Raw genomic sequence first — 56,057 nt, 5'->3', positions numbered from 1 at the left:
CGCCGTCGGCGACGCGCTCGGCGCCGGCGCGGCCGGGCGCACCCTCGCCGCGCTGCGCGGGACGCACGGCCCCGAAGGCCTGACCGACCTCGTCCTCGACCCGGCGCGCGGCCGCCGGGGCGCCGTCACGGCCGCCACCCAGATGTCCCTGTTCACCGTCGACGGCCTGATCCGCGCCCAGGTCCGCCGCGACACCGGCGCCTGGCACCCGCCCACCGACGTCCACCGCGCCCATCTGCGCTGGGCCGCCACCCAGCGTGACTGGGGACCCGACGAGCGGCGCCCGGACCTGGGCTGGCTCGCCCGCGAGGAGTGGCTGTACGCCCGCCGCGACCCCGCCCGGGCCTGCCTCACCGGCCTCGGCGACGACGTCCTCGGCACGCTCGACCGGCCCAAGAACCCGGAGGCCGCCGACTCCGGCGCCCTGGTCCGCTCGGCGCCCTTCGGCCTGCTCGTCGGCTGGGAGCCGCAGCTGGTCTGCCAGCTCGCGGTCGAGTGCGCCGCCCAGACGCACGGTGCCCCCGCCGCGTACCTCTCGGCCGGCGCCCTCGCCGTCGTCGTGCACGGCCTGGCCCGCGGCGACAGCGTCGACGGCGCCGTCCGCACGGCACAGGCGCAGCTCGCGCCGCGCCCCGGCCACGAGCCGGTCACCGAGGCCCTGGAGGCCGCCCTCGCCGCCGTACGGGAGGGCGTGCCGGACGCGGAGCGGGTCACGGCCCTCGGAGCCGGCGAGGACCGCGCCGAGGCCCAGCTCGCCGCGGCCGTCTACTGCGCCCTCGTCGCCGAGGACATCCGCCACGGCCTCCGCCTCGCGGTCAACCACGACGGCCCCTCGCCGGCCACCGGCACCCTCACGGGCGCCCTCCTCGGCGCCCTGCACGGCGAGACGGCCCTGCCGCCCGCCTGGCTGGTCGAACTGGAGGGCCGGCCCACAATCCTCGCGCTCGCCGACGACTTCGCGATGGAGATGACACAGGGCCCGGCACTGCACGGCCCGTCGGTCCCGGCCTCGGCCTCGGGCTGGCTGGCCCGGTACCCGAGGGGTTAGGGCCGGTCCGGCCCCGGGCGCCCCCGCCCCGTCACCTCATCAGCTCGCCGGCGTTGACCAGCAGCGACTGGCCGGTGATCGCCCGCGCCCGGTCCGAGGCCAGGAAGGCGGCCGCCGCCGCGACGTCGCCGTCCGTCGCCAGTTCCGGCAGTGCCATCCGCTCGGTGAGCCGGGCGAGCACCTCCGCCTCCGGGACCTGCTCGGTGTGCGCGGTGAACTGGACGTACGCCTGCACCGGCGGCCCCCACATCCAGCCCGGCAGCACGGTGTTGACCCGGATCCGGTACGGGCCGAGCTCGCGCGCCAGTGAGTACATGGCCGAGGTCAGCGCGCCCTTGGACGCCGCGTACGCCGCCTGCCGCACCTGCGAGGGCGCGGCCACCGCCGACTGCGTGCCGATCAGGACGACCGAGCCTCCCCGCTCCTTGAGGGCGGGCAGGCAGGCCCGGGTCATCCGCAGGGTGCCGAGCAGATTGACGTCGAGCACGCCCTGCCAGGTGGCGAAGTCGGCGTCCTCCAGGCCGCCGAAGTACGAGTCCCAGGCGGCCACGTGGACCACCGCGTCGATCCCGCCGAAACGCTCCACCGCGAGCGCGGCCAGCGCCTCGCACTGGGCCTCGTCGGTGATGTCGGTGGCGCGGTACGCGGTCCTGGTCCCGTCCGGGTCGATCTCGGCGGCCGACTTGGCCAGGTTGGCCTCGGTGCGCGCCCCGAGGACCGCCCGGCCCCCGTCCCGTACCACCGTTTCGGCGATCCGGTGCCCGAGCCCGGCGCCGACGCCCGACACGACGACCGTCTTTCCCTGAAGCAGCATCGACGCCCTCCTCGACCCTGGCCAAGCATCTGACGGTCCGTCAGAGTAGGTCCGAGTCGCCCACAAGGGAAGGGGAACGAGGATGAGCGAACCGAGGACGAGCGAGACGTACGGGGAGCTGGCCGCGGTCGGGCCGTACGGCGTGCACCCCGGCCACGCCCTCATCACCATGGTGGAACCGCACCCGGGCCACGAGTACGCCTACAACCGCTGGTACGAGGACGACCACTACTACGCGGGCGCCATGGCCATGCCCTGGATGTACGCGGGCCGCCGCTGGGTCGCGACGCGCGAGCTCCAGCTCCTGCGCGGCCCGGAGAAGTCCGCGGTCGCCCAGCCGGTCACCGCCGGCTGCTACCTCTCCACGTACTGGATCACCGACGGCCGCTACGACGAGCACATGAAGTGGACCGTCGCCATCAACAAGCGCCTCAACCGCGACGCCCGGGTCTACCACGACCGCACCCACGTCTTCACCTCGTTCCAGGACCACGAGGTGACCGTCTACCGGGACGGGGCCGCCGGGCCGCGCGACTTCCACGCCCTCGACCATCCGTACGGCGGCCTCATCCTCCAGGTCATCGACACGGAAGGGCCCGGGCAGCGGGCCGAACTGGTCGAGCGGCTGTGCTCGCGCGAACTGCCGCGGCGCCTCGCCGGCTCGCCGGCCGCGATGGTCACGGTCTTCCGGCCCACGCCGCTGCCCGGCGACCGGATGACGTACGTGAAGCAGGTGGAGGGCGTCGACACCCGGCTGACCCTGCTGTGGTTCCTGGAGGCCGACCCGCGCACCTGCTGGGAGGACCGTTTCGCCGACCTCGCCTCCGCGGAGTGGGGCGGCCGGGTGGAGCTGGTGGCGCCGTTCGTCCCGACGGTGCCGGGGACGGACCGGTACGTGGACGAGCTCAGGTGACGCCTGTCGGCGGAAGCGGAAAAACGCCGAGCCCCCTCGGCCAGGACGGCGGACCGGTCGAGAGGGCTCATTCCGTAATGCGCTGATCGCGTGGATCGCGACGCTGACCGCGCTGACGCGGTACGAAGGGCGCTCGGGCTCACACGGCCCCGGCGCTCACCTCGCCCACGAACGCGTTCCACGAGGACGGTCCGAAAGAAAGGGAAGGGCCCTCCGGTGCCTTCGAGTCGCGCACGTCGATCGCGTTCACGACGGGGGACTTGACCTCGACACAGGCGCCGTTTCCGCCGGAATACGAGGACTTCGTCCAGCTGTCGGTCGCGCCCTGGATAATGGCCATTCTTCTCAACTCCGGTTCTGCGAGACGTGCGTCGGGTTCCCGCCAACGTTCTTGGCTGGCGTGATCGACGCTACTCGCCCCGCCCCGTCCTGCGGGACCGGCGTTCACTCGACCGGATGGCATATTCCAAGTGCGCTTCCGCCGCGGTGAGTCGGGGGTGTACCGTACCGGCCTCTTCCCCCCGCGCCCCGGTCGAATGGCCGCCGAATGACGGGATTCAGGCCGGGACGCCCGCGGAGTTCCTCATTCGCCCCTCATTCGTCCGATTCTCCGTCGAGGTCGGTTCCGGCGTCGGCGTACCGCTTCGCCATTTTCATGATGTACGCCCGCGTGTCGTCCGCATTCAGCGCCTGTGCCCGCAAGTGCTCGTACATCACGCTGTACTTGGCGACGTCCTGCGCCTTCTCCAGATAGAGGTCGCTCGTCACGCCCTCGATGTAGACCACGCTGGAGTCCGAGGTGTCCGGGAATTCCAGAATCGCGTAATGCCCGCTGATGCCCGGGTGCGCGCCCATGTGGAACGGCAGCACCTGCACGGTCACGTGCGGCAGGTGCGACTGCTCGACCAGGTGCTCCAGCTGCTCCACCATCACCTGGCGGCCGCCCACCACGCGGCTCAGCGCGCCCTCGTCGATGACCGCCCACAGCCGCAGCGGACGCTCGCCGTCCTCCCTGATCCGCTCCTGGCGGCGGGTGCGGACCTGGACCCGCTTCTCGATGTCGGCCTGCGTCGACTCCGGCAGCGCGCCCGCGATCACCGCCTCCGCGTAGGCGTGGGTCTGCAGCAGCCCCGGGATGATCTGCGGTTCGTAGACCCGCAGGCTCTCCGCGTCCGTCTCCAGACCGATGTAGACGCTGTACGGGATGTCGCCGAAGGCGTGCCACCAGCCCTGCTGGCGCGAGTCCTTGGCCATCTGCATGAGCGAGTCGACCACCCGCTCGTCCTCGACCTCGTACACCCCGCACAGATCGCGGACGTCACGCTGGCTGATCGAACGCCGGCCGTTCTCGAGGCGGCTGATCTTCGACTGGGAGACGAGCAGGCGCTCCGCGACCTGCTCGGCCGTCATGTTCTTCGCCTCCCGGAGCCGGCGCAGCTCCTGTCCCAATCGGCGTCGCCTGACGGTGGGGTTGACACTGGACGCCACGGAAACTGCACCTCCGGCTGTCGGCTGCGTAGCTGTGAGTATCTACTGCTTGGCAGACTGCCACCAAAGGTGCGGTGTGCGCTGGAAAACCACCAGAGATGCGCGGGCGGGGCGGTCGTGAGGACGACCGCCCCGCACACGTATGCGGCTCCCGGTGCGGCCCGGTGACGGACCGGCGGTGGACCGGTGGTGAGTGGGGCCCGGGGCCCGGGCGACCGCGTGGGGGCGGGGCCGGGGGCCGGGGGCCTGGGTGGTTCGGGTCTTGCGATGCGGTGCGATGCGATGCGGTGTGGTGCGGAGGGTCCGCTGGACCCGGTGGATCCGCTGGATCGGGTGGATCCGCTGGATCGGGTGGTCACATGGCGACGCGCGCCATGCTTCCCCGGCGCGGCTGGGACGGCACCGCGCCGCCCGCCGTCGTGCTGCCGGCGTTGCCGGTCGCGCTACGGCGTGGCTGGGCGCCCGCGCCGTTCTGAACGTCGAGGACGGCGTGGGCCACGAGGCCGCCCATCGGGTCGTGCCGGATCAGGTCGCGCAGCCGGGACCGCGACGACCGTCCTTCGTTGCCGGGGTACAGGTGCTTGCCGAGACCGACCGCGTGGGCCAGCGCGGCGAGCGCCGCGGTCCGCGGGTCCGGCGGTACGCCGGTGCGGATCGCACTGTCCAGCCGGGCCCTGATCTCCCGGCTGATGGCCGTGTCCGTCGCCTGGTAGCGAGTCGTCGGCAACACCCCGCACATCTGGCTCTCCACGGCATGGACCATGCCGCATCGCTCCAGATGCGAGAGATACGTCTGGCGCAGCCCCAGTCGGGGCCCGCCGATCCAGTGGACGGCCCGTACCGGACTGCCGCGCCTGCGCAGCAGTTCCAGTGCGGAGTCCAGAGTCGGATCTCCGGTCGGCCGTGGCATCACCACGGCGATACGATCCCCGTCAGGGGCTATCCGTCCTGCCAGAGCCAGCTCCACTAGCTGTGCTCCGGCCAGGCCGAGGTCGAGCGACTGCGGCTGCGCTGTGGTACCCGTGGCCGGGTCCAGAGCGAGCAGCAGAAGCTCCTCCGGAATAGTTCTGCGGCTCCTGCCCATCCATGCCTCCCCGCGTGGATGAATGACAGGGTGACCCCTCTCACATTCATCTGTCGAGAGTGCCTGGGCGCTTCGCCCGGGAACCAGTAGGTATGTCGTTCTCGTCTAGCACGGGAGCCGAGGGGTTCGCACAGGACACTGTTGGTTGTTCGTTCGTTGAAGTCATGTGAAGGCACGGAGGAGGCACGGTGGCGGGCGAGTCCCCCGACAAGGCGGAGCAGGGTGAGGGCCGGGACCCGCGGCTGTCGGTCGTCCAGGACCGCGACCGCGGCCGGGTAGACCAGCCGACGGCGGTCTTCAAGGCACTGGCTCCGCGCACGGCCCCGGAGGACGAGCCGGCGGAGCCGGCGGAGGCCGGGGGTTCGGCGGAGTCGGCGGACGAGGCCGAGGGGCCCGTGGAGCCGGCCGGGGAGGCGTCGGCGAAGGCGGCGGCCGAGGCCGAGGCCGAGGCCGAGGAGTCCGTGGAGCAGGGCGAGGACGAGGCCGAGGCCGAGGTCCGGGCGAAGTCCGAGCCGGAGGCGGAGGCGCCCGCCGCGAGCGAGTCGTGGTTCGCCGTGCGCAAGTCCGCCGTGAGCGAGCCGAAGCCGGAGTCGGAATCCGAGCCGGAGCCGAAGCCCGAGGAGAAGGCCGAGCCGAAGGCGGAGGGGAAGCCCGAGCCGAAGCCCGAGCCGAAGGCGGAGGAGAAGGCCGAGCCGAAGGCGGAGGAGAAGTCCGAGCCGAAGCCCGAGCCGGAGGGCGAAGCCGAGGACAAGGCGAAGCCCGAGCCGGCGGCCGAGCCCGAGTCGAAGCCCGAGCCCGAGTCGAAGGCCGAGGCCAAGCCGGATCCGAAGCCCCAGCCCGTCGACCAGCCGACCGCCGTCTTCAAGGCGGTCAAGCCGCCGGTCGTCGACCAGCCGACGACCGCGCTCAAGCTGCCGCCGAGGTCCACCTTCCGCCCGCTCCAGGGCGACATCACCCAGGAGCAGCAGAAGCCCGCGTCCACGCCCGCGTCCGCGCCTGCAGCCGCACCCGCGGCCGCCGCCAAGGCCGAGCCGCCGGCGGCGCCGAAGTTCGCGCAGGCCGCGCCCGCCGCCGTACCCCCGTCGCTCACCGAGCCGGAGCGGACCAAGCAGCAGCCGCTGCCGCCGCGTCCGCCGCTGGAGATCCTCGCCGAGCTGACGAACACTCCGCCGCCGCCGGAGACCACGCTGCGCACGACGGTGCGCCGGGTGAAGATCTGGACCCCGCTGGTCCTGCTCCTCCTGGTCGTGTTTGCGGTCGTACAGATCGTGCGCCCGCTCCCGGACCCCAAGCTGGTGCTCTCCGCCGCTCCTCAGTTCACCTTCGAGGGCGGCGAGCCGGACATCCCGTGGCCGTCCGAGGGCCAGGGCGCGGCCGAGGTCGAGGGCGTCGGTTCGCTCGGTACGTACGGGGCGCAGAAGCCGGCTCCGATCGCGTCCATGGCGAAGACGATGACCGCGTACGTGATCCTGCGCGACCACCCCATCAAGGGGAACGAGGAGGGTCCGCAGATCGAGGTCGACAAGACCGCCGGCGAGCAGGCGAAGGCGAAGGACGAGTCGACGGCCCCGATCAAGGAGGGCCAGCGCTACTCGGAGAAGGAGCTCCTCGAGCTGCTCATGATCCCTTCGGGCAACAACGTGGCCCGGCTGCTCGGCCGCTGGGACGCCGGCTCGGAGGAGGCGTTCGTCGCGAAGATGAACGCCGCCGCCAAGGAGCTGGGGATGACGGGGTCGACGTACACGGACCCGTCCGGTCTGCAGTCGACCACGATGTCGACCCCGCTCGACCAGCTGAAGCTGGCGAAGGCGGTCATGCAGTTCGACGTGTTCCGCGAGGTCGTGGACATGCCGAACGTGACGGTCGAAGGCATCCCGACCCGGATCGAGAACAACAACACGATCCTTCTCGAGCCGGGTGTGGCGGGCATCAAGACGGGTTCGTCGACGCCGGCCGGTGGCAACCTGCTGTGGGCCGCGTACACGGTGGTCGACGGCGAGAAGCGCCGGATCGTCGGCGTGACGATGGGCGCCAAGGACGCGACGCAGCTCTACCAGAAGCTGGACCTGGCGATCGCGTACAGCCTCAAGGTCATCCAGAAGGCGCAGAAGGTGGTCACCTCCGCCGCCGTCGTGAAGAAGGGGCAGGTCGTCGGCTACGTGGACGACGGTCTCGGCGGCCGTACGCCGGTCGTGGCGACCAAGGACGTCAAGGCGATCGGCTGGCCGGGCCTGAAGGTCTCCCTGGCGCTGGGCGCCGGCGGCAAGGTCGTACCGCACAAGGGCAAGGCCGGTGACGTGGTCGGCGAGGTGTCGATCGGCACGGGCGCCGGCAAGGTCAGCGCGCCGGTGGCTCTGGAGAAGGACCTGGCGGAGCCGGGCTACGACAAGAAGCTGACCCGACTGGGCTGATCCGGCGGGGGCGACCCCGGCCGGGCCGACCCGGCCGCGCGGCCGATCCGGCCGGGGATGCCCCCGGCCGGGCCGACCCCCGGCCGGTCCCACCTGGCCAGGCATGACCCGACTGGACCGACGCGACAGGCGCCCGGGAGCCACCCGGGCGCCTGCCTGTTAGCGTTCGGTGGGGACGAGAGAAAGGCAGCAGAGGCAGGGGACAGGGGAGAGGGCCGCAGTTTGACCACCGTCGAGCCGACACGCGCCACCGAGGCCGGACCCATGGACTCTGCTTCACCATCGCGAATAGACCTGCCGTCCCCGCGGCCGCCCGCGCCGTTGGACGTCGTATCCCCGTCCTGGCGGGACAAGCGCCGCTTCACGGTTCTGGTCGCGACGGCCGTGGCCGCGGTCACGCACCTCCTCTGGTTCTTCTTCTTCGCCAACAGCGGCGGGGACCTGGCGGCGCAGGACGCGTGGGCGGAGTTCGTCGGGCGGCACCCGGACTCGGCGTACAACCTCGCCTGGTACGGCGGGATGCACCCGGTCTCGTACAGCGTGGTGTCCCCGTACGTCATGTCCCTGCTCGGCGTGCGTTCGACGATGATGATCGCCGGGACGCTGTCGGCGGGCCTGACCGCGCTGATCCTGGTGCGGGTGCGGGCGGTGCGCAATCCGCTCGCGTGCGCGCTCGCCGGGGTCTTCGCGTTCCTGTGCAACGCGCTGTCGGGGCGGGTCACCTTCGGGCTCGGCATGATGTTCGCCCTGGGGGCGGTCGCGGCGGTGTTCTGCTGGCCGCACCGCTGGCGCCACCGGCGCTGGGCGAAGGCGGCGGTCGCCGCGCCGCTCGCCGGGATCGCGACGGCGTGCAGCCCGGTGGCGGGGCTGTTCCTGGGCGTGGTCGCGGCGGCGCTCTTCCTCAACAAACGGCGCCCGGGCGCGTACGCCCTCGGGCTCGCCCCGGTCGCGGTCGTGGCGCTCTCGGCGTGGCTGTTCCCGTTCTCGGGCACGCAGCCGATGTCGTTGATGTCGATGAGCCTGCCGTTCCTCTTCGGCGTCCTGGTGCTCGTCCTCGTTCCCCGGGAGTGGCGCACGGTGCGGACGGCGGCGGCCGTGTACGCGGCCGGCACGCTGCTGACCTGGCTGGTCGACTCGCAGATCGGCTCGAACGTCTCCCGGCTCTCGATGCTCTTCGCGGGCGTGGTGCTGCTCGCCGCCCTGCCGTACGCGCGGCCGCGCTCGCGCCGCTGGTACGCGATCGTGCTGGCCTTCGTCGGCCTCAACGTGTGGATCGGCTTCAAGGGCGTCGACGACGTGATCCGCACCGCCCCGGACGCCTCCTGGGCGCGCGAGGTCGCGCCGCTGATCAACCAGCTCCAGGTGCGCGGCGCCGAGCAGGCCCGCGTCGAGGTGGTGCCGGCCTCCAGCCACCGCGAGTCCTCGGCCCTGGCCCCGTACATCAACCTGGCCCGCGGCTGGAACCGCCAGGCCGACATAGAGCGCAACCCGCTCTTCTACGACGACACCCTCAACGCCGCCGACTACCACGACTGGCTCGACCGCTGGGCCGTCCACTACGTCGTCCTCCCGACCGGCGCCCCGGACTCGGGGGCCGAGCGCGAGGCCGAACTGGTCGACGACGGCCTGCCGTACCTCAGGCAGGTCTGGTCCGACGACAACTGGCGGCTCTACGAGGTCACCGACCCGATGCCGCTCGCCGACCCGCCCGCCCGCGTCGAACGCGCCGGGGCCAACGAGGTCGTCCTCCACCTCGACGCCCCCGGCCGTGTCCGCATCCGCGTCCCCTACTCCCCGTGGCTCGCGCTCCTCGACGCCGACGGAGCCAAGATCGAACCCCCGCAGGAGACGGAGGCATCGAAGAAGGCCCGCGAGTCCGCCGCCGACTCCGACAAGGAGCCTCCCAGGGTCTTCGCCAACGAGGAGGGCTGTCTGCTGAAGTCGGCTCCGGACGCGGACGGCGACGAATGGACCGAGCTCCTGGCCCCGAAGCCGGGCACGTACCGCCTCGGCGCCCCGTACAAGCTGTTCCCGCGCGGCACGGCCTGCCCGGAGGAACTGCGCTGAGCCGCTGAGTCCTACGCGAGGTCGGTGGACAGGGCGACGTGCCGCCACTGGTCGAGTTCGCGCCGCACCAGCTCCAGCTTCGCCTCGACGCGCTCGACGGCGTCCCCGCCCAGCTGCAGCCGCAGCGGCGGCTCGGCGGCCTCGGTGACGTCGACGATCGCCCTGGCGGCCTTCACCGGATCGCCCGGCTGGCGCCCGTCGACCTGCGCCAGCGCCTCGCGCACCGGCCCGGCGCCGGCGGCGTAGTCGCCGATGGAGGCCGGCTCGACCCGGATGCTGGAGCCGCTCAGGAAGTCGGTACGGAAGCCACCCGGCTCGACGATCGTGACGCGGACCCCCAGCGGGGCGAGCTCGCCGTGCAGTGCCTCGGAGATCCCCTCGACGGCGAACTTCGACGCACCGTAGAGCCCGACCGCGGGCGCGGTGGCGAAGCCGCCCACGGATCCGATGTTCAGCACATGCCCGGACCGCTGCGCCCGCAACGTCGGCAGCGTCGCCCGCAGGGTGTTCAGCACCCCGAACACATTGACGTCGAACAGCTCCCGCGCGGCCTCGTCGGACGTCTCCTCGACGGCGCCCACGAGCCCGTACCCGGCATTGCAGACCACCACGTCGATCCGGCCGAACTCCGCGACCCCGGCCTCCACCGCCTTGGCCAACTCCCCGGCCTCGGTCACGTCCGCCCGCACCGCCAACAGCCCCGCCGGCTGCTCCGGATACGCCCGCAGCACCGCCGCCACGTCCCTGGCCGTCGCGACCACGCGATGCCCTCGCCCCAACGCCTCCCGGGTGATGGCGGCCCCGAGCCCCCGCGCCGCCCCGGTGACAAACCAAACGCTCATGTTCTCCCCTGCCCGACCGCTCGATCGTTCGACAGCGCGACGCTAGATGCTGGAGTGCGCTCTAGATCAAGCCGCCGGGCGGCCGGACCTTCGTCTGCCCGTGATGAGGATTCCCGGGCCGGCGGCCTCATGCGCTGCGGGCCGGAGCCTCCGACCCGCTGCGCAGGGGGATGCGGACCACGAGCCGAGCCCCCTGGGCGCTGTCCGCGGCCACGAGTGTTCCTCCGTGCCGAGCGGCGATCTCCCGGGCGATGGGCAGACCCAGGCCGGCACCGCCGTCGGAGCGCGCCCGTGCCTCGTCGAGCCTGGTGAAGCGCTCGAACACCTTCTCCCTGTCGGCGGGCGGAATGCCGGGGCCGTCGTCGGTGACCTCGGCGACGATCGTCCCCGCCTCGACCGATGCGCGGACGGTGACGCGGTGGCGAGCGTGCCGGCAGGCGTTGCCGAGCAGGTTGCGCAGCAGTCGCTCCAGTTGTATCGCGTTCCCGCGGACGATCGCGCGGGACGGAACCTCGCACGTCAGCGTCAGCCCTCGTGCGGTGGGCAGATGTTGGTGTTCCCGGACCAGATCTTCCGCGAGGGGGGAGAGGTCGACTTCCTCGGCTGCCGGGGCGGCACGCGGAGAGCCGTCCATCTGCGCGAGCAGAAGGAGGTCGTCGGCCAGGGCCTGCAGGCGAACGACGTCCGCCACCGACTCACGCACGACGGACGGCCAGTCGATGCCTTCCGGGTGCCGTAGCGCCGACTCGAGTTGCGCACGCACGGCCGCCAGAGGACTGCGGAGCTCATGGGCGGCGTCCGCGACGAACTGCTGTTGCCGGGTGGAGGCTTGCTCCAGCCGGTCGAGGGTGTCGTTCGTCGTGCGCGCCAGCCGGGCGATGGCGTCGTCCGTCTCCGGGACGGGGACGCGCTGGTCCAGGGAGTGGCTGGTGATGTGGGCCAGCTGCCGACGGATCGCCTCGACGGGCCGGAGAGAGCGGCCGGCGGTGACATGGGTGAGAAGGCCGGTGAGCATGCCGACGGCCGGGGCGCCGGTGGTCAGCGCGACCCAGTAGACGGTGTCGATGTTGCCCCACTGGTACTGCACCTGACGCAGCAGATAGACGGCGAGGAGCAGCAGCGCCGCGCTGGTCACCGCGGCTGTGAGGACAAGACGGCTTCGGAACGGGATGCGCGGCGCGCCGTTGCCCAGGGCGGTCCACGCGGCCATGCCGGCGAGAAGCCCGGTCGTCGGTGCGACGAAGAGGAGTCCCCACGAGAGGGTGGCGTCCGCCGTGTCGAAGGGGAGGACGGAGTTGTAGTGCTCGACCCACCGCACTTGTGTGAAGTAGAGCACGGACGCCGAGCCGGCGGCGGCGGCCGACGTGCGGACGCGTACCGCTGTGCTGTGGCCCTTGGCGGAGAACCAGCACGCCAGTGCCACGCAGGCCGTACCGAGGAAGAGGCCCGGCCGGCTCAGGAGCTCGATCTGCGGTCCGATGCGATCGGTGGCGAAACGCTCGGGCCCCGCGGGAGCGAGCGGTCCGGCGAGGTGGTCGGCGTACTGGAGCCACGCGACTGCCAGAACGACCCCGAGAGCCGACGCGAGGGCCGTGACCCAGGCGGGGCGCGGTGGCCGTACGCCGACGTCAGCCGCTGCTCGAATCACGGATGCGATAGCCCCCTCCTCGGACTGTTTCGATGGATTCGGTTCCGAAGGGCACATCGATCTTCCGCCGGACCGCGCTGATGTAGACCTGCACGATGTTCGGGTCGCCCATGAAATCCGCGGACCATACCTCTTCCAGCAGATCGTGCTTGGTCACCACTTCTCCGCTGTGCCGCAGCAGGCTCTCCAACACGCCGAATTCCTTCGGGGTCAAGGAGATCGGCGTCTGTTTTCGGCCGCACGCTCGACGGGCGGGATCCAGCCAGAGATCGCCTGATTCGAGAATTGTCGGGGTCCGTGAACCGCCGCGGCGGAGCAGAGCGCGAAGCCGCGCCTCAAGAACCACGTACGAGAAGGGTTTTGCCAGATAGTCGTCGGCGCCCGTATCCAGTCCCTCGGCCTCGTCGTACTCGCCCGACTTCGCCGTCAGCATGAGCACGGGCACGTCGTTCTTCTCGGCGCGGAGCCGTGAACACACCTGGTAGCCGTTGAGTCCGGGAAGCATGATGTCCAGCAGTACCGCGCTGTACGGGAATTCCCGTGCCATGTGCAGTCCCGTGACGCCGTCGTGGGCCACGTCCACGGCGTAACCGACCGCCGACAGGCCGCGCTGCAGAGAGGCGGCCAGCCGCTCTTCGTCCTCGATCACCAGCACTCGCACGGCCCCAGTATGTCGCGCGCAGCGGAACCCGAGCTGAGGAAATCCTCAGCCTTCTTCAGCTCATCCTCAGCGGACGCCCCGCACCATCTGGCCCATGCTGTCGACCACCGCACGTGTCCTGCCCAGTCCGCCGCGCGAACCCCTCAGGGTTCAGCGGCGGCACTCCGCGGGGCGGCGGTCGCTGCCGGCTGCCCTGGCCGTGGTGGTGTTCCTCGCCTACGCGGCCTATGCCCTCCGTGAGCACGGCCGGTTCGGCACGACCGGCTATGACCTGGGAATCTTCGACCAGGCGGTGCGCTCCTACGCGGACGGGAGATGGCCGGTCTCCGAGATCCGGACGGCCACCGCTCCCCCTGGCTTCACGGGCGACTCGTATCCGCTCCTCGGTGACCACTTCCACCCCGTCCTCGCCCTCCTCGCCCCCCTCTATCTGGTGGCGCCACACGTGGAGACCCTGCTCGCCGCGCAAGCGGCACTCATGGCGGGCTCCACGTACGTGATCACTCGTGCGGCACAACTGCATCTGCGACACCGCTGGGCCGCTTTCTCACTGGGTCTGGCCTACGGATTCTCCTGGGGACTCCAGCAGCTGGTCGCGTTCGACTTCCATGAAGTCGCCTTCGCCGTGCCGCTCCTGGCACTCGCCGGCCGCGCGTACCTCGACGGGCGATGGGTTCCCGCCGCCTGGTGGGCAGCCGCCCTCCTCCTGGTCAAGGAGGACCTGGGAGCCACGACCGCCCTCTTCGCCCTCCTGATCCTTCGCCACCATCGCCGGGCCGGCCTTCTGCTCGGCGGAACGGCGATCGTCGGTACGGCGTTGACCGTTCTCGTGGTGATTCCCGCCCTCGCCCCTGACGGCCGGTACGGCTACCTGGCCCAGCAACAGGCGTACGGGATGCTGGACGGCTGGCCGGCGAAGACCCTCACCCTCGCCGCGCTTCTCGCGGTCACCGCGGGCCTGGCGCTCCGAAGCCCGTTCGCCCTGCTTCTGTTGCCGACGCTGGCGTGGCGCCTCTTCTCGCCGAACCCGGCGTACTGGGGGACGGAGCTGCACTACTCCGCCGTTCTCATGCCCATTGCGTTCATCGCCCTCATCGACGTCCTGCGGAGGGGAGTGCGCCTGCCGGTCCTCGTGCCGTTGGCGGTGGCGGTGGCCCTGCTCCCGGCACAGCCGCTCCGCGACCTGGTGGTCCCGGGGTTCTGGCGGGACGGCGACCGCCAGACGGCGGCCCGGAGCGCGATCGACCTGGTCCCCGCAGGCGCACGAGTGGCCGCAAGCAACAGCCTCGCCCCGCACCTCACCGACCGGGCGACCGTTCACCTCGTCGCCGACGGTGTGCTGACCAGGCACAAGGACATCACATGGATCGTGGCCGACACCGACGATTCCTTTCCCGCCGGCGGGGTCGTTGCCGTCATCCGGCAGGCCGAGGAGAATGGCTGGCGCAGCGTCTACGACGAAGGCGGAATGATCGTCCTGCGGAGCCCCACCGACCCGGGGCGTCCCTGAGCGACTGACATCCGCCCACGTCCTGAGCCGTTGCCCTGAACGGGCCGAGGCCCGCCCTCTGCGACAGGGCGGGCCTCGGTCTTACTCACACTCACACTCAGCGCGTGGAGCTCAGCTCCACTTCTGGTAGTTGCCCCCGTTGTAGGAGTGCGTGTAGACCTGCTTGTTCGCATTGCTGTCGAGCGCGTAGCCGGTCGCGACGTTCTTCAGCACGTAGCCGGAACCGCTGTAGCTGATGGTCCACTTCTGGTAACTGCCGCCGTTGCAGGACAGGGTGTAGACGGCCTGCGCGGCGTTGCTGTCCAGGCAGAACCCGGTGGCCTGGTTCTTCACCGTGTAGCCACCACTGACGGACGAGACCGTCCACTTCTGGTAGGCGCCCGTGTTGCAGTCGTGGGTGTAGACGGCCTGCGCGGCGTTGCTGTCCAGGCAGAATCCGGTGGCGACGTTCCGGAACTGCTCGGTGCCCGGGACAGCGGCCTGAGCCGGCGCCGTCATGGCCAGAACTCCGGCGCCGGCCAAGGCCACGGAGGCTAAGGAAGCAGCCAGGGTCTTTCGCGTGAACATATTTTCCCTTTCGGTGATGGCCAATTGCCGCGTTGAACGTAACTGAGGCCGATCGAACGAAACAACGACAGTTATGGATATCGCCGATGCGCAAGCTGCCGTGCGTCAACACTTCTCGTTCCGAGGTGCAGGCGCGCAACATGTGATACGGGAGTGACTCGCGGCGATCAAGGGCTGCGGAATCGGGCACTCTGGGCAGCGAAAATGGAATCCGGTGCGCCGCCCTCGGTGGATCGACACCGAAGGGAAGGCCTTTTATCCCGATTGCTCATGTCTGGGGTATTAATCCGGAGTGTGGAATTCCTCCTGCGGGATAGGCGGGATCCCATTGCCTCCGCCTCGAAAACAGGTCGGCCTCTCGGCACCCCTGCCGGCGACCGACTCACCGCCAGGCGTGATCACCGAGGGCGGTTTCATGGGGAGCGGCGGCGCCTTCGGCCGTGCCGACGAGGGCACGCAAACGGCCCCGGACGAGTCGTCCGAGGCCGAGTGGGACCCATGATTGTTGAGCTGGCCGGTCCACCGCGCAGGCTCCGTGGGCGCCCCTCGTTCCCCGTGAGTCCCCGCGCGATCTGGCACGGATGTGGCATGCCCTGGGCTCAGCCTCCACAGGTGCAGCCGGCAGCTGCCTTCGCCTGCGCCGGCGACTGCGCCGCGTCGAGGGCCTGCTCCTCCGGGGTGCAGCATGCCGCGGTGCCGCAGCAAGCGTCGGGAGCGGCCTCGGCGGCCTTGGTCAGGGTGTCGGCGTCGGCCTTGACCACGTAGACCTCCCAGGGCTCCTTGCCCGGGCCGGTGACCCAGACCTTGTCCTGGAGGGCGTAGCAGCACGCGGTGTCGTTCTCCTCGAAGGTGGCCAGTCCGGCGTCCTTCAGGCGTGTGGTGGCCGCGGTGACCTGGTCGGTGCTCTCGACCTCCACGCCCAGGTGGTCGAGCCGGGTGTCCTCGTCTGCCTCGCCCTCGATGAGGACGAGCTTGAGCGGCGGCTCGGACACGGCGAAGTTGGCGTATCCGGGGCGCCGCTTCGCGGGCTCGACGCCGAACAGCTTCGAGTAGAACGCGACGGAGCCTTCGAGGTCGGCGACGCGAAGGGCGAGCTGGACGCGGGACATGGCGGTCTCCCTGATCTTCACGATCCGATGCTGTTTCGATGTCTGTCGATACAGCTTGGTGAGGTCGACGTTGCCACTGGATTAGATGGATGTCAACATAGACGCATGTCGAAATCAGAGTTGCCCCTGATCGGGCAGGACGATCAGGGGGCATGCTGCTCGCCGATGGTCCGTGAGCCGTTGGGCGAAGAAGTCGCCGTCGACCTGGCCAAGATGTTCAAGGCCCTGTCGGACCCGATCCGGCTGCGGCTGCTTTCGCTGATCGCCTCACACGAGGGCGGCGAAGCCTGCGTGTGTGACCTGACCGGCCCCTTCGACGTGTCTCAGCCGACGATCTCCCACCACCTCAAGGTGCTGAGGGAAGCCGGTCTGGTGGGCTCGGAACGTCGTGGTACCTGGGTCTACTACTGGGTGCTGCCCGCCGCCCTGGCCCGGCTCTCCTCCCTCCTCCAGACGCCGGCCGAAGCCGTACCGGCCGGAGCGATCAGATGACGCCCTCCCTCGGCCGCCGTGCCCTGGCCGAGCTCATTGGTACCGCCGCCCTCGTCGCGATCGTGGTCGGCTCCGGCATACAGGTCACCGAGCTGACCCACGACGTGGCCCTCCAGCTGCTCGCCAACTCCCTTGCCACCGTCTTCGGCCTCGGCATGCTCATCGCGCTGCTCGGCCCGGTCTCCGGGGCCCACTTCAACCCGGCCGTGACCCTCGCCGTGTGGTGGACCGGACGCCGTGACAGGGACGGCTTGGACCTGCGCGCGGTAGGGGCGTACGTGCCCGCGCAGATCGCCGGCGGCATCGGCGGCACGGTGCTGGCGAACGCGATGTTCGCCGAACCCCTCGTCCGGCTCTCCACCCACGACCGGTCCGCCGGTCACCTGTGGCTCGGCGAGATCGTCGCCACCACCGGCCTCGTCCTCCTGGTCCTCGGCCTGGGACGGACGGCCCAGCAGCGTCTCGGCCCGGTTCTCGTCGCGTCCTACATCGGCGCGGCCTACTGGTTCACCTCGTCCACCAGCTTCGCCAACCCGGCCGTGACCATCGCGCGGGCCTTCTCGGACACCTTCGCGGGCATCGCCCCAGCCTCGGTACCACCCTTCATCGCCGCCCAGCTCCTCGGGGCCGGCGTCGGCGTCGCCCTGGCGCTCGCCCTCTTCGGCCGTTCCGCGCCCACGCCTGAGGCGGCGCCCGCCTCGACCGGCGAACCCGGACTCGCCACCGCCGGCCGCTGAACCACCCCGACCCAGGAAGTCCGCCCGTGACCACTCCCGAAATCCCGTCCGTCCTGTTCATCTGCGTCCACAACGCGGGCCGGTCCCAGATGGCCGCCGCCTTCCTCGCCCACCTCGGCGGCCACCGGGTCGAGGTCCGGTCAGCCGGTTCCGCCCCCGCCGACACGGTGAACCCGGCCGTCGTCGCGGCCATGTCGGAAGTCGGCATCGACATCTCGGCCGAGACGCCGAAGGTGCTCACCACCGAAGCCGTGCAGGCGTCCGACGTGGTCATCACCATGGGCTGCGGCGACGCCTGCCCGTACTTCCCCGGCAAGCGCTACCTCGACTGGAAGCTGGACGACCCCGCCGGCCAGGGCGTGGACGCCGTCCGCCCGATCCGCGACGCCATCGAGCAGCGCATCCGCGGCCTGCTGGGCGAACTCGGCATTGAGCCGCGCCCATGAACGCCGCCGCACGCATCGTCACCATGCGGCCTGAACACGCCGAACAGGTCTTGGCGATCCATCAGCTCGGAATCGACACCGGGCACGCCACCTTCGAGACCGCTGCGCCCACCTGGGCGCAGTTCGACTCCTCCCGCCTGCCGGAACACCGCTTCGTCGCTCTTGGCTCGACGGACGATGTCGTCGGCTGGACTGCCGTGGCGCCCGTCTCGGACCGCTGCGCATACGCGGGCGTGGTGGAGCACTCCGTTTACGTGCACCCTGACGCGCGCGGTCAAGGAGTCGGCCTCCTCCTGCTCCAGGCCCTCCTGGCCTCGACCGAGGCAGCCGGCATCTGGACCGTCCAATCCGGGGTCTTCCCGGAGAACACGGCAAGCCTGGCCCTTCACCACCGGGCCGGGTTCCGCACGGTCGGAACGCGCGAGCGCCTCGGTCGTCACCACGGAACCTGGCGTGACGTGGTCCTGATCGAGCGTCGAAGCCCAGACGTGAACTAGCCCGCCCACATCACCACCACCCACCCTCGACTCCCATCCCGTCTGCCGTCGGCCCACACGCATGTGGAGGGGGCGCGGTGCCGGGCGTCCAGGTGGAGCGCGCCACTGTACGAACGACCTGGACGCCCGGTGCCGTGGCTGCTCGGCTTGTCCTGGGCCGATGGCAGACGGGATGGGAGTTCCCCGCCTCAGCACCCCACCGGCCGGCACTCGCGTACGGCGCCCCCGCCATCCCGGAGTCGGAGCGCGCCCGCCGGAGGCATGTCGGTGACCGTGGGAACCCGGCGGCCGTTGGGGCTCGAACTCATGCCCTTGGGCCTGTCCCGTCTTGCAGGGGCGGGCGTCGGCGCAGCGCGCGCGGAGCGGGCCGCAGGCAGGAGCGTCGCGCGGAGCGGAGCCGGGAAGCCCGCCCGGCGGAGCGGCAGCGCAGCCGGGTGCCTTGATGAGGTGGAGAAACCTGTAACAGGTCCCTAGAGGTGGATGTACGCGATCGTCGCGTCGTCGTTCTGCTTGCTCCGGGGCCATCGGCTCAAGTCGGGGTCGGACTGCTCCGCTTCGCGGATTCGCCGGATCACGTCTTGGGGGCCGCTGTGGGTGAGTAGATCCAGACAGCCCTGCCAGTCGGTCGCATGGAACGTGGTCACGAGTCGCGCCGCGCCATCAGTGAGCAGGGCTGTTCTACGAACATGGGATGCGTTCTCCGTACCGGTGAGAGCCTGGCTTGCTGCTGCCGGGTCGGCGGCTGCCACCCAGTACCCACCTGGCGTGTTCCGAACACCGCGGTCTTCCCTGACGAGGGCCTGATGGGCTCTCCTCCGCTCCTCCGACTCAGGAGCCGACTCCGCGAGAGCCTCGCGGGCTCGTGGTGCCACGTAGGCAAGACGATCGTCCGTCACGGCGGTGATCATCCCGCCCCTGTCCACAACGACTGTGCAGTCCCCCAGGAGCGGAGCAATTTCCGGGATGACTGGGTGGCGGCCAAGGCAAAGGCCGGCGTCTCCGACGGCGCGCACTTTCATGATCTGAGGCACACGGACAACACGCTGGCGTCCATCGCGGGGGCGAGCACCCGGGAGCTGATGACGCGCATGGGGCACAGCACCACGCGGGCCTCTCTGATCTACCAGCACATGACGAGCGACCGGGATCAGCACATCGCGGGGAAGCTCGGGGAGATCATCCGCCAGGCCCGGGGGAGCGGCGATCCGTCGCCTTCTGGCACGTAGGTGGCACGGCCGTGATCATGAGAAAGGGCCAGCCTCGGGGAAATTGCCCCTGAGCCGGCCCTTCTTCTTGTGCCCCCGGCAGGATTCGAACCTGCGACACCCGCTTTAGGAGAGCGGTGCTCTATCCCCTGAGCTACGAAGGCGGGATACAACGCTCGACAGTGTAGCGGGTGGGCCGGGCGTGGCCGGGGAGTCCGGGAGGAAGCCGGGAAACCTCTGGACGGATGGTCTGCGCGAAGATAGTCTGTGCATAGATTAAATGGGGACGAGGGACGGGGATCGCTATGTGGGCGTACGAGCACAGTGTCGAGACCGAGGCGACCGGGCAGGCCGTCTGGGAGCTGTGGGCCGATGTGGAGAACTGGGGGGAGTGGAACGCCGACATCAAGGGCATCGCGATCGACCGGCCGTTCGGCGAGGGTGCCGGGATCGTGATGAACCCGGGGACGGAGGAGGCGGTCGAGCTGGTCGTCACCGAGGCGGTTGCCGGGGAGCGGTTCGTCGACGAGGCGCGGTTCGGGGGGTTGGTGTTGCGGACCATGCACCGGGTCGAGACGGGCGAGCGGGCGCGGACGCGGGTCACGTACCGGATGGAGATCACCGGGGAGGGCGTGGACGAGCTCGGGCCGCAGGTGGGGCCGGCGGTGACCGGGGACTGGCCCGACACGATGGCGGCGCTGGTGAAGGCGGCCGAGCGCTGATGGCGGCGCTCGAACCGGAGGAGAGCCCCGGGTTTCTGCTCTGGCACGCCACGCTGCGCTGGCAGCGGGACATCGGGGCCGCGCTCGCGCCGCTGGGGCTGACGCATGTGCAGTTCGTGCTGCTCGCCTGCGCCTGGTGGCTCAACGGGCGTGGCGAGCGGCCGCAGCAGCAGGCCCTGGCGCGGCAGGCCGGGACCGACGTGAAGATGACGTCGCAGGTGCTGAAGGCGCTGGAGGCCAAGGGGCTCGTCGAGCGGGAGGTCGATCCGGTGGACACCCGGGCGAAGCGGCTGCGCGTCACGGCGGCTGGGGCGGAGCTGGCGCCGCGGGCGATCGCCGTCGTGGAGGAGGTCGACGCGCGGTTCTTCCCCGCGGACGTACGAGCGGGGGCCGTGGCCCTGCTCCGGCGCATCGCCGAGCCGACGGAGGGTTAACTGCCCGTCGCCGCAAGGAGGCTGGTGACCTGCCACACGCGAACGTTTACGATACGGACCAACCGGTTTTGTTTCCGCTTCCTGTCGAACCGGTTGGGTGGTTTTACTCTCGAATTGTGGACGCGTGAAGCATCCGGTTGGAAACGCCAGCCTTACGGTCTACTTCGCACCGTGAGGTACGGAGGATGTAGTGGCACAGCAAGAACGCGCCATCCGCACACGTCAGAAGATCGTGCTCGCGGCGGCCGAACTGTTCGACGAGGTCGGCTACGAGGCCGCGACGATCTCCGAGGTGCTGAAGAGGTGCGGGGTCACCAAGGGCGCCCTCTACTTCCACTTCTCCTCCAAGGAGGAGCTCGCCCAGGAGGTCCTCGCCGGCCAGGTCGCGGCCCTGCCTCCCGTACCGCAGCGCGAGCTCTTCCTCCAGACGCTCACCGACGAGGCCCTCGTCCTCGCCCACCTCCTGCACATCGCCGACCCCATGGTGCGCGGCAGCGTCCGCCTCACCGTGGACCAGGGCTCGCCGCACGACGGCCTCGACCGCCGGGTCCCGATGCAGGGCTGGATCGACCACAACGTGGACGTCCTGAGCAAGGCGAAGGAGGCCGGCGAGCTGCTGCCGCACGTGGACATCCACGCCACCGCCAGCCTCTTCACGGGCAGCTTCACCGGCGTGCAGGTCCTCTCCAAGATCATGACCAAGCACGCCGACATGGTGGAGCGGGTCTCCGACCTCATGCGGACCATCGTCAGTGCCATCACCGTCCCCGGCGTGCTCGTCCGCCTCGACTTCTCGCCGTCGCGCGCCGAGCGCGCCTATGGGGAGGCACTCCAGGCGCGCGGCGAGGCCGCAAGCTGATCGAGCGCGGGGAGTTGACTTACCGTCAGGGCCCGTTCGCGGCTTACAGCTCACGGCTCTGAGCTCTCGCTTCCCACCTCACGGCTCACTTTCGGTCATGGTGAGGTCGTCAGCCGAGAGACGTCCGTCCTTGAACTCGGTTGTGCTGCCGGGGCGTTGATGTTGCTTCCGAGTCTCCCCCGTGACCGCACGGCGGCCGAGGTCTTTTCCGTAACGCGAAATACCGCTGGGCCGGTTTGTTAAAGTGCTGGCAAAGTGACGGTTGGTGCTGCGTACGGAGGTCCCTTGGCCAAGCAGGAGCGGGCGATTCGGACGCGCAACGCCCTCGTCGAGTCGGCGGCCGCGCTCTTCGACCGGGACGGCTTCGAAGTCGCCTCGCTCGCGACCATCAGCGCCCGTGCCGGCGTCAGCAGCGGGGCCCTGCACTTCCACTTCCCCAGCAAGGCGGAGCTGGCCGACGCCGTCGTCGCCGCGGCCGGCGAGCGGCTCGTACGGATCACCCGGGAGCGCGAGGCGCTCCCGCTGCAGAGCCTCATCGACGCCAGCCACGAACTCGTTCAGGGGCTGCGCTCCGACGCCGTCCTGCGCGCCGGCTTCGCCCTCGCCTCCGCGAACGGCGGACGCGGGCACGGGCACGCGCACGGGCAGGTGGATGGGCACGTGGATGGGCACGTGGACGTGGACGTGCCCGGGCAGTCGGCGACGGCGGAACCGGCGGCTGACTTACGGCGGCTGTGGTGCGACTGGGTCCGGTCCGTCGTGGCACGGGCCGAGCGCGAGGGCCTGCTCGCGCCGGACGTGACCGCCGAGGAGGTGGCGGCGACGGTGGTCGCGGTCGCCGCAGGGCACGCGACCCTCGGACACCAGGACCCGAGCTGGCTGGAACCGGCCCCGCTCACCCGGTTCTGGACGTTCCTGCTGCCCCGGGTGGTCGGCGCGGCCCGGGCGGGGCTCTTCGTGGCCTCGGGGAACGGGAACGGGGACGCGGGAGAGGACGGGGGAGAGGACGGGGGAGACGGCGGGAACCGGGACGAGGACGAGGACGGGAACCGGGACGGGCCCGCGGACCTCTCGTGACGCGGCCCGCCGAGCGCTGGGTAGCGTACGGACGACGAAGACGGGCAAGGAGACGGCCGGCAGGCGGCCGAGCAGGCGCGCGAGGAGGCGGGAGCAACCGTGGACGAGTCGCACACCGACCGGCAGTCACCCGACCACCCCGACCAGCCCCACCCCATCCTCCTGTCCGGCCCCGGCGCGCCCTTCGCCGTCGACGAGTACGGCGTCTACGCCTCCGGCCCCCGCACCCTCCGCGAGTTCGTCGAGGCCACCTGGGCCTTCGGTGACCGCCCCTTCCTCGTCACCGAGGACGGGGCGACGACGAGCTACCGCGCCTTCTTCGACGCCGCCTGCGGCCTCGCCCGCCGGCTCGTCGACGGGTACGGGCTGCGCCCCGGCGACCGGGTCGTCGTCGCGATGCGCAACCACCCCGAGTGGCAGACCGCCTTCTGGGCCGCCCAGCTCGCCGGACTCGTCGCCGTACCGCTCAACGCCTGGTGGACCGAGGAGGAGTTCGCGTACGCGCTCGACGACTGCGCGCCCCGCGTGCTGCTCGTGGACGGCGAGCGGGTGCCGCGCGTCGCCGCCTGGGCCCGCGCCCACGCCGTACCCGGCGTCGTCTTCCACGGTGCGGGCGGGGAGCTGGTCGAGGGCTTCGAGGCGTACGTCCCCGACACCGACCCGTTCCTCGGCCCCCCGCCCGTCGACGTGCTGCCCGAGCACGACGCCACGATCATCTACACCTCGGGCACCACCGGCCGCCCCAAGGGCGCCGTCGCCACCCACCTCGCGCAGGCGGGCGCGGCCATGAACCCCGGCTACTTCGCCGCCGCCTCCGCCCTCCGCCGCGGCGCGCGGCCCGGTGCCGGGCCCGTGCCGGTCTCGCTCACCACGTACCCCTTCTTCCACGTCGCCGCCTTCACCTCCTTCTACTCGGTCATGGCGGCCGGCGGCACCCTCGTCCTGATGCGCAAGTGGGACCCGGCGAAGGCCCTGGAGCTGATCCGGACCCATCGCGTCACCCACTACGCGGGCGTCCCCACCACCGCGCTCCAGCTGCTCGACCTCGCCGAACGCACCGGCGACCCGCTGGAGTCGGTCACGATGTTCAACACCGGGGGAGCGGCTGCCCCGCCCGGGCTCGCCGCGCGGATCGCCGCCGCGTACGGGGAGCGGATCGAGCCGCGCAACGGCTACGGCCTCACCGAGACCTGCGGCGGTGTCCTCGCCAACTTCGGCGCCGAGTACCGCGCCCACCCCGGCAGCGTGGGCCGGCCCACCCCCGCCACCGAGGTGCGGGTCGAGCGGCCGGACGCGGACGGCGTCGGCGAGCTGTGGCTGCGCGGTCAGGCGCTCGTACGCGGCTACTGGCGCGACGAGGCCGCCACCCGGGAGGCGTTCACCGCGGACGGCTGGTTCCGTACGGGCGATCTGGCGCGGATCGGGGACGGCGGCCTGGTGACGATCGTCGACCGGCTCAAGGACATGGTGATCCGGGGCGGCGAGAACGTGTACTGCGTCGAGGTCGAGGGCGTGCTCCAGGACCACCCGGACGTCGTCGAGGCCGCCGTCCTCGGCGTCCCGCACCCCGTCCTCGGCGAGGAGGTCGCCGCCGTGGTCCGGCTCCGCGCGGGCGCGAAGGCCGGGACGATGGCGGACGCGGCGGCCGGGGCTGGGGCCGGGGCGGGGGCCGGCGCGACGGTCGGAGCCGCTGAGCTGCTGCGGGAGTACGTGGGGACGCGGCTCGCCGCGTTCAAGGTGCCCGCGCATGTCGTCATACGGGAGACGGCGCTGCCCCGCAACGCGGGCGGGAAGGTCCTCAAGCGCGAGCTCCGGGACAGTGTCGGCGGTCAGTTGCAGGACGGCGCGGGCGGCAGTGTCGGCGGTCGGCTCGGGGATGGTGTGGGCGGCAGTGTCGGCGGTCAGCTCCGGGACACGCGGACGCGGTAGCCGCCCGTCGCCGGGTCCTCGTCGAGGACGGTGATCCGGATGCCGTTGGCCCGGTCGGTGAACGACTCGCCCGGTGCGTACGGGGCGTCCGACAGCTCCGCCTGGACGTTGGGGCGCCGCGTGCAGCCGCCGCTCTCGTGGTCGCTGTCGGTGACGGTGATCGGGCCGTGCCCGGTGTCGACGTCCGTGTCGACGCGGTAGACGAGGACGCCGGGCTTGCAGACGGCCTCGTCGTTGCCCTCGCGGGTGCGGACCTCGACGGCGTAGCCGGAGGTGCCGGAGAACGGGACGAAGGCGAGCTTGGGGCCGCCGCTGACGGCCAGCGGGGTCAGCGTGTACTCGAAGTCGCCCGGCCGGGAGGCGCAGCCGACCTGGTCGTCGTCGAGCCAGCCGAGCTTCCACTTGTGCCAGCCGAGCAGGTCGTTGTTGGCCCCCCAGTCCTCGGACATGATGTCCCAGTGCCCGACCGTGCCGCCGCCGTCCGCGGTGTAGAGGTCGGGGAGTCCGAAGACATGGCCGTTCTCGTGCGGCAGCACCCGGTAGCCGGTGTCGGCGTAGCTGCCCGAGCCGTCGTCCTGGCGGCTGTAGACGAAGGACGTGTTGGAGAGCGGCACGCCGTCCGCGTAGGGAGCGTCGTCGTTGCCGGAGAAGGTCACGGACAGGACGGTGTCGAGCGCGGAGGGGCCGGCGTTCGGAGTGACGAGGACGTTGACCAGGTCGTACGCGCTGAAGTCCACGCGCGCGTCGGCGGCCTTCACGATGTCCTCGACGAGCTTGCGGTAGCCGGGTTCGTACGGTGAGCCGCGCTCGACGCCGTACGAGGAGAAGGGGCGGGGCATCCGCAGCCAGTCGGGTATCGGGGTCTCGGGGCGGTACTGCAGGCGGCCGTACGAGCTGACGCGGAACCAGTCGGCCGTCCGCGGGAAGAACTCGCGGAAGCGGGTCATGGCCGTGCCCTGCCCGGGGGTGTCCGGGAAGTCGATCATCAGGTTGAGGGCCCTGATCAGGCCGGTGGAGCGGGCGTACCCGGGCGTGGTCGGGACTCCCTCCGACATCTGCACACCCATCGTCGTGGCGATCCGGCACGGTTCCAGCGGCGCCTTCCCGGGCCTGTTGGCCACGGGGCCCGCGGAGGCGGGGGCCGGGCCGGGCAGGGTCGTGCTGGCCGTTGCCAGGGCGGCGATCGCGAGGACGGCCGCCGCGGCCAGGGCGATGGGTCTGCGTATCCGCAGGGGAGTCTCCTGCATGCGGTCGCCTCTCTGAGCTCCGTCGGCTCCGTTTCCGTCAGCTCCGTCAGTGCGATCAGCCTGTGGCGGGCGGTCGGGGCGCGCGCGCCGGGTGAGCCGACCGGGGGATGTGACTCAGGTCACAAGGTGGCCGGGAAATAACCGGGGATCCGTTCCCCGTTTATGCCTGTGTTCGACGAAGTGGGGACTCGGTCCCCGGATCAGTCGGACCGATCGGACCGCCCGGTTCACCCGGACCGTTCGGACCGCGCGGTCACACGGACCGCCCGGTCACCCGGACCGTTCGGACCGCTTGGACTACTTGGGAGAGGTACGGCAGTGAGCATCAGCCCCGCTGACACCGCGGCCACCGGCGAACTCGCCCCTGCCGGATCCGCCGCGCCCGCGCGTCGCGTTCCCCGCCCCCGTGCGGACGCGCTGCGCAACCGCGAGCGCATCGTGACGGCGGCGCGCGAGATGTTCGTGGAGTTCGGCGCCCAGGTGCCGCTCGACGAGATAGCCCGCCGCGCCGGCGTCGGCAACGCCACGCTGTACCGCAACTTCCCCGAGCGCTCCGACCTCGTCCGCGAGGTCGTCGTCTCCTCCATGGCCCGGATAGCCGAGCGGGCCCGGGAGGCGGGCGAGCAGGAGAGCGACACCTTCGCCGCCCTCCGCCGCTTCACGCACGCCGCCGCCGACGAGCGGGTCGGTGCCCTGTGCCCGATGCTCGACGGCGCCTTCGACCAGGACCACCCCGACCTCGTGGCCGAGCGCACCCACCTGGAGGAGGCCGTGCAGGGCCTCGTCGACCGGGCGCAGGAGGCCGGCCGGCTCCGCGCCGACGTGGGGGTCGGCGACCTGATGGTGGCGGTCTCCCAGCTGACCCGGCCGCTGCCCGGCACGGCCTGTCTGAACATGGACCGGTTCGTGCACCGCCATCTGCAGGTGTTCCTGGACGGTCTGGAGACGCCCGTGCGCTCCGAACTCCCCGGCGCCGCAGCGACCCTGGAGGACCTGAGGAACAGCGCCTGCGCCGCCCGTGGATGACGGCCGTCCGCTGACGCCGGTCGGCCGGTGACGCCGGCCCCCGCCCCTAACTCCCTGACTTCCATTTCCCGCCCCCGCCCTGCCCGTCCCTCCTCCCCTGCCCTCCCCCTCGCTTAAGTCCTTTTTCACCGTTTCGCGCCAAGAGGTGGCTACCCCCATGTCAAAAATCGCCCAGACCCAGGCCGACCCCAGCCGCTGGAGAGCCCTGCTCTTCATCGCCCTCGCCCAGCTGATGGTCGTGCTCGACGCGACGATCGTGAACATCGCGCTGCCCTCCGCCCAGCACGACCTCGGGATATCCGACGGCAACCGCCAGTGGGTCATCACGGCCTACGCGCTCGCCTTCGGCGGTCTGCTGCTCTTCGGCGGCCGGGTCGCCGACCTGTGGGGCCGTAAGCGCACCTTCGTGGTCGGTCTGATCGGCTTCGCCGCGGCCTCCGCCCTCGGCGGCGCCGCGACCGGCGAGGCGATGATGCTCGGCGCCCGTGCGCTGCAGGGTGCGTTCGGCGCGCTGCTCGCGCCGTCGGCGCTGTCGCTGCTCGCGGTGATGTTCACCGACGCCAAGGAGCGCGCCAAGGCGTTCGGCATCTACGGTGCGATCGCCGGTGGCGGTGGCGCGGTGGGCCTGATCCTCGGCGGCTTCCTGACCGAGTACCTGAACTGGCGCTGGACGTTCTTCGTCAACATCCCGTTCGCGATCATCGCGGCGGCCGGTGCCTTCTTCGTGATCCGTGAGCCGGCCGGCGGCCGCAACCGCTCCGCGCTCGACCTGCCTGGCGTGGTCCTGTCCACCCTCGGACTGGTCTCCCTGGTCTATGGCTTCACGCGTGCCGAGTCCGACGGCTGGACGGCCCCGGTGACCATCGGGCTGTTCGTCGCCTCGGTCCTGCTGCTCGCGACCTTCGCCCTCGTCGAGGCGCGGGTGAAGTCCCCGCTGCTGCCGCTGCGCGTCGTCACCGACCGCAACCGCGGCGGTGTGTACCTGTCCCTCGGTCTCGCGGTCATCGCGATGTTCGGCCTGTTCCTCTTCCTGACCTACTACCTCCAGGTCGTGAAGGGGTACTCGCCGGTCAAGACGGGCTTCGCGTTCCTGCCGATGATCGCGGGCATGATCACCGGTTCCACGCAGATCGGTACGCGGCTGATGACCCGGGTCCCGCCGCGCTGGCTGATGGGTCCGGGCTTCCTGACCGCCGCGGCCGGCATGCTGCTGCTCACGCAGCTGGAGATCGGTTCGTCGTACGCCGGGCTGATCCTGCCGGCGCAGCTGCTGCTCGGCCTCGGCATGGGTACGGCGTTCATGCCGGCGATGTCCCTGGCCACGCTCGGCGTGGACCCGCGGGACGCCGGTGTGGCCTCCGCGATGGTCAACACCTCGCAGCAGGTCGGCGGCGCCATCGGTACGGCCCTGCTGAACACCATCGCCGCCTCCGCCACCACCGCGTACATAGCGGACCACGTGGCCGGCGCGACCACCCCGTCGGCGCAGAAGCTGCTTCAGCTCCAGGGCATGGTCGAGGGCTACTCGGCCGCCATCTGGTGGGCGGTCGGCATCCTGGTCGTCTCGGCGACCATCGCGCTGACCTTCATCACCACCGGGAAGCCGGGCGGCGGCGTCGTGACCGGCTCCGGTTCACCCGTGGAGGACGAGGTGAAGGTCCCGGTCATCGCGCACTGAGCGTGCACTGAGCCGGGGGCCCACCTCGCCCGCCACCTCTTCCGGCACCCCTCTGCCCTGGTTCCGCTCGGCGTTCTCGCTCAGCGGAGCCAGGGCAGATCCGCGTTCGGGTCCGTCGGCTGGAGGCCTTCGGAGACCGTCCGCATGATCGCGCCGAGCTGCTCGACCTGCTCCGGGGTGAGCCGGTCGAAGAGCGCCTGCCGTACGGCGCCGACGTGGCCGGGCGCGGTGCGGCGCAGCACCTCGTAGCCCTCGTCCGTCAGCGTGGCGAACTGCCCGCGCTTGTCGGAAGGGCACTCCTCGCGCGCGACCCAGCCGCTCTTCTCCAGGCGGGCGACGGCGTGCGAGAGCCGGGAGCGGGTGATCTTGACGTCCTTGGCCAGCTCGGTCATCCGCATCCGGCGGCGCGGGGCCTGGGAGAGCTGGACGAGCAGCCCGTAGTAGATGTGGGGCATCCCGGCGTCGCGCTGCAACTGGCGGTCGAGATGGTCCTCCAGGAGGGTGGTGGCGTGGAGGTAGGCGCGCCAGGTGCGCTGCTCCTCGTCGCTGAGCCAGCGGGGTTCGGTCATGGAACCATGGTACGACCAATCCTTGAAAGTTGAACTAGATCCGGTCTAGGCTGTACGCGAACTTGGAGCTTGAAACTTCAAGGAATATGGAAAGTCAGACTCGCGGTGAAGGAGGCGGACGCCATGGACGACGCCACGCTTGAACGGATGCCGGCCCTCTACCTGTCGCACGGCGCCCCGCCGCTCGCCGACGACCCGGTCTGGCCGGGTGAGCTCGCCGCCTGGTCCGCCGGCCTGCCCCGGCCCAAGGCGATCCTCATGGTCTCCGCGCACTGGGAGGAGGCCCCGCTGGCCCTCGGCGCCACCGAGACCGTGCCGCTCGTCTACGACTTCTGGGGCTTCCCCGAGCACTACTACCGGGTCCAGTACGCGGCCCCCGGCGCGCCCGAGCTCGCCGAGTCCGTGCGCAAGCTGCTTCGCGCACCCGGCACGCCCGTCCAGGACATCCCCGACCGCGGGCTCGACCACGGCGCGTACGTGCCGCTCGTCGAGATGTACCCCGGCGCCGACATCCCCGTCCTCCAGATCTCGATGCCCACCCTCGACCCGCGCCGCCTCATGGACATCGGCCGCAGGCTCGCCCCGCTGCGCGACGAGGGCGTGCTGATCGTCGGCAGCGGCTTCTTCACCCACAACCTGGCCGCCCTGCGGCACACCGGCGGCGGGGTGCCGGGCTGGTCCGCCGAGTTCGACGCGTGGGGCCACGAGGCGCTCGCCACCCGCGACGTCGACGCCCTCCTCGACTTCGAGCGCAAGTCGCCGGTCGGCCGCCTCGCCCACCCGCGCACCGAGCACTTCGCCCCGCTCTTCGTCACGATGGGCGCGGCGGACGCGGCCGGTGACCTGGACGCGGAGCGCAGTGTGATCGACGGCTTCTGGATGGGGCTGGCGAAGCGGTCGGTGCAGTTCGGGTAGGTCGGGCACGTCGGCAACCCGGCGGCGGTGAGGTGCGTCTTCAGGTCCGGAGCGGAGTCGAGGAAGCCGCCGCTCCGGTGTGAGGGGCGGAATCGGGCCGCATGTGACGGCGGTCTCACGCGGGTGGTCACGGAGGGTGGTGGCGGAGCTCCGCGAGGGGCGCCGGATCAGCGGTCGCGCCCGGCCTGACCTGCGGGTCCATGGGGCCCCGGATCCCGCGTCCCACGCCCTCGGAAGCACGCGGGCGGCGCAGGATACTGCATGATCACGAAAATCCATGTGCCGGGTGGGAATTCTGTCCTGATTCCAGTCGTTGTTTCCGTCGGATGCAGGGCACCCGAGAGGGTGTCGCGACCTACTCAGCAAGGGAGCACGCATGGCAACCCGTGCCGTCGCCCGTCGTCCGTCGTCCGCCGCGAGCAGTTCCGCGGGCGGGGGCAGCCGGGCAGTTCGCGCCGTGGGCGGGGAGATCGCCGACCGCGACCTGGTCGGCATGTACCTCGACGAGATCGCGCGTACGCCCCTGCTCGACGCCGCCAAGGAGGTCGAGCTCTCCCAGACGATCGAGGCGGGTGTCTACGCCCAGCAGATCCTCGACGGCGAGGCGGAGAGCGAGGCGGGCGGAGCCTCCCGCCTGGAGCTTGAGGCGCTGGTCGCCGAGGGTGAGCGGGCGAAGGACCTCTTCATCAAGTCCAACCTGCGGCTCGTCGTGGCCGTGGCCCGGCGCTACCCGCGCAGTGGGCTGCCCCTGCTCGACCTGATCCAGGAAGGGAACGCGGGCCTGGTGCGCGCGGTCGAGAAGTTCGACTACGCGAAGGGCTTCAAGTTCTCCACGTACGCCACGTGGTGGATCCGCCAGGCCATCACCCGCTCCATAGCCGACCAGTCCCGCACCATCCGGCTCCCCGTCCACCTGGTGGAGGAGCTCGGCCGGATCCGCCGCGTCCAGCGCGAGTTCAACCGCGAGCACGGCCGCGACCCGGAGCCCGCCGAGATCGCCGAGGAGCTCGGCTCGACCCCCGAGCGGATCACGGACGTCCTGGACTGGGCACGCGACCCGGTCTCCCTCAACATGTCGGTCGACGACGAGGGCGAGACCCAGTTCGGCGACCTCCTGGAGGACACCTCCGCGATCTCGCCCGAGCAGTCCGTCCTCACCCTGCTGCGCAGCGAGGAGCTCGACGACCTCATCGACAAGCTCGACCACCGCACCGCCTCCATCATCCGCATGCGTTACGGCATCGAGGACGGCCGCGAGCGCACGCTGACGGAGGTCGGCAAGGAGCACGGCCTCACGCGCGAGCGCATCCGCCAGATCGAGAAGCACGCGCTGCTCGAACTGAAGAAGATGGCGCGGGACACCGGCTTCGACGCGGTGGCGTAAAGCGGCCGTACGGCCGGTACGACCAGGGCGTGCGGGCCCCGTCGGCGGGGCCCGCAGGGCCCGTCGGCCGTGGGTCGGTCCGTCAGCCGTGCGTCGGTCCGGTCGGTCGCGCATCGGCCGTCAGCTGCGCGTCGGTCCGATCGGTCGCGCATCGGCCCGTCAGCTGCGGGTCGGTCCGGTCGGTGGCACGTCGGCCGTCAGTCGCGCGTCGCCGCGCCCAGGCGCGCGCCCAGCTCCGCCGCGTACGCGAGCAGCGGCTCCGGGCCGTGGATGGTGAACGGCGCGTCGACCATCGCGAAGCGCACCGCGAGCCACTCCGTCGAGTCGGTCGTACGGGTCCGCAGCCGGCAGCTGTCCGGGCCGGTGGCCGCCGGGGCGAGGTGCGCGGGCAGCCGCGCCGCCACGAACTCGGCCGGGGCGTCGAAGCTGACGTCGAGGTCCACCTCGGGCTGGGCGCGGGACATCGACCGGGTCAGGTAGGCGGCCGCGTCCCCGGCCGGCAGCTCGCGCGCGGCGAAGCGCGCACCCGTCGGAAAGGGGTCGCTGACCCGGTCGACCCGGAAGGTGCGCCAGTCCTCGCGCCCCAGGTCAAAGGCGACGAGGTACCACCGCCGCCCCGTCGACACCAGCCGGTACGGCTCAACGAGCCGCTTCGTCTCCGTGCCGTCGCCCGCCCGGTAGCCGAACCGCAGCCGCTCCTGCCCGGTCACCGCGCCGGCGAGAGCGGTCAGGGTCTGCGGTGTGACCGTGGCGCCGTCGCCGCGCGTGAGCGGGATCGTCGCGTTCTGCAGGGTGGAGACCCGGTGCCGCAGCCGTGACGGGAGCACCTGCTCCAGCTTCGCCAGGGCGCGTACGGAGGCCTCCTCGACGCCCTCGATGGCGTGCCCGGCGCCGGCCCGCAGCCCGACCGCGATGGCCACGGCCTCCTCGTCGTCCAGGAGCAGCGGCGGCATCGCCGTACCGGCGACGAGCCGGTAGCCGCCCACCGCGCCCTTGGTCGCCTCGACCGGATAGCCCAGCTCGCGCAGCCGGTCGACGTCCCGCCGGATCGTGCGCGGCGAGACCGAGAGCCGTTCGGCGAGCTCGCGCCCGGGCCACTCGCGCGGGGTCTGGAGCAGCGACAGCAGATTCAGGAGTCGTGCCGGAGTGTCCGTCATGTTTACCAGGATGTGGCCCAACTAGGACATGAGCTGACCTATATGGCTTCTACTTTCCTCGTATGAGTTCACACGACGCCGTCCCCTCCGCTCCGGTCGCGGCCCCGGAAGCCGCGGACGCGGCCGACGCCGCTGACAGAAGGCGCTGGATAGCCCTCGCCATCGTCATGACCGCCGCCTTCATGGACCTGGTCGACGCCACGATCGTCAACATCGCGATCCCCAGCATCGAGCGCGACCTCCACGCCTCCTTCGGCGCGATCCAGTGGATCACCGCCGGCTACGCGCTCGCGTTCGCCGCCGGTCTGATCACCGGCGGGCGGCTCGGTGACATCTACGGCCGCAAGCGCCTGTTCCTCACCGGCACGGCCGGCTTCACCCTCGCCTCCGCGCTCTGCGGCATCGCCGCGAACCAGGAGATGCTGGTCGGCTCCCGCCTCCTCCAGGGCGCGGCGGCGGCGCTGATGGTGCCGCAGGTCCTGTCGATCGTGCACGTCACCTTCCCGGCGCACGAGCGCGGCAAGGTCTTCGGCATGTTCGGCGCGATCATCGGCCTGGGCGCGGTCTCCGGCCCGCTGCTCGGCGCGCTGCTCACCCAGTGGAACATCGCGGGCCTGGAGTGGCGCCCGATCTTCCTCATCAACCTGCCGGTCGGCGTCGCGGCCATCATCCTGGGGCGCCGCTTCATCACCGAGTCCAAGGCCCCGAAGGCGCTCCGCCTCGACCTGGTCGGTGTGGTCCTGGTGACCGTCGCGCTGCTGATGCTGATCTACCCGCTGACCCGTGGCCGCGAGCTGGGCTGGCCGCTGTGGGGCCACCTGATGATGGCCGGCAGCCTCGTCGTGTTCGGCGCTCTCGTCGCGTACGAGAGGTACAAGGCGCGCAAGGACGGCTCGCCGCTCGTCGAGCTGTCGCTGTTCAAGGTGAAGTCGTTCGCGGCCGGCATCGCCGTCCAGCTCACCTTCGGCGTCGTGATGGGCATCTTCTTCCTGGTCTGGACGCTCTACATGCAGATCGGGCTCGGCTGGACCCCGCTGAAGGCCGGACTGACGGGCGTGCCGTTCTCGATCGCGGTGTCCACGGCGGCGGGTCTGTCGGTGCAGCAGCTGGTGCCGCGCTTCGGCCGCAAGGTGCTGCAGGCGGGCGCCGTGACGATGGCCGGCGGCATCCTGCTCTACTTCTTCGTGGCCGGCCGCTACGGCGCGGACATCCACCCCTGGCAGATGATCCCGCCGCTGGTCGTGATGGGCCTGGGCATGGGCCTCATCGTGGCCCCGCTGACGGACGCCGTGCTCTCGGAGGTGCCGCGCGAGCACGCCGGCTCGGCCTCGGGCCTGATCAACACGACCGGGCAGATGGGCAACGCGCTCGGCCTGGGTCTGGTGTCGGTGGTCTTCTTCGGCACGATCGACGAGAAGCGCCTGGCCATGGCCCCGGCGGAGACGAGCGCCGCCTTCACCCACGCGTTCCAGAACTCGCTCGGCTGGGCGGCGGCCGTGCTCGCCGGCATCTTCCTGGTGATGTTCGCGCTCCCCGCCAAGCCGAAGCAGCACCTGGAGGGCGGCGGCGAGGAGGAGCCGGCGGAGGACGGCACGACCACGATCGAGAAGGAGCCCGTACTGGTCTCCTGACCGGTGGTTCCTGGCAGGCGGTTTCCTGACCGGTCGTGCGTGGCCGTGGCCGGCCGTGCGTGACCGGGCGTCGGGAGGGTCCGAGGGGTCGCCCCTCGGGCCCTCCCGTGTCGTGTGCCGCGTCAGCGCACCCGCGAGCGGGACTCCATCGCCTCGCGCGCGGCGCGCTCGTCCTCGTACACCTCGCACATGTGGCGGCCGTCCGGCGTCGCCGTGTGCTCGACCTCCCACAGGCTCAGCTCGCTGCCGTCGAGCAGCAGGAACTGGTGCTCGTAGAGGGTGAAGCCGGCGTCCCGGCCACCCGCCACGGGGCACTGGCGCCCGAACGCCTGCGTGATGTGGTGCGCGAACGCCAACCGCAGCCGGCGCGCGGTCGCCTCGCCCGGCCGGTCCGCGTTCTCCGCGCGGCGCAGCACCCGGCGGGCGTGGTCGGCCGAGTTGTCCGGCACGTACATCCGGGGCTGGGCCGGTATGGGGCGGGACAGGAGCGTGCTCAGCAGCTCCAGGTCGTCGTCCTCGCCGACGGCGGTGCCGTCGGTGCGCTCCACGCTCCAGCCGAGCGAGGGCCCGGCCGGCAGCCGGGACGCGGCGAGCCGGACGTCCGCCTCCGCCGCGTACAGCTCGTGCTGCTCGGTGCCGTCCCGGCCGGAGTTGTGCACCAGCTCCCACAGGCTGAGCGCCGTGCCGTCGGGGAGCAGATAGGTGTGGCGGTACGTGGTGCGGTGCAGCGACGCGCTGTGGTGCGAGGAGTACAGCGCGCTGGAGTGGGCGAGGGCCGACTCCAGACGCTCGATCATGGAGTCGGGCAGGTCGAAGGAGTTGAGCGCCCGGCCGAGGAGTCGCTCAAGATGGGTCTCGGTCGTCTCGTACGGATCGTGAGAATGATCCTGCGGATCGTTCAAGGGGGTCTCCAGGCCGTCGCCGCATGTCACTTGGTGCTTGCTAAACGTAGTCCCTGGGTCTGACATCGTGTCCGGCGTTCGGGAAAACGAACGGGGCGCACATTGAGTTTCCGCGCCCCCCGAGTGTTTTCTTCAACTTCCCTTGGTATACCGGCAGTCGGGGCGCCGGGCTAGTCGCCGTACGGCTCGGGCCGGCGTGTCGGCTCAGGCCGTGCCGTACGCGTCCGCCTGCCTGTCTCCATAGAGCTCCCGGTACGACGGGAAGTTCCCGCCCGGCCCCGAGATCCCGGCGGCCGGTGCGAGCACGGCCCGGACGATGGCCCGTGTGACGGCGTCCGCGCCCGCTGCGAGGATCTCGTTGAGCGCCAGTGGCCCCGGCGCGGAGGGCAGTTCGCGCGCCCCCGTCGCGAGGGCGAACACCGTGTCGCCGTCGTTGAGCAGATGCACCGGACGGACGGCGCGTGCGATGCCGTCGTGCGCCGTCCCCGCGAACTTCTGCGCCTGTGCGCGGGTCAGCGCCGCGTCCGTCGCCACCACCGCCAGCGTCGTGTTCATGGGCGGCGGCGCGAGCCTGGCCCGGGCCGCCGCGAGGCGGCGCCGCGCCGCCTCGTGCACGGCCGGATCGGGATAGGCGGGGCGTCCCGCCGCCGTCAGGGGGCCGGAGGTGAAGTAGGCGCCGTACGGAACGCCCGTCTCCGGATCGATCGCCGCGCCCACCGCGTTCACGACCACCAGCGCGCCGACCGTGATCCCCGACTCCAGGACCGTGCTCGCCGTCCCCACCCCGCCCTTGAGCCCGCCGACCACCGCCCCAGTGCCCGCGCCCACCGCGCCCGTGACCACGGGCGCGTGTGCCGCCGTCGCGGCCGCCGCCTCCACCGCCGCGCGGCCCGTCGAGGCGTCCGGCCGGGCCGCGAAGTCGCCGCCCCGGCCCAGGTCGAAGACGCAGGCGGCCGGCACGACGGGCACCACGTGCGCCGGATCCGGCCCGACCCGCACCCCGCGCCGCTGCTCCTCCAGCCAGGCCATCACCCCGCCGGCCGCGTCGAGCCCGTACGCGCTGCCGCCGGTCAGGACCACGGCGTCGATCCGCTCCACCAGGTTGCGCGGGTCGAGCGCGTCCGTCTCCCGGGTGCCGGGGCCCCCGCCCCGCACGTCCACGCCGGCCGCCATCCCGCCCTCCGGCGCGAGGACCACCGTCGTACCGGACAGCGCCCCGGCGCCCGGCACGCGCGCGTGGCCGACCCGCAGGCCGGCCACGTCCGTCAGTGCGTCGAGAGAGGCTTTCAGCTCCGTCATGTCACCTGCGTAGCACGGATGTCAGCGCTTGGGACCCAGGTACGTGCCACCCGAGGCGTCGATCACGGTGCCGGTGATCCAGCGGCCCTCCGGCGAGGCCAGGAACGCCACCGGGTCCGCGATGTCCTCCGGCTGCCCGACCCACGGCAGGGCCTGCCCGCCGATCAGCATCTCCTCCAGCTGCGGCATCGCGGCGAGCGCGGCCGTGAGCGCGCCGGTCTGCGTCGGACCCGGGGCGACCGTGTTGACGGTGATCCGGCGGGCGCCGACGACGTTCGCGAGGGTGCGGGTGAAGGTCTCCATCGCGCCCTTCGACATGGCATAGGCCAGCTCGTCGGCGAGCGCGATCCGGGTGACGCCGGAACCGATGTTGACGATGCTGCCGCCGTCCCGCAGCAGCGGCAGCAGCTGCTGCACCAGGAAGAACGGGGCCCGGACGTTGACGGCGAAAACGCGGTCGAACTGCTCGACCGTCTCGTCCTGGAGGTGCCCGCCGGACGCCGTGACGGCCGCGTTGTTGACGAGCACGTCAAGGCCGGCCCGCTCGGCGTCCGCAGTGTGGGCGGCGAGCCCGGCCCGCACGCCCTCGACGAGCGCGAGCACCCCTTCGTACGACCCGAGGTCGGCCCCCACCGAGAACGCTCGGCCGCCCTTCGCGGCGATCAGGTCCACGGTCTCCTGCGCGGCGGACGCGTCCGACCCGTAGTGCACGGCGACGAGCAGCCCGTCCTGGGCGAGGCGGAGGGCGATGGCCCGCCCGATGCCACGGGAGGCGCCGGTGACGAGGGCGGTGCGGGCGTCGAGGGTGGTGGCGTTCTGCATGGTGACGGCTCTCCCTTGAGGCGTTGTGGTGCCGGTGAGGCGTTGTGCCGGGCGTTCGCCGCGGCAGGGAGAGAGTCGCCGGGGCCGCTGACGGGACGCGCACCGGACGCTGACGCCCGCTGACGGCCGCTGTCAGAGGCCGTACGGAGGGTGTCAGCGGAGTTCCGGCAGGCCCGCCCGCCGTGCCACCTCGGCCGCCCGGGCCCGGTCGGCCGCCGCAGCCCCGGTATCGCCCGCCGCCTCGTGGACGGCGGCCCGCCGGCCCAGCAGGTCCACGATGTCCTCGGCGACCCCCAGCGACTCGAAGAGCGCCAGGGCCTCGGCGAACAGCGGCAGCGGATCCGGGGACAGCGCGCCGAGGCCTTCTAGCGCGGTGGCCGTGCCCCAGCGCTCACCGAGGGCACGGAAGCCCCCCAGGGCCTCGGTCAGCGCGGCCCGCGCCGCCTGCCGGTCGCCCTGTTCGAGCGCCAGATATCCCTGGCCCGCCAGCCCGAGCGCCCGCGTCCAGGCGTCGTCCGGCATCGGGAGGAGGGCCTCGGGTCCGCTCTCCGGCCCTGTCGCCGTGGCCCACAGGAAGGCGGTGAAGGGCTGCCGGAGGGGCTCCGTACGGGAGGTGAGCAGGGTGCGGGCGCGGACGAGGCGCTCGGCGAGGGGGCTCTCCGCTCCGGCACCCGCGGCGAGGACGCACAGCACGTACTCCTCGTCGAGGCCGGCCGTCCCGGAGTCGAGGCCGGCGCGCTCCGCCGCGTCGAGGAGTTCCGCCGCGAGGCCCGCGACCTGGCCGCGCAGGCCGCGCAGCCACCAGTACGGGGTGAGCGCGGCCACCAGGCGGAGGGCGTCCGCCGGGGCGTGCGCCGTCGCGCGGCGCAGCGCGAAGCGGAGGTTCGGGTCCTCGGCGTCGAGGCGGGCGAGCCAGTCGAGCTGGGCGGGACCGCGCATGTGGGGGTCGGCGGCGCGGGCGAGAGCCAGGTAGTGGGCGGTGTGAGCGGCGGGCGCGGGGTCGTCGGCGCGGAGCCGGCCGGCCGCGTACGCCCGTACGGTCTCCAGCATCCGGTAGCGGACCTCGCCGGTGTCGAAGTCGCCCGCCTCCACCAGGGACTTCTCTGCGAGCGAGGCCAGCACGTCCTCCGCGTCCGCCCGCTCCACCCCGCACACGCGGGCCACGGCCTCGGCCGTCGCGCCGCCCCGGAACACCGAGAACCGCGCCGCCAGTTCCCGTTCCTCCGCGTCCAGGAGCTCCCAGCTCCACTCGACGACTGCGGCCAGCGTCCGATGCCGCTCGGGCGCGGTCCGGTCACCTCGCGAGAGCAACCGGAAGCGGTCCGCCAGCCCTTCGTCGACGTGCCGGCCGACTCGCCCGCCGGTCCGTTCGTCGACGTGCCGGCCGAGGTGTTCGCCGATCCGGTCGGCGATCTGGTCGACGGTGAGGCTGCGCAGACGGGCCGCCGCCAGCTCCAGGGCCAGCGGGAGCCCGTCCAGGGCCGCGCAGATCTCCGGCACGCGCGCGTGCCCGGCGAAAGCGGGCCGGGCCGCCGCCCCGCGCCGCACGAAGAGCTCCTCCGCCGCGCCCGGCGCGAGCGCGGCGAGCGGCAACAGCGACTCGCCCGTGATGCCGAGCGCCTCCCGGCTGGTGGCGAGGACCCGCAGCCCGGGGCAGCCGGCCAGCAACTCCCGTATCAGCCCGGCCGCCTCCGCCACCACGTGCTCGCAGTTGTCCACGACGAGCAGCGGCGGCCGCTCCGCGAGCGCGCGCACGAGCCCGTACGGGCTCGCGTCCCGTACCCCTACGGCGCGCGCGAACGCTCCCACCACCTCGCCGGGTCCCACCGCCGCCAGATCCACGAACACGGCCTCGCCGTCTCCCTGGCCGTTGACGGCTTCGAGGGCGAGCCGGGTCTTGCCGGCGCCGCCCGGGCCGACCAGCGTCGACAGGCGAGCGGCGCTCAAGAGGGCGCGCAACTGCTCCCGTTCGCGCTCCCGGCCGACGAAGTCGGTGAGCGGGGCGGGCGGCCGGGAGGGCGGCAGGGCCGCTCGTACCGTACGGGCCGCCCCCGACTCCTCGCCCCGCAGCACGGCCAGATGCGCCGCCGTCAGCTCCTCCGCCGGATCCGCGCCCAGCTCCTCGGCGAGCGCCCCGCGCACCTCCTCGTACACGGCGAGCGCCTCCGCCTGCCGTCCCGCGCCCGCGAGCGCCCGTATCTGCAGCGCGCGCAGCCGCTCGCGCAGCGGATGCGCGGCCGCGGCCTGCGCCAGCTCCCGCACGAGCGGGGCGGGGTCGCCGTCAGCGGCGAGCAGCGCGGCGGCCCACTCCTCCAGGGCGTCGAGCCGCAGCGCGTCGAGCCGGGCCGCCTGCCCTTCGGCGTACGGAGCCTCCCGTACGTCCGCGAGGGCGTCCCCCTGCCACAGCGCGAGCGCCTCGCGCAGCAGCCCCTCCGCCCGTACGGGGTCCCCGGCCGCGCCGGCCCGGGCACCCTCCCGGGCCAGCCGCTCGAACCGGAGGGCGTCCACGTCGTCGGCCTCGGCCCCGGTCAGGCGGTACCCGGCGGGGGAGTGCTCCACTCCGACGCCGTCCGGGAGCGCCCGGCGCAGGCGCGAGACCTGCGACTGGAGGGCGTTGGCGGCGCCGGCCGGGGGCTCGTCGCCGTACAGCCCGTCGAGAAGGCGTTCGGCGGTGACCGTCCGGCCCGCGTCGAGCAGGAGCAGTGCGAGCAGGGCCCGGGCGCGGGGGCCACCGGCGGCGGGGGCGCCGGCGACGGTGAGCGGACCGAGAAGCCGGAAGATCATGCGACGCATTGTGGCTCAAAGGTCTGACGATCGGTCCGGCGATCGGTCCGCGATCGGTCCGGCGGTCGGCCCGGCGGGCGGGCCGGCGGGCGGGCCGACAGTCGGTCTGCCGGGTCGGCCCGACGGCAGATCAGACGGTCAGGAGGCGGAGCGGGCGGCGGGGTTGGTGGCCGGGTTGGTGGCCGTGAGGGTCACTCCCACGGCCACGGTCGCGGCGGCGACGAGACCGGCGGCCAGCACCGCCCAGTGCCCGGCGAACGAGCACATCAGGATGGCGAGGGACGAGACCGGAAGCACGAGCTGCTGGGCGATGCCGACCTTGAAGTAGCGGGCGTGCAGGAACCACACGCAGAGCAGGAAGACCGCCGTCGGGATGGTCACGGCGGAGGACGCGGCCAGGGTGGAGATGTGCGCCTTGCCGACGGCCTGCTCGACCGCGATCTCGATGCCGGCGCCGATCGCGGCGGCGGAGGTGAAGATCAGGTAGTGGCCGTAGCCCCACAGGAAACCCTCCCGGTTGGAGCCGAGCCGGTCGTGGGCGGGCACCACGAAGTAGATCCACCAGGCGGCGAAGACGATCAGCAGCCCGCCGGCGGCGATCGGCAGCACCTCGGTCAGGGCGTCGTTCTCCGTCACACCCGACTTCACGGCGACGGTCGCCGCCGCGATCGTCTCGCCGAGCACGATGATCGTGAACAGGCCGTACCGCTCGGCGATGTGGTGCGGGTGCCACGACGTGTTCACGTCCTTCTCCGCGTACATCGGCACGGCCATCTCCGCGACCGCCATCACCAGGAACACCCAGGGCCGCGCGTCCTCGGGTGCGAGGAGCAGCGCCGTCCAGCCGATCTGGCAGGCGAGGACCCCGGTCGCGTACCGACGGCACATCGTCCGCTCGGCGGAGTCGGTGGCGTGGTACGCGGCGCGCAGCCACTGGGAGGAGAGCGCGATCCGCATGACGACGTAGCCGATGTACACGACCAGGAAGTCGTGGTCCTCGAAAGCCCGTGAGACCCCGGCGGCCAGGATCAGCACGCCCGCGATCTGTACGAGCGTGACCACGCGGTAGAGCACGTCGTCGTTGTCGTACGCGGAGGCGAACCACGTGAAGTTCATCCAGGCCCACCAGATCGCCCAGAACACCATCGCGTAGTTCACGATTCCGGACCCGGCATGCCCCTCTGCGACGGCATGCACGAGCTCGGCCCCGGCCTGCGCGACGGCCACGACGAAACAGAGGTCGAAGAACAGCTCGAGCGGCGTGGCGACCCGGTGCGCCTCGTCACGTGCGCGGGCGGTGAGGGGAAGGAAGGGTTGCGTCATACCCCCAGAACAGCAGACGTCGGGGCGGCCTGGCGGGAGGCCACGGCGCTCCGTCTCCTTGCGGAGACTCACCCCCCTACGTCAAAAAGGGGCGTAAGTGCATAGATCAACTTATGGGTGGCCGCGTGATCGAGCCACAGCAGGCCCCCGCCGAGCCCGCGCCCGCACCGGCCGAGCCCGCGCCCGCCCAGCGGAGCCGGCCGCTGCGGACCCCTGCGCAGCCGGAGGGCACCTGGACGCAGAGGGACCGCTGACCGCCCGAGGGTCCCGGGACGCCGAGGGTCCGCTGATCGCGATCCCGAGATCAGCCGGGTGCGGGGCGGTGGGCCCGGCGTACCCTGAGTACATGAGCACCGCCCCCGCCCACGGACCGCGAACAGCGAAGCAGACCGGCTCCGTTCCCGAATCGCAACCCAGGCCGGCACTGATCTTCGACGATCCTCTGGACCAGCAGTCCGCGGACGACACGGACCGCGGGTGGGGCGAGCGGCCTCCAGCCGGCGGCGGCAGCGCCGCCGACCTCGCGCGCTTCCTCGACGAGAAGCCGCCGCACCACCTCTGATCCCGACGCGAGCCGTCGGTCAGGAGGTGGAGTGCGCCCCGGCGCCGCCAGTGGCCGGGGAGGCCACACCGGTGTTGTTCAGGGACGGACCGCGCTGGGCGACCAGGTGGTCGCGGATCTCCTTGAGCACCTCCAGCTCGCTGACCTCCAGCGTCTCCTTGACGCCTTCCTTCGCCTTCTCCTGCGCGGCGCGCTTGGCGAGGATCTTCGCCATGGGCAGGACCATCAGGAAGTAGACGACCGCCGCCGTGATCACGAAGCTGAGCACGGCGCTGAGGACCAGGCCCCACTGGATCTGGATGCCCTGCATCTCGCCGTTGACCACCTTGCACGGGGACTTGAGGCAGGACGCGTAGCCCTCCAGGTCCTTCGTGCCGAAGGCGCCCACGATCGGGTTGATGATGCCCTTGACCACCGAGTTCACGATGTTGGTGAACGCGGCACCGATGACGACGGCCACCGCCAGATCGATCACGTTGCCGCGCATCAGAAAGGCTTTGAAGCCTCCCAGCAAGCTTTCCTTCTTCTCGGCCACCAAGGTGCCTTTCGTCGCGTGTGCTGCTGTGTGCGGAGCCATTACGCCGCGACCGGAGCAGAGGCGTCCAATCGGTACACACGGGACGGTTACTTGACAGTCCGCCAGTGCGAATCAGCACAGCGTCACCGCCAATTGGGACGTGATGCCCGCTCCGGCGAGCGCCGTCGCCGTCGGCCGTGGCACGGACAGGACGATCAACGCCCCTCCGTCCGCACCGGTCTCACCCGCCTGCGGCACCTCCGCCACTCGGGCACCCGAGGCCACCACGTGCGCCTCGCCGCCGGTGCCCATCGGCGTGTTGGGCGCGGCGATCACGTCCACCCGGTCGCCCGGCCTGAGCAGCCGGACGGTCGCCGCGTCGGCGATCCGCACCGGGGCGGACACCAGCGGCATGGCGGCCGGCCGGTGCGACGTGTGCGCGGGAGGTGGTGGAGGCTGCGGGGCCAGATCCTCGGCACCGGCAGCCCCGGTCGCCGCGAGTGCGGCGGCCGTCATCGCGAGGACCGCGGCGGGGGCCCGCCGCTTGCGGCGCAAGGCCCGGATCAGCCGTAGCCGCGCGCCGCGCACACGCAGCGGATCGAACTGCGGCACCCCGCACGGCGCGGGCACCGAGGTGCGGGTGTGGGGGAAGCAGGAGTCTGTGGTCATCGCGCAACCGCCTGTCGTGACACGAGTCGCCGCCGGACCGTCCGGCGAACCACGGTCACCGTCCCGCAGCTGCGCAGATCCCGCTCCGGCCTGTGGACAACCGGGCAGTTGTGGACAACTTCCTCACTCCGACGAGCGATTGCCGCGGCGGGGCGGGCCCGGGACGCTGGAGTCAGTCCGGTTCCCGCGGGCGGCCGATCCCCCGGCCCGCGGGATCAGGACGGTCCGAGCGGGTCCGGCCCGCGTACGAACGCCGAATGCCCCGCCGCGCGAAGCGGCAGGGCATCGGTTGGATCTACGGGCCTACGGGTCCTGTGGAAAGGAGGTCAGGCCGCCGGGGTGTTCGACGAGGCCGCCGGCTTCGAGTCCGAGGAGGACGACGAAGACGTCGACGTGGCCGACGAGGAGGTGGACGACGAGGTCGTGGCGGACTTCGACGCCGCGGGCGAGCTGCTGGACGACGAGCCGCGGCTGTCGTTCCGGTAGAAGCCGGAACCCTTGAACACGATGCCAACCGCGGAGAACACCTTCTTCAGGCGTCCCTTGCAGTTCGGGCACTCGGTCAGAGCGTCATCCGTGAACTTCTGCACCGCCTCGAGGCCCTCGCCGCACTCGGTGCACTGGTACTGGTAGGTCGGCACTTGTCTTCCTCCTGGCACTCACACTCATCGAGTGCTAACGACGATCCATAGTGACGTATTCCGTCGGTTCAGTCCACCGACACCGGAACTCGGTGACCGATACCACGTGCGGCGACCCGGCTCGTCGCCCGGGGGTGGAGTCGCGAGCGGAGCGTGAGCAGGGTGACGAGGGCGAGCAGCGTGCCCGCCAGCGGCACCAGGAAGCCGGTGCTCGAGCCGTGGGCGTCGGCGAGCCGGCCGGCGACCGTGACGGCGGCGGCCTGGCCCAGCGCCACGGCGCCGGTCAGCCAGGTGAACGCCTCCGTACGGGCGGTGGCCGGGACCAGGGTCTCGACGATGGTGTAGCCGGTGATCAGGGCCGGGGCGATGCACAGGCCCACGACCAGACCCAGGGCGCCGAGCAGCAGGACGGAGTGCGCGGACCAGAGAAGGGAGGCGGCGATGGTGAGACCGGTGTAGCCGAGGATCAGGCGGCGGCGCGGGCCGATCTTCCAGGCGATGGCGCCCATCGCGATGCCGGCGAGCATGTTGCCGGCGGCGAAGACGCCGTAGAGCAGCCCGTTGACGCCCGGGTTGCCGATCTCCTCGGAGAAGGCGGTCAGGGAGACCTGCATGCCGCCGAAGACCGAGCCGATGCCGAGGAAGGCGATGACGAGGACGCGGACGCCGGGCACGGACAGGGCCGAGCGGCGCGGCTCGTCGGAGTGGCCGGCCGCGGCGGTCAGGCCGTGGGCGGGCTGGGTGCGGCGCTGGGCGGCGAAGAACAGGCCGCCGATCAGGGTGAGGGCGGCCTCGGCGATCAGACCGGCGGCCGGGTGGATGCCGGTGCACAGGGCGGTGGCCAGGACCGGGCCGACGACGAAGGTGAACTCGTCCGTCACCGACTCGAAGGCGGCGGCGGTCGGCATCAGGGGCGTGCCGTCCAGCTTCGCCGCCCACCGGGCGCGGACCATCGGGCCGACCTGCGGCACCGAGGCGCCGGAGGGGATGGCCGCGAGGAACAGGGCCCACAGCGGGGCGCCGGCCAGGGCCAGCGCGACGAGAAGGGAGACGGAGACGGTGTGCACGAGCACACCGGGGATGAGGACGGCCCGCTGGCCGAAGCGGTCGGCGAGCTTGCCGCTCTGCGGGGCGAAGAGCGCCATGGAGACGCCGGTCGCGGCGGCGACGGCGCCGGCGGTGCCGTACGAGCCGGAGGTGTGCTGGACGAGCAGGACGATGCCGATGGTCAGCATCGCGAACGGCTGTCGGGCGGCGAAGCCCGGAAGCAGGAAGGAGAGAGCGCCAGGGGTGCGCAGTAGCTGTCCGTAACCAGGACGCTTCTCGGTGACGACCGTGGACGCCACGGTCCTTGCCTTTCTGCCGCCTGGTAGCGGTCCCGGGCACGGTGGTGCGGGCTCGCCGAGAGCTGTCCTCTTGCGCGGAACTGCGGTAGATACCGGGACCCACTGCGGGGGATGCCTCGGCCGCCATACGGTCGCGCCAGCTCTGCGTCAGGCAGAGTTGGTTCGATCAAGTGTGCCTTCATGGTACAGGGAAGGGCGTCTTCCCGCCTGGGAAAACGCCCCGCGACCTGAATTAATGCCTGGGATTAACCGGATGTTCGCCGGAAAGGTCCTCGATGGGGCCCGCGGCGGTGCTCCGGAGCGGCGACGGCGGTGGCGCCGCCGGTGCCGAGCCAGCCGGCGAGCTTGCCGCCCTGGTCGACCGCCCGCAGCCGGCGTTCGGCGGCGTCGCGGACCGGGTCGGTGGCGACGACGAGGAGTTCGTCACCGCGCCGCAGCACGGTGGCGGGGCCGGGGACGAAGCTCTTCTCGTCCCGGACGACCAGGGTGACGGCGGCGCCGGCGGGCAGCCGGAGCTCGGCGACCTCGACGCCGTGCATCTTGGAGTCGTCCGGGATCGCCACGGAGAGCAGGTGGCCGCGCAGCCGCTCCAGCGGGGCGGACTCGACGCCCAGGTCGGCGGCCTCGGCCCGGTCGCCGAGGCGGAGGGCCTTGGCGAGCCAGGGCAGGGTCGGGCCCTGGACCAGGGTGTAGACGACGACGAGCACGAAGACGATGTTGAAGATCCGCTCGCTGCCGGCGATCCCGGACACCATCGGGATGGTGGCCAGGATGATCGGCACCGCGCCGCGCAGGCCGGCCCAGGACATCAGGGCCTGCTCCTGCCAGGGGATGCGGAAGGGAAGGAGGCTGACGAGGACCGACGTGGGGCGCGCGACCATGGTGAGGACGAGGCCGATGACTATCGCCGGCCAGAAGTCGTTGACCAGCTCGTGCGGGGTGACGAGCAGGCCGAGCAGGACGAACATGCCGATCTGGGCGATCCAGCCGAGGCCCTCGGCGAAGCCCCGGTTGGCGGGGGCGTGCGGCAGCTTGGCGTTGCCGAGCACCATCGCGGCCAGGTAGACGGCGAGGAAGCCGGAGCCGTGGCCGATGGCGCCGGCGGCGTAGGCGACGACGGCGATGGCCATGACGGCGATCGGGTAGAGGCCGGAGGCCGGCAGGGCGATGTGGCGCAGCGCGAGAGCGCCGAGGAAGCCGACGGCGAGGCCGACGGCGGCGCCTATCGCGAGCTCGAGGACGATCTGGCCGACGATGACGTACCAGGCGGCGTCGATCTCCCCGACGGTCGAGAAGGCGACGACGAGGATGACGACGGGGGCGTCGTTGAAGCCGGACTCGGCTTCCAGGACGCCGGTGACGCGGGAGGGCAGGGGGACCTTGCGCAGTACGGAGAAGACGGCGGCGGCGTCGGTGGAGGAGACGACGGCGCCGATGATGAGGGCCTGCTGCCACTCCAGGCCGACGAGGTAGTGCGCGCCCGCGGCCGTGATGCCCACGCTCACCGCGACGCCGACGGTCGACAGCACGACGGCTGACGGCAGCGCGGGTTTGATCTCCTTCCACTTGGTGCCCAGACCACCCTCGGCCAGGATCACCACCAGGGCGGCATAGCCGATCACCTGGGTCAGTTCCGCGTTGTCGAAGGCGACGTTGCCGATGCCGTCCTGTCCCATGGCGACCCCGATCCCGAGGTACAGCAGCAGGCTGGGAAGCCCGCTGCGGGACGAGATCCGCACCGCCGCGACAGCGATGAGCAGCACGAGCGAGCTGATGAGCAGGAGTTCGTTGAGCTGGTGGACAGTCAGTGGCCGTTCCTTCCCCTCGCGCGCCGCACGCGCAGCCGGACCGCGTCGCCGGGTCGTTCCTCCGGCGCAGGTACTTCGTTACCTTACCTAATCTTTAACGCTTTCTTGACGCCGTCTTGATAGTCGGACGTACATCAGTACGGATAAGTACGGTCTTCTTCCTGACTCCGCGTCCGGGCCGTTCGGACGCTGCGCCTAAGGTTGCTCCCGTACTCCAGGACCACCCTGCCCCTCGAAGGACAGCGATGCCCTCCAACACGACCGCGCCCCCCGCCAAGAAGAAGGGGCGGCGCGCCCGCCTGATCGTCCTCGTCCTGGTCCTCGCCCTGGTCGGCGGCATCGGGTACGGCGGATACTGGGGCGTCGACACCGTCCGGGGCTCGTTCCCGCAGACCACGGGGACGCTCAAGCTCGACAAGCTCTCCGGCCCCGTCGAGGTCAAGCGCGACGCCTACGGCGTCCCGCAGATCTACGCCGACAGCGAGGCCGACCTGTTTCGCGCCCAGGGCTACGTCCAGGCGCAGGACCGCTTCTACGAGATGGACGTCCGCCGTCACCTGACGGCCGGCCGCCTCTCCGAGATGTTCGGCAAGAGCCAGGTCGACACCGACGCGTTCCTGCGCACCCTCGGCTGGCGCCGGGTCGCGCAGGAGGAGTACGACAAGGTCCTGTCGCCGGAGACCAAGAAGAATCTCCAGGCGTACGCCGAGGGCGTCAACGCCTATCTCAAGGACCGGGACCCCTCCGACATCTCCGTCGAGTACGCGGCCCTCACCCTCGCCAACGACTACTCGATCGAGCCGTGGACGCCCGTCGACTCGGTCGCCTGGCTCAAGGCCATGGCCTGGGACCTGCGCGGCAACATGCAGGAGGAGATCGACCGCTCCCTGATGGCCAGCCGGCTGAAGCCGAGCGAGATCGCGGAGCTCTACCCGGACTACCCGTACGCGCTGCACCAGCCGATCGTCGGCAAGGGCGCCGTCGACAAGATCACCGGCAAGTTCGACCCCAAGGCCGAGCCGCGGGACACCACCGGCACCGGCACCGGCGACGGCACGGCCACGCAGGGCATCCAGTCCCAGCTCTCCGCGCTCTCCGACAGCCTCGACGAGATCCCGGCGCTGCTCGGCCCGAACGGCAGCGGCATCGGATCGAACTCCTGGGTCGTCTCCGGCCAGTACACGACCTCCGGCAAGCCGCTGCTCGCCAACGACCCGCACCTCGCGCCGATGCTGCCGTCCCTCTGGTACCAGATGGGCCTGCACTGCCGCACCGTCTCCGCCACCTGCGGCTACGACGTCGCCGGCTACACCTTCTCCGGCATGCCCGGCGTGATCATCGGCCACAACAACGACATCGCCTGGGGCTTCACCAACCTCGGCGCCGACGTCACCGACCTCTACCTGGAGAAGATCGGCACCGACGGCTACGTCGTCGACGGCAAGACCAAGCCGTTCACGGTCCGCGACGAGACCATCAAGGTCGCCGGCGGCGGCGACCGCACCATCACCATCCGCTCCACCGAGCACGGCCCGCTGGTCTCCGACCGCTCCACCGAGCTGGAGAAGGTCGGCCGCTCCGCCCCCGTCGGCAACGCCGCCCCCGACCGCGGCACCGGCTACGGCGTCTCGCTGCGCTGGACCGCGCTCCAGCCCGGCAAGTCGATGGACGCCGTCTTCGAGCTCAACCGCGCCAAGGACTTCAAGAGCTTCCGGGCCGCCGCCAAGGACTTCGAGGTCCCCGCGCAGAACCTGATCTACGCCGACACCCAGGGCAACATCGGCTACCAGGCGCCCGGCAAGATCCCGGTCCGCTCCGACGCCAAGGGCTACGACGGCACCATGCCCGCGCCCGGCTGGGACTCGAAGTACGACTGGAAGGGCTACATCCCCTTCGCCGAGCTGCCGTACGAGTACAACCCCTCGCGCGGCTACATCGTCACCGCCAACCAGGCCGTCATCGACCAGAAGAAGTACCCCCACCTGCTCACCCGGGACTGGGGCTACGGCTCGCGCAGCCAGCGGATCAACGACCTCATCGAGTCGAAGACCAAGGACGGCGGCAAGATCTCGCCGGACGACATGCAGACCCTGCAGATGGACAACCGCAGCGAGATCGCGACCCTGCTCAACCCGCTGCTGCTGAAGGTCGACATCGCCGACCCGCAGGTCCGCGAGGCCCAGAAGCTCCTCGAGGGCTGGGACTACAAGCAGGAGCCGGACTCGGCGGCGGCCGCGTACTTCAACGCGGTCTGGCGCAACGTCCTCAAGCTCGCCTTCGGCAACAAGCTGCCCAAGGAGCTGCGCGTCAAGGGCGAGTGCATCAACGTCCGCGTCTCCGACACCACCGGCCCGGTCGACGAGCAGAACAAGCTGGTGACCGAGTGCGGCCAGCGCGACCCCGACAGCGCGCAGCCGGACGGCGGCGACCGCTGGTACGAGGTGGTGCGCCCGCTGCTGAAGCAGGAGAAGAGCCACTGGTGGAAGACGCCGGGCGACCGGCTCAACGCTCCCACCGAGACCCGTGACCAGCTGCTCGCGCAGGCCATGAAGGACGCCCGCTGGGAGCTGACCGCCAAGCTCGGCAAGGACGTCTCCACCTGGAGCTGGGGCCGCCTGCACCAGCTGAACCTCAACAACCAGACCCTCGGCACGGCCGGCCCCGGCGTTGTCCAGCAGCTGCTCAACCGCGGCCCGTGGAACGTCGGCGGCGGCGAGGCCGCGGTCAACGCGACCGGCTGGAACGCGGCCGGCGGCTACGACGTCACCTGGGTGCCGTCGATGCGGATGGTCGTCAACGTCGGCGACTGGGACAAGTCCCGCTGGATCAACCTCAGCGGCGCCTCCGGCCACGCCTTCAACAGCCACTACACCGACCAGACGGACAAGTGGGTGAAGGGCGAGCTGCTTGACTGGGTGTACGGGCAGGCGGCGGTCGAGGCCGCCACCAAGGACACCCTCAAGCTGGAGCCGTAAGGCAGCAGGGCGACACCAGCCGGAAACCGGAGGAGCTACGGCGCGAAGCGCCGGACCTCCTCCGGGGTCACCACCGCGTGCACGGGGTGGTCGTGCGGTTCCTCCGGGACCCGCGCGACCACCTCGTTCGCGTAGAGGAGCACGACGAGCGCCGGATCCGCCGCCGCCCGTACCAGCCGGGCCAGGACCCGGTCGTACGAGCCGCCGCCCCGCCCGAGCCGCATGCCGCGCGCGTCGACCGCGAGGCCCGGCAGCAGCACCGCGTCCGCGCCGCTGACGGCGTCCGGCCCGAGCCGCTCGCCGACCGGTTCGAGCAGCCCGCGACCCGCCTTCGCGAGGCGCTCGACCCCCTCGTAGACGGCCCAGTCGAGGTCGTTGTCGGGCAGCAGCACGGGCAGCAGCACCCGTACGCCCCGCGCGCGCAGCGCGTCGAGCAGCGCGCGCGTGCCGGGTTCGCGCCCCACGGAGACGTACGCGGCGACCGTGCCGGCGTCGGCCAGCTCGGGCAGTTCCAGGGCGTGGCGGGCCAGCGCCTCGGCGGCCTCCGCGACGTCCTCGGGGCCCAGCGCGGCGCGGGCGCCGAGCAGGGCACGGCGCAAGAGCGCCTTCTCGGTCGGTTCCGCCTGGATCGGGTCCACTCCCACGACTCTCAACATTCCTCTCATACCGAACGGCTAGGGTGCTCGGCATGACGCAGACGCCGCCCCTCACCAAGGCTGTCATCCCGGCTGCGGGCCTCGGCACCCGGTTCCTGCCGGCCACCAAGGCGACTCCGAAGGAGATGCTGCCGGTCGTCGACAAGCCGGCCATCCAGTACGTCGTCGAGGAGGCCGTCGCGGCCGGACTCTCCGACGTCCTGATGATCACCGGCCGCAACAAGCGCCCCCTCGAGGACCACTTCGACCGCAACTACGAGCTGGAGGAGGCGCTGCTCCGCAAGGGCGACGGCGAACGCCTCGCCCGGGTCCGGGAGTCCAGCGACCTGGCCACCATGCACTACGTGCGCCAGGGCGCCCCGCGCGGCCTCGGCCACGCCGTGCTGTGCGCCGCCCCGCACGTCGGCGACGAGCCGTTCGCGGTGCTGCTCGGCGACGACCTGATCGACCCGCGCGACCCGCTCCTCGCGCGCATGATCGAGGTGCGCGAGCGGTGCGGCGGCAGCGTCATCGCCCTGATGGAGGTCGAGCCGTCGCAGATCCACCTCTACGGCTGCGCGGCGGTCGTGCCGGCCGGCGAGTCGGACGTGGTGAAGGTGACGGACCTGGTGGAGAAGCCGGAGCCGGCCGAGGCGCCCAGCAACCTGGCCGTCATCGGCCGTTACGTCCTCGACCCGGCCGTCTTCGCGATACTGCGGGAGACCGCGCCGGGCCGCGGCGGCGAGATCCAGCTGACCGACGCCCTGCAGCGACTCGTCCAGGACGAGCGGCTCGGCGGCCCGGTGCACGGCGTCGTCTTCAAGGGCCGCCGCTACGACACCGGCGACCGCGGCGACTATCTGCGTGCCATTGTCAGACTGGCGTGCGAACGTGAAGACCTGGGGCCGGATTTCCGGACCTGGCTCCGCAGTTACGTCAGCGAGGAGATGTAGGACCTTGAGCAGCAGCGGAACGGCACCGTCGGCCCACGGCCACTCCGGCGAGGGGCCCGCCGACCCCTGCGCCGGCCCGGCCCGGGGCCTGTGGTCGGTCGACGAGCACCTCGACGACATCCTGGCGGCGGTCTCCCCGCTCGAGCCCATCGAGCTGCAGCTGCCCGACGCCCAGGGCTGCGTCCTCGTCGAGGACGTCACGGTGCCGGTCGCGCTGCCGCCCTTCGACAACAGCTCCATGGACGGGTACGCGGTGCGGGTCGCCGACGTGGCCGGGGCGAGCGAGGAGTTCCCCGCCGTCCTCACCGTGATCGGCGACGTCGCCGCGGGCGCCGGCGGGCTGCCCGAGGTCGGGCCCGGCCAGGCCGCCCGGATCATGACCGGCGCCCCGCTGCCGCCCGGCGCCGAGGCCGTCGTCCCCGTCGAGTGGACCGACGGCGGTACGGGCGGGGGCGCGGCCGGCACCATGCGCCCGGCGAGCGCCGCCCCCGAGGGCGCCGAGGGCGAGGTCCGGGTGCACCGGCCCGCCGAGGCCCGGGCCCATGTCCGGGCCCGCGGCAGCGACGTGCGGGCCGGGGAGCTGGCGCTCGCGGCGGGCACGGTCCTCGGGCCGCCGCAGCTCGGCCTGCTCGCCGCGATCGGCCGGGGCTCCGTGCGGGTGCGTCCCCGCCCGCGCGTGGTCGTGATCTCCACCGGCAGCGAACTGACCCAGCCCGGCGAGCCGTTGGCCGAGGGGCAGATCTACGACTCCAACAGCTTCGCGCTCGCCGCCGCCGCGCGCGACGCCGGGGCGATCGCCTACCGGGTCGGCGCGGTCGCCGACGACGCCGAGTCGCTGCGCGCCGCCATCGAGGACCAGCTGATCCGCGCGGACCTGATCGTCACCACCGGCGGGGTCAGCGTGGGGGCGTACGACGTGGTGAAGGAGGCGCTCACCGCGGACGGCGAGGTCGACTTCCGCAAGCTGGCCATGCAGCCGGGCAAGCCGCAGGGTTTCGGCATGATCGGCCCGGAGCACACCCCGCTGCTGGCCCTGCCGGGCAACCCGGTCTCCTCGTACGTCTCCTTCGAGCTGTTCGTGCGGCCCGCGATCCGCGCCCTGATGGGCCTCGCCGACCGGCCGGACACCCGGCGGCCCCGGGTGCGCGCGGCCGTCAAGGCGGACCGGGTGCTGTCCTCGCCGGCCGGTCGGCGCCAGTTCCTGCGCGGGACGTACGACGCCGTGTCCGGCAGCGTCACCCCCGTGGGCGGGGCCGGTTCCCATCTGATCGCGGCGCTCGCGCACGCGGACGCGCTGCTCGTCGTACCGGAGGAGGTGACCGAGGTGGCGCCCGGCACGGAGCTGGAAGTGGTCCTCCTCGGCTGAGGGGCGCATGGTGGGGGTACGGTGTCGTCCCACAGAGCGACCGGGAGTGTCACCGCCATGAGCACGCAGCAAGGACTCACCCACATCGACGAGGCGGGGGCGGCCCGCATGGTCGACGTCTCCGCCAAGGACGTCACGGCGCGCACCGCGCGCGCCAGCGGCCGCGTCCTGGTGTCGCCTCGCGTGATCGAGCTGCTGCGCGGCGAGGGCGTCCCGAAGGGTGACGCGCTCGCCACCGCCCGGATCGCCGGGATCATGGGCGCGAAGAAGACCCCGGACCTCATCCCGCTCTGCCACCCGCTGGCGGTCTCGGGCGTGAAGCTGGACCTGACCGTCGTGGACGACGCCGTGGAGATCCTGGCCACGGTGAAGACCACGGACCGCACGGGCGTGGAGATGGAGGCCCTGACCGCGGTGTCGGTGGCCGCCCTGACCGTCGTCGACATGGTGAAGGCGGTCGACAAGGGCGCGGTCATCTCCGACGTACGGGTGGAGGAGAAGACCGGCGGCAAGTCCGGCCACTGGACGCGGGACGAACGGGGCGAGTCGTGACGCGCGCGGGCCGGGTGGCCGGGGCCCACGAGCACGAGCACGAGGCCCACGAGGCACCTGTCGAGGCGCCCGGGCCCCAGGCGGCGAAGGGCTCGTACACGGCCCTGGTCGTCACCGCTTCCAACCGCGCCGCCGCCGGTGTCTACGAGGACAAGGGCGGCCCGCTCATCGCCGACGGGCTGCGCCGGATGGGCTTCAACGTGGAGGGCCCGCAGGTCGTGCCCGACGGCGCGCCTGTCGAGGCGGCCCTGCGCGCCGGGGTCGCGGCCGGGTACGACGCGATCGTCACGACCGGTGGTACGGGCATCTCGCCCACCGACGAGACCCCCGAGGTCACCCGGCGGGTCCTCGACCGCGAGATCCCGGGCATTCCGGAGGCGATCCGCGCGTACGGCCGGCAGAAGGTGCCCACGGCGGCGCTCTCCCGCGGCCTGGCCGGGGTCGCGGGCGCCACGCTGATCGTCAACCTGCCCGGTTCGACCGGTGGCGTACGGGACGGGCTCGCCGTCCTGGAGCCGCTGCTCGTCCACGCGGTGGACCAGATCCGCGGCGGCGACCACCCGAGACCGGCGGCGGAAACGGGCCCGGAGTCATGATCCCGTCCTGGCCCGTGGTCCTGGTGGACGGCGATGTGCTGCTCCGCCCGATAAAGATGCGCGACCAGCGGGCCTGGCGCGAGGTGAACCGGCGCAACCGCGACTGGCTGCGCCCGTGGGAGGCGACGGTCCCGCCGGCCGGGCCCGGAGGCCCGGTGGCGCAGCGCCCGACGTACCGTCAGATGGTGCGCCATCTGCGGTCGGAGGCCCACGCCGGCCGGATGATGCCGTTCGTCATCGAGTACCAGGGCCAACTGGTCGGGCAGTTGACGGTCGCCGGGATCACCTGGGGCTCCATGTGCTCGGGCCATGTGGGCTATTGGGTCGACAGCGCCGTGGCCGGGCGCGGCGTGATGCCGACGGCGGTCGCGCTCGCCGTAGACCACTGCTTCCGCACGGTGGGGCTGCACCGGATGGAGGTCTGCATTCGTCCGGAGAACGGCCCCTCGCGGCGGGTCGTGGAGAAATTGGGATTCCGGGAGGAGGGGCTGAGGCCCCGTTATCTGCACATCGACGGCGCGTGGCGCGACCATCTGGTCTTCGCGCTGACGGCGGAGGAGGTGCCGGAGGGACTGCTGCGCCGCTGGCACACGACGCAGGCGACCCGTCGGCAGCAGCACCATTGAATCCAATAAGTGTTCGAATTTAGTCGGCAGTTGACCGCCGAACGGCGTCAATCGATCTGAAGAATCACAAAAAATTTCAGTGATATCAGCCAGATCGTGCGACACACCGGGCCAATTGGCCGATGCCCTCACCCGAACCCCTCTACCGTGTGAGGCGTGAGCAGCAGCGGCCTCATCTACGCAGTCATCGTCGGGGCCTGGGCCGCCTACTTGGTGCCGATGTGGCTCCGCAGGCAGGACGAGCTGAACGAGGCCCGTCCGACGGAACGCTTCAGCACCGCCATCCGGCTGCTGTCCGGACGGGCGGGCATGGAGCGCCGTTACGCCAAGGAGCTGAGGGACCGGGAACGGGCGGCGGACGGCGTGGCGCCCGACGTGGACCCGGACGCGGAGACGGAGCATCTGAGCTCGGTCGACGTCCGGGGCTTCTGCGCGCCCGCGGCCAGGACGGAAGCCCGCCTGGAGTTCCCCGACGCGAGCCCCTCGGCCCAGGGCAAGGCCCCGGCCCCCGCCCCGGGCAAGCCCCACGCCCCGGCTCAGGCGGCCTCGGCCAAGGGCCCCAAGCCCGCCCCGCGTGCCAAGCCGAACGCTTCGGCCGAGCGGGCCCGGAGAAGCAAGGTCCTCGCCCGGCGCCGGCGCACCACGGTGATGCTCTTCCTCGCCTTCACCCTCGGTGCGATCGTCGCGGCCGTCGGCGGCCTCGCCTTCCTGTGGGCGCCGGCGATCCCGGCCCTGCTCCTGAGCGCGTACATCGTCTATCTGCGCGTCCAGGAGCGGCGGCGCTTCGTCTACGTGATGGACCGCCGCAGCGCCGAGGCCGCCGCCGCCCGGCTGCGTGAGAGCCGCCGCCCCGCCCCGACGCCCGAACCGGCGCCCGCCCCGGCCGCCCCGCCCGCGCCCGAGCAGACCGTCTCCCCGCAGGAGGCGGACCGCCGCGCGCTGGTCGAGCAGACGGATCACGCGGAGTGGGTGGACCAGCAGCGCGAGCGCGGCCCGGCCCGCGGCGACAGCTGGGACCCGGTCCCGGTCCCGCTGCCGACGTACGTCACCGCGCCGGTCGCCCCGCGCGCCTCGGGCGGCGTCGACATCACGGACCCGGAGACCTGGAGCGCGGCCCGCTCCTCCACGGCCGCCGACCCGACCCCGCCCCCGGCCCCCCGCCAGCGCACCACCCCGCAGCGCCCGCGCCGCGACCACGGCCGCACCCCGCTCTTCGACCAGTACGCGGACGACGACCGCCCCCGCGCGGCCAACGAATGACCGGCCCGCCGGGGGCCCGCGGAGGCCCCCGGCTGACCAGGGCGGGAGCGGATTTCCGACTCGGCCGCTCGGGATGCTAATGTTTCACCCGTTGCAAGGGCCTGTGGCGCAGTCCGGTAGCGCACCTCGTTCGCATCGAGGGGGTCAGGGGTTCGAATCCCCGCCACCCCGACCAGCCAAGATCACGTTGTGGGGCGCGAGCCGCTTGCGGTTACTATGCAAGCTGCGTGCCCGTGTGTCTCTCTGACCGGGCC

Annotated in this window: 52 protein-coding genes, 1 tRNA gene and 1 pseudogene (1 of these 54 running past the window's edge); 29 read left to right on the top strand and 25 right to left on the bottom strand. The window is 71.8% G+C overall.

Annotated elements, in window-relative coordinates:
• On the top strand, positions 1-1,048 hold the 3' portion of the coding sequence (locus tag ACWEV0_RS11695) for an ADP-ribosylglycohydrolase family protein (RefSeq protein ID WP_453148647.1). It extends 83 nt beyond the left edge of the window; the window shows 1,048 of its 1,131 coding nt (coding positions 84-1,131); the start codon falls outside the window, past its left edge; the stop codon is at positions 1,046-1,048.
• Positions 1,049-1,079: 31 nt separating this feature from the next.
• On the opposite strand, the gene ACWEV0_RS11690 is transcribed toward ACWEV0_RS11695, so the two are convergent.
• Entirely contained in the window at positions 1,080-1,862 is a 783-nt protein-coding gene (locus ACWEV0_RS11690; RefSeq protein ID WP_453148646.1) for an SDR family oxidoreductase, read from the bottom strand.
• 82 nt (positions 1,863-1,944) lie between these two features.
• Here ACWEV0_RS11690 and ACWEV0_RS11685 point away from each other — a divergent pair, with 82 nt between their 5' ends.
• Positions 1,945-2,775 (top strand): hypothetical protein, encoded by an 831-nt coding sequence (locus tag ACWEV0_RS11685; RefSeq protein WP_453148644.1) that lies wholly within the window; start codon positions 1,945-1,947, stop codon positions 2,773-2,775.
• Positions 2,776-2,914: 139 nt separating this feature from the next.
• Here ACWEV0_RS11685 and ACWEV0_RS11680 read toward each other — a convergent pair whose 3' ends face one another.
• The 3 genes from ACWEV0_RS11680 to ACWEV0_RS11670 all read right to left on the bottom strand — a co-directional run bounded on the left by ACWEV0_RS11680 (position 2,915) and on the right by ACWEV0_RS11670 (position 5,347).
• Complete coding sequence (locus ACWEV0_RS11680; RefSeq protein WP_453148642.1) at positions 2,915-3,115, bottom strand: DUF397 domain-containing protein; 201 nt, start codon at positions 3,113-3,115, stop codon at positions 2,915-2,917.
• Positions 3,116-3,369: 254 nt separating this feature from the next.
• Positions 3,370-4,263: a helix-turn-helix domain-containing protein gene (locus tag ACWEV0_RS11675; RefSeq protein ID WP_453148640.1), complete on the bottom strand. Its 894-nt coding sequence runs from the start codon at positions 4,261-4,263 to the stop codon at positions 3,370-3,372.
• 355 nt (positions 4,264-4,618) lie between these two features.
• Positions 4,619-5,347 carry a GOLPH3/VPS74 family protein gene (locus tag ACWEV0_RS11670; protein WP_453148638.1) on the bottom strand — a complete coding sequence of 243 codons (729 nt, stop codon included), beginning with the start codon at positions 5,345-5,347 and terminating at the stop codon, positions 4,619-4,621.
• A gap of 188 nt (positions 5,348-5,535) precedes the next feature.
• Between ACWEV0_RS11670 and ACWEV0_RS11665 the strand changes: the two genes are divergently transcribed.
• Positions 5,536-7,758, top strand: a complete 2,223-nt coding sequence (locus ACWEV0_RS11665; RefSeq protein WP_453148636.1) for a D-alanyl-D-alanine carboxypeptidase — start codon at positions 5,536-5,538, stop codon at positions 7,756-7,758.
• A 264-nt stretch (positions 7,759-8,022) separates the two neighbouring features.
• Positions 8,023-9,825, top strand: coding sequence for an MFS transporter (locus tag ACWEV0_RS11660; protein ID WP_453148635.1), 1,803 nt, complete (start codon positions 8,023-8,025; stop codon positions 9,823-9,825).
• Between the two features lie 11 nt (positions 9,826-9,836).
• On the opposite strand, the gene ACWEV0_RS11655 is transcribed toward ACWEV0_RS11660, so the two are convergent.
• The 3 genes from ACWEV0_RS11655 to ACWEV0_RS11645 all read right to left on the bottom strand — a co-directional run bounded on the left by ACWEV0_RS11655 (position 9,837) and on the right by ACWEV0_RS11645 (position 12,976).
• Positions 9,837-10,667 carry an oxidoreductase gene (locus tag ACWEV0_RS11655; RefSeq protein WP_453148633.1) on the bottom strand — a complete coding sequence of 277 codons (831 nt, stop codon included), beginning with the start codon at positions 10,665-10,667 and terminating at the stop codon, positions 9,837-9,839.
• 127 nt (positions 10,668-10,794) lie between these two features.
• Positions 10,795-12,315, bottom strand: coding sequence for a sensor histidine kinase (locus ACWEV0_RS11650; RefSeq protein WP_453148632.1), 1,521 nt, complete (start codon positions 12,313-12,315; stop codon positions 10,795-10,797).
• Positions 12,296-12,976 carry a response regulator transcription factor gene (locus tag ACWEV0_RS11645; protein ID WP_453148630.1) on the bottom strand — a complete coding sequence of 227 codons (681 nt, stop codon included), beginning with the start codon at positions 12,974-12,976 and terminating at the stop codon, positions 12,296-12,298. The genes ACWEV0_RS11650 and ACWEV0_RS11645 overlap by 20 nt, the downstream gene beginning before the upstream one ends.
• Before the next feature lie 94 nt (positions 12,977-13,070).
• Here ACWEV0_RS11645 and ACWEV0_RS11640 point away from each other — a divergent pair, with 94 nt between their 5' ends.
• Complete coding sequence (locus ACWEV0_RS11640; protein WP_453148628.1) at positions 13,071-14,486, top strand: DUF2079 domain-containing protein; 1,416 nt, start codon at positions 13,071-13,073, stop codon at positions 14,484-14,486.
• A gap of 111 nt (positions 14,487-14,597) precedes the next feature.
• Here the strand turns inward: ACWEV0_RS11640 and ACWEV0_RS11635 are convergent, their stop codons facing one another.
• On the bottom strand, positions 14,598-14,984 hold the full coding sequence (locus ACWEV0_RS11635; protein WP_453148626.1) for an RICIN domain-containing protein: 387 nt from the start codon (positions 14,982-14,984) through the stop codon (positions 14,598-14,600).
• Positions 14,985-15,652: 668 nt separating this feature from the next.
• The gene (locus ACWEV0_RS11630) at positions 15,653-16,162 is read right to left on the bottom strand and encodes an ArsI/CadI family heavy metal resistance metalloenzyme (protein WP_453148703.1); all 510 of its coding nucleotides are present in this window, start codon (positions 16,160-16,162) and stop codon (positions 15,653-15,655) included.
• Between the two features lie 105 nt (positions 16,163-16,267).
• On the opposite strand from ACWEV0_RS11630, the gene ACWEV0_RS11625 reads away from it, so the two are divergent.
• Genes ACWEV0_RS11625 through ACWEV0_RS11610 form a run of 4 tightly spaced genes read left to right on the top strand, consistent with a single transcriptional unit; the run spans position 16,268 to position 18,334 of the window.
• Complete coding sequence (locus tag ACWEV0_RS11625) at positions 16,268-16,654, top strand: ArsR/SmtB family transcription factor (protein WP_453148624.1); 387 nt, start codon at positions 16,268-16,270, stop codon at positions 16,652-16,654.
• The gene (locus ACWEV0_RS11620; protein ID WP_453148622.1) at positions 16,651-17,391 is read left to right on the top strand and encodes an aquaporin; all 741 of its coding nucleotides are present in this window, start codon (positions 16,651-16,653) and stop codon (positions 17,389-17,391) included. The genes ACWEV0_RS11625 and ACWEV0_RS11620 overlap by 4 nt, the downstream gene beginning before the upstream one ends.
• A 26-nt stretch (positions 17,392-17,417) precedes the next feature.
• A complete protein-coding gene (locus ACWEV0_RS11615; protein ID WP_453148620.1) occupies positions 17,418-17,837 on the top strand; it encodes an arsenate reductase ArsC in 420 nt (139 codons plus the stop codon).
• A complete protein-coding gene (locus ACWEV0_RS11610; RefSeq protein ID WP_453148618.1) occupies positions 17,834-18,334 on the top strand; it encodes an N-acetyltransferase family protein in 501 nt (166 codons plus the stop codon). The genes ACWEV0_RS11615 and ACWEV0_RS11610 overlap by 4 nt, the downstream gene beginning before the upstream one ends.
• Before the next feature lie 470 nt (positions 18,335-18,804).
• Here the strand turns inward: ACWEV0_RS11610 and ACWEV0_RS11605 are convergent, their stop codons facing one another.
• A complete protein-coding gene (locus tag ACWEV0_RS11605; protein ID WP_453148704.1) occupies positions 18,805-19,242 on the bottom strand; it encodes a hypothetical protein in 438 nt (145 codons plus the stop codon).
• Positions 19,243-19,281: 39 nt separating this feature from the next.
• Here ACWEV0_RS11605 and ACWEV0_RS11600 point away from each other — a divergent pair.
• Positions 19,282-19,560, top strand: a pseudogene (locus ACWEV0_RS11600) (tyrosine-type recombinase/integrase); the annotation flags it as partial.
• A 70-nt stretch (positions 19,561-19,630) separates the two neighbouring features.
• Here ACWEV0_RS11600 and ACWEV0_RS11595 read toward each other — a convergent pair.
• Positions 19,631-19,703: transfer RNA gene (locus ACWEV0_RS11595), tRNA-Arg, on the bottom strand.
• A gap of 141 nt (positions 19,704-19,844) precedes the next feature.
• Between ACWEV0_RS11595 and ACWEV0_RS11590 the strand changes: the two genes are divergently transcribed.
• The 5 genes from ACWEV0_RS11590 (at position 19,845) to ACWEV0_RS11570 (ending at position 24,560) form a co-directional block, all read left to right on the top strand.
• Complete coding sequence (locus ACWEV0_RS11590; protein ID WP_453148617.1) at positions 19,845-20,261, top strand: SRPBCC family protein; 417 nt, start codon at positions 19,845-19,847, stop codon at positions 20,259-20,261.
• Positions 20,261-20,695: a MarR family winged helix-turn-helix transcriptional regulator gene (locus tag ACWEV0_RS11585; protein ID WP_453148615.1), complete on the top strand. Its 435-nt coding sequence runs from the start codon at positions 20,261-20,263 to the stop codon at positions 20,693-20,695. The genes ACWEV0_RS11590 and ACWEV0_RS11585 overlap by 1 nt, the downstream gene beginning before the upstream one ends.
• Positions 20,696-20,885: 190 nt before the next feature.
• On the top strand, positions 20,886-21,554 hold the full coding sequence (locus ACWEV0_RS11580; protein WP_453148613.1) for a ScbR family autoregulator-binding transcription factor: 669 nt from the start codon (positions 20,886-20,888) through the stop codon (positions 21,552-21,554).
• 285 nt (positions 21,555-21,839) lie between these two features.
• Positions 21,840-22,631, top strand: coding sequence for a TetR family transcriptional regulator (locus ACWEV0_RS11575; protein WP_453148611.1), 792 nt, complete (start codon positions 21,840-21,842; stop codon positions 22,629-22,631).
• A 156-nt stretch (positions 22,632-22,787) separates the two neighbouring features.
• Positions 22,788-24,560 (top strand): class I adenylate-forming enzyme family protein, encoded by a 1,773-nt coding sequence (locus ACWEV0_RS11570; RefSeq protein WP_453148702.1) that lies wholly within the window; start codon positions 22,788-22,790, stop codon positions 24,558-24,560.
• On the opposite strand, the gene ACWEV0_RS11565 is transcribed toward ACWEV0_RS11570, so the two are convergent.
• Positions 24,533-25,807 (bottom strand): M6 family metalloprotease domain-containing protein, encoded by a 1,275-nt coding sequence (locus ACWEV0_RS11565; RefSeq protein ID WP_453148609.1) that lies wholly within the window; start codon positions 25,805-25,807, stop codon positions 24,533-24,535. The genes ACWEV0_RS11570 and ACWEV0_RS11565 overlap by 28 nt on opposite strands.
• 324 nt (positions 25,808-26,131) lie before the next feature.
• Between ACWEV0_RS11565 and ACWEV0_RS11560 the strand changes: the two genes are divergently transcribed.
• Both ACWEV0_RS11560 and ACWEV0_RS11555 read left to right on the top strand, forming a co-directional pair.
• A complete protein-coding gene (locus tag ACWEV0_RS11560) occupies positions 26,132-26,833 on the top strand; it encodes a TetR/AcrR family transcriptional regulator (protein WP_453148700.1) in 702 nt (233 codons plus the stop codon).
• A 157-nt stretch (positions 26,834-26,990) separates the two neighbouring features.
• Entirely contained in the window at positions 26,991-28,511 is a 1,521-nt protein-coding gene (locus ACWEV0_RS11555) for an MFS transporter (protein WP_453148607.1), read from the top strand.
• 80 nt (positions 28,512-28,591) lie between these two features.
• On the opposite strand, the gene ACWEV0_RS11550 is transcribed toward ACWEV0_RS11555, so the two are convergent.
• Positions 28,592-29,080: a MarR family winged helix-turn-helix transcriptional regulator gene (locus tag ACWEV0_RS11550; protein WP_453148606.1), complete on the bottom strand. Its 489-nt coding sequence runs from the start codon at positions 29,078-29,080 to the stop codon at positions 28,592-28,594.
• Positions 29,081-29,203: 123 nt separating this feature from the next.
• On the opposite strand from ACWEV0_RS11550, the gene ACWEV0_RS11545 reads away from it, so the two are divergent.
• Both ACWEV0_RS11545 and ACWEV0_RS11540 read left to right on the top strand, forming a co-directional pair.
• Positions 29,204-29,995, top strand: a complete 792-nt coding sequence (locus ACWEV0_RS11545) for a dioxygenase family protein (protein ID WP_453148604.1) — start codon at positions 29,204-29,206, stop codon at positions 29,993-29,995.
• A 376-nt stretch (positions 29,996-30,371) separates the two neighbouring features.
• A complete protein-coding gene (locus ACWEV0_RS11540; RefSeq protein WP_453148602.1) occupies positions 30,372-31,379 on the top strand; it encodes a sigma-70 family RNA polymerase sigma factor in 1,008 nt (335 codons plus the stop codon).
• Positions 31,380-31,576: 197 nt separating this feature from the next.
• Here the strand turns inward: ACWEV0_RS11540 and ACWEV0_RS11535 are convergent, their stop codons facing one another.
• The gene (locus ACWEV0_RS11535; protein WP_453148600.1) at positions 31,577-32,536 is read right to left on the bottom strand and encodes a helix-turn-helix transcriptional regulator; all 960 of its coding nucleotides are present in this window, start codon (positions 32,534-32,536) and stop codon (positions 31,577-31,579) included.
• Between the two features lie 62 nt (positions 32,537-32,598).
• On the opposite strand from ACWEV0_RS11535, the gene ACWEV0_RS11530 reads away from it, so the two are divergent.
• Positions 32,599-34,167 carry an MFS transporter gene (locus tag ACWEV0_RS11530; protein ID WP_453148598.1) on the top strand — a complete coding sequence of 523 codons (1,569 nt, stop codon included), beginning with the start codon at positions 32,599-32,601 and terminating at the stop codon, positions 34,165-34,167.
• 122 nt (positions 34,168-34,289) lie between these two features.
• Here ACWEV0_RS11530 and ACWEV0_RS11525 read toward each other — a convergent pair whose 3' ends face one another.
• From ACWEV0_RS11525 to ACWEV0_RS11505, 5 genes are all read right to left on the bottom strand, one after another.
• Positions 34,290-35,069 carry a DUF6227 family protein gene (locus ACWEV0_RS11525; RefSeq protein WP_453148596.1) on the bottom strand — a complete coding sequence of 260 codons (780 nt, stop codon included), beginning with the start codon at positions 35,067-35,069 and terminating at the stop codon, positions 34,290-34,292.
• A 204-nt stretch (positions 35,070-35,273) separates the two neighbouring features.
• Positions 35,274-36,368, bottom strand: a complete 1,095-nt coding sequence (locus ACWEV0_RS11520) for a P1 family peptidase (protein ID WP_453148594.1) — start codon at positions 36,366-36,368, stop codon at positions 35,274-35,276.
• Between the two features lie 21 nt (positions 36,369-36,389).
• On the bottom strand, positions 36,390-37,190 hold the full coding sequence (locus ACWEV0_RS11515; protein WP_453148592.1) for an SDR family oxidoreductase: 801 nt from the start codon (positions 37,188-37,190) through the stop codon (positions 36,390-36,392).
• A gap of 153 nt (positions 37,191-37,343) precedes the next feature.
• On the bottom strand, positions 37,344-39,974 hold the full coding sequence (locus ACWEV0_RS11510; RefSeq protein WP_453148590.1) for a BTAD domain-containing putative transcriptional regulator: 2,631 nt from the start codon (positions 39,972-39,974) through the stop codon (positions 37,344-37,346).
• Positions 39,975-40,112: 138 nt separating this feature from the next.
• Positions 40,113-41,297, bottom strand: a complete 1,185-nt coding sequence (locus tag ACWEV0_RS11505; RefSeq protein ID WP_453148588.1) for a low temperature requirement protein A — start codon at positions 41,295-41,297, stop codon at positions 40,113-40,115.
• 125 nt (positions 41,298-41,422) lie between these two features.
• Between ACWEV0_RS11505 and ACWEV0_RS11500 the strand changes: the two genes are divergently transcribed.
• Both ACWEV0_RS11500 and ACWEV0_RS11495 read left to right on the top strand, forming a co-directional pair.
• Positions 41,423-41,551 (top strand): hypothetical protein, encoded by a 129-nt coding sequence (locus ACWEV0_RS11500; protein WP_453148586.1) that lies wholly within the window; start codon positions 41,423-41,425, stop codon positions 41,549-41,551.
• Positions 41,552-41,643: 92 nt separating this feature from the next.
• The gene (locus ACWEV0_RS11495) at positions 41,644-41,859 is read left to right on the top strand and encodes a hypothetical protein (protein ID WP_453148584.1); all 216 of its coding nucleotides are present in this window, start codon (positions 41,644-41,646) and stop codon (positions 41,857-41,859) included.
• Between the two features lie 19 nt (positions 41,860-41,878).
• Here the strand turns inward: ACWEV0_RS11495 and mscL are convergent, their stop codons facing one another.
• The 5 genes from mscL to ACWEV0_RS11470 all read right to left on the bottom strand — a co-directional run bounded on the left by mscL (position 41,879) and on the right by ACWEV0_RS11470 (position 46,795).
• Positions 41,879-42,394 carry a large conductance mechanosensitive channel protein MscL gene (gene mscL / locus ACWEV0_RS11490; protein ID WP_453148582.1) on the bottom strand — a complete coding sequence of 172 codons (516 nt, stop codon included), beginning with the start codon at positions 42,392-42,394 and terminating at the stop codon, positions 41,879-41,881.
• Positions 42,395-42,508: 114 nt separating this feature from the next.
• Entirely contained in the window at positions 42,509-43,045 is a 537-nt protein-coding gene (locus tag ACWEV0_RS11485; RefSeq protein WP_453148580.1) for a hypothetical protein, read from the bottom strand.
• Between the two features lie 326 nt (positions 43,046-43,371).
• Positions 43,372-43,686 carry an FmdB family zinc ribbon protein gene (locus tag ACWEV0_RS11480; RefSeq protein WP_453148579.1) on the bottom strand — a complete coding sequence of 105 codons (315 nt, stop codon included), beginning with the start codon at positions 43,684-43,686 and terminating at the stop codon, positions 43,372-43,374.
• A gap of 68 nt (positions 43,687-43,754) precedes the next feature.
• Positions 43,755-45,032 carry an MFS transporter gene (locus ACWEV0_RS11475; protein WP_453148577.1) on the bottom strand — a complete coding sequence of 426 codons (1,278 nt, stop codon included), beginning with the start codon at positions 45,030-45,032 and terminating at the stop codon, positions 43,755-43,757.
• Positions 45,033-45,277: 245 nt separating this feature from the next.
• Positions 45,278-46,795, bottom strand: coding sequence for a potassium/proton antiporter (locus ACWEV0_RS11470; protein ID WP_453148575.1), 1,518 nt, complete (start codon positions 46,793-46,795; stop codon positions 45,278-45,280).
• 290 nt (positions 46,796-47,085) lie between these two features.
• Between ACWEV0_RS11470 and ACWEV0_RS11465 the strand changes: the two genes are divergently transcribed.
• Positions 47,086-49,815: a penicillin acylase family protein gene (locus ACWEV0_RS11465; protein ID WP_453148573.1), complete on the top strand. Its 2,730-nt coding sequence runs from the start codon at positions 47,086-47,088 to the stop codon at positions 49,813-49,815.
• A 35-nt stretch (positions 49,816-49,850) separates the two neighbouring features.
• On the opposite strand, the gene ACWEV0_RS11460 is transcribed toward ACWEV0_RS11465, so the two are convergent.
• Positions 49,851-50,459: a 5-formyltetrahydrofolate cyclo-ligase gene (locus tag ACWEV0_RS11460; RefSeq protein WP_453148571.1), complete on the bottom strand. Its 609-nt coding sequence runs from the start codon at positions 50,457-50,459 to the stop codon at positions 49,851-49,853.
• Positions 50,460-50,503: 44 nt separating this feature from the next.
• Between ACWEV0_RS11460 and galU the strand changes: the two genes are divergently transcribed.
• The 6 genes from galU to sepX all read left to right on the top strand — a co-directional run bounded on the left by galU (position 50,504) and on the right by sepX (position 55,803).
• A complete protein-coding gene (gene galU, locus ACWEV0_RS11455) occupies positions 50,504-51,403 on the top strand; it encodes a UTP--glucose-1-phosphate uridylyltransferase GalU (RefSeq protein WP_453148569.1) in 900 nt (299 codons plus the stop codon).
• 4 nt (positions 51,404-51,407) lie between these two features.
• Positions 51,408-52,769, top strand: a complete 1,362-nt coding sequence (gene glp / locus ACWEV0_RS11450) for a molybdotransferase-like divisome protein Glp (protein WP_453148567.1) — start codon at positions 51,408-51,410, stop codon at positions 52,767-52,769.
• A 57-nt stretch (positions 52,770-52,826) separates the two neighbouring features.
• Complete coding sequence (moaC, locus tag ACWEV0_RS11445; protein ID WP_453148566.1) at positions 52,827-53,321, top strand: cyclic pyranopterin monophosphate synthase MoaC; 495 nt, start codon at positions 52,827-52,829, stop codon at positions 53,319-53,321.
• A gap of 104 nt (positions 53,322-53,425) precedes the next feature.
• Positions 53,426-53,917, top strand: coding sequence for a MogA/MoaB family molybdenum cofactor biosynthesis protein (locus ACWEV0_RS11440; protein ID WP_453148698.1), 492 nt, complete (start codon positions 53,426-53,428; stop codon positions 53,915-53,917).
• Positions 53,914-54,543 carry a GNAT family N-acetyltransferase gene (locus ACWEV0_RS11435; RefSeq protein ID WP_453148564.1) on the top strand — a complete coding sequence of 210 codons (630 nt, stop codon included), beginning with the start codon at positions 53,914-53,916 and terminating at the stop codon, positions 54,541-54,543. The genes ACWEV0_RS11440 and ACWEV0_RS11435 overlap by 4 nt, the downstream gene beginning before the upstream one ends.
• Before the next feature lie 156 nt (positions 54,544-54,699).
• Complete coding sequence (gene sepX, locus ACWEV0_RS11430; protein ID WP_453148562.1) at positions 54,700-55,803, top strand: divisome protein SepX/GlpR; 1,104 nt, start codon at positions 54,700-54,702, stop codon at positions 55,801-55,803.
• Positions 55,804-56,057 lie beyond the last annotated feature (254 nt).

Source organism: Streptomyces sp. NPDC003943 (genome assembly GCF_053605265.1).
Note: the sequence above shows the minus strand (reverse complement) of the source record. Positions and strands in the feature narration are given on the sequence as shown.

Bases quoted from the DNA above. Each gene is read 5' to 3' on its own strand.
- ACWEV0_RS11585 (WP_453148615.1), top strand. From the start codon at position 20,261: ATGGCGGCGCTCGAACCGGAGGAGAGCCCCGGGTTTCTGCTCTGGCAC.
- ACWEV0_RS11655 (WP_453148633.1), bottom strand. From the start codon at position 10,667: ATGAGCGTTTGGTTTGTCACCGGGGCGGCGCGGGGGCTCGGGGCCGCC.
- ACWEV0_RS11590 (WP_453148617.1), top strand. From the start codon at position 19,845: ATGTGGGCGTACGAGCACAGTGTCGAGACCGAGGCGACCGGGCAGGCC.
- ACWEV0_RS11640 (WP_453148628.1), top strand. From the start codon at position 13,071: ATGCTGTCGACCACCGCACGTGTCCTGCCCAGTCCGCCGCGCGAACCC.
- ACWEV0_RS11540 (WP_453148602.1), top strand. From the start codon at position 30,372: ATGGCAACCCGTGCCGTCGCCCGTCGTCCGTCGTCCGCCGCGAGCAGT.
- ACWEV0_RS11625 (WP_453148624.1), top strand. From the start codon at position 16,268: ATGTCGAAATCAGAGTTGCCCCTGATCGGGCAGGACGATCAGGGGGCA.
- ACWEV0_RS11620 (WP_453148622.1), top strand. From the start codon at position 16,651: ATGACGCCCTCCCTCGGCCGCCGTGCCCTGGCCGAGCTCATTGGTACC.
- ACWEV0_RS11510 (WP_453148590.1), bottom strand. From the start codon at position 39,974: ATGATCTTCCGGCTTCTCGGTCCGCTCACCGTCGCCGGCGCCCCCGCC.
- ACWEV0_RS11610 (WP_453148618.1), top strand. From the start codon at position 17,834: ATGAACGCCGCCGCACGCATCGTCACCATGCGGCCTGAACACGCCGAA.
- galU (WP_453148569.1), top strand. From the start codon at position 50,504: ATGACGCAGACGCCGCCCCTCACCAAGGCTGTCATCCCGGCTGCGGGC.
- ACWEV0_RS11485 (WP_453148580.1), bottom strand. From the start codon at position 43,045: ATGACCACAGACTCCTGCTTCCCCCACACCCGCACCTCGGTGCCCGCG.
- ACWEV0_RS11545 (WP_453148604.1), top strand. From the start codon at position 29,204: ATGGACGACGCCACGCTTGAACGGATGCCGGCCCTCTACCTGTCGCAC.
- ACWEV0_RS11670 (WP_453148638.1), bottom strand. From the start codon at position 5,347: ATGGGCAGGAGCCGCAGAACTATTCCGGAGGAGCTTCTGCTGCTCGCT.
- ACWEV0_RS11435 (WP_453148564.1), top strand. From the start codon at position 53,914: ATGATCCCGTCCTGGCCCGTGGTCCTGGTGGACGGCGATGTGCTGCTC.
- ACWEV0_RS11515 (WP_453148592.1), bottom strand. From the start codon at position 37,190: ATGCAGAACGCCACCACCCTCGACGCCCGCACCGCCCTCGTCACCGGC.
- ACWEV0_RS11630 (WP_453148703.1), bottom strand. From the start codon at position 16,162: ATGTCCCGCGTCCAGCTCGCCCTTCGCGTCGCCGACCTCGAAGGCTCC.
- ACWEV0_RS11660 (WP_453148635.1), top strand. From the start codon at position 8,023: ATGGACTCTGCTTCACCATCGCGAATAGACCTGCCGTCCCCGCGGCCG.
- ACWEV0_RS11535 (WP_453148600.1), bottom strand. From the start codon at position 32,536: ATGACGGACACTCCGGCACGACTCCTGAATCTGCTGTCGCTGCTCCAG.
- ACWEV0_RS11635 (WP_453148626.1), bottom strand. From the start codon at position 14,984: ATGACGGCGCCGGCTCAGGCCGCTGTCCCGGGCACCGAGCAGTTCCGG.
- ACWEV0_RS11605 (WP_453148704.1), bottom strand. From the start codon at position 19,242: ATGATCACCGCCGTGACGGACGATCGTCTTGCCTACGTGGCACCACGA.
- ACWEV0_RS11530 (WP_453148598.1), top strand. From the start codon at position 32,599: ATGAGTTCACACGACGCCGTCCCCTCCGCTCCGGTCGCGGCCCCGGAA.
- ACWEV0_RS11565 (WP_453148609.1), bottom strand. From the start codon at position 25,807: ATGCAGGAGACTCCCCTGCGGATACGCAGACCCATCGCCCTGGCCGCG.
- ACWEV0_RS11550 (WP_453148606.1), bottom strand. From the start codon at position 29,080: ATGACCGAACCCCGCTGGCTCAGCGACGAGGAGCAGCGCACCTGGCGC.
- ACWEV0_RS11465 (WP_453148573.1), top strand. From the start codon at position 47,086: ATGCCCTCCAACACGACCGCGCCCCCCGCCAAGAAGAAGGGGCGGCGC.
- ACWEV0_RS11680 (WP_453148642.1), bottom strand. From the start codon at position 3,115: ATGGCCATTATCCAGGGCGCGACCGACAGCTGGACGAAGTCCTCGTAT.
- moaC (WP_453148566.1), top strand. From the start codon at position 52,827: ATGAGCACGCAGCAAGGACTCACCCACATCGACGAGGCGGGGGCGGCC.
- ACWEV0_RS11495 (WP_453148584.1), top strand. From the start codon at position 41,644: ATGAGCACCGCCCCCGCCCACGGACCGCGAACAGCGAAGCAGACCGGC.
- ACWEV0_RS11685 (WP_453148644.1), top strand. From the start codon at position 1,945: ATGAGCGAACCGAGGACGAGCGAGACGTACGGGGAGCTGGCCGCGGTC.
- ACWEV0_RS11520 (WP_453148594.1), bottom strand. From the start codon at position 36,368: ATGACGGAGCTGAAAGCCTCTCTCGACGCACTGACGGACGTGGCCGGC.
- ACWEV0_RS11555 (WP_453148607.1), top strand. From the start codon at position 26,991: ATGTCAAAAATCGCCCAGACCCAGGCCGACCCCAGCCGCTGGAGAGCC.
- ACWEV0_RS11690 (WP_453148646.1), bottom strand. From the start codon at position 1,862: ATGCTGCTTCAGGGAAAGACGGTCGTCGTGTCGGGCGTCGGCGCCGGG.
- ACWEV0_RS11505 (WP_453148588.1), bottom strand. From the start codon at position 41,297: ATGACGCAACCCTTCCTTCCCCTCACCGCCCGCGCACGTGACGAGGCG.